Annotated in this window: 59 protein-coding genes (1 of these 59 cut by a window edge); 39 read left to right on the forward strand and 20 right to left on the reverse strand. The window is 63.0% G+C overall.

The genetic code is table 11. From position 1 onward, the window contains the following. Positions 1 to 159: 159 nt before the first annotated feature. The 3 genes from NKI97_RS21850 to NKI97_RS21860 form a co-directional block, all read right to left on the reverse strand. Complete coding sequence (locus NKI97_RS21850) at positions 160 to 735, reverse strand: D-sedoheptulose-7-phosphate isomerase (RefSeq protein WP_352450434.1); 576 nt, start codon at positions 733 to 735, stop codon at positions 160 to 162. 7 nt (positions 736 to 742) lie between these two features. Continuing rightward, a complete protein-coding gene (rfaE1, locus tag NKI97_RS21855; protein ID WP_352836548.1) occupies positions 743 to 2221 on the reverse strand; it encodes a D-glycero-beta-D-manno-heptose-7-phosphate kinase in 1479 nt (492 codons plus the stop codon). Between the two features lie 139 nt (positions 2222 to 2360). Next, the gene (locus NKI97_RS21860; protein ID WP_254819253.1) at positions 2361 to 2993 is read right to left on the reverse strand and encodes a LysE family translocator; all 633 of its coding nucleotides are present in this window, start codon (positions 2991 to 2993) and stop codon (positions 2361 to 2363) included. 425 nt (positions 2994 to 3418) lie between these two features. Here NKI97_RS21860 and rfaD point away from each other — a divergent pair, with 425 nt between their 5' ends. Genes rfaD through waaC form a run of 3 tightly spaced genes read left to right on the forward strand, consistent with a single transcriptional unit; the run spans position 3419 to position 6335 of the window. Continuing rightward, the gene (rfaD, locus tag NKI97_RS21865) at positions 3419 to 4369 is read left to right on the forward strand and encodes an ADP-glyceromanno-heptose 6-epimerase (protein WP_352450437.1); all 951 of its coding nucleotides are present in this window, start codon (positions 3419 to 3421) and stop codon (positions 4367 to 4369) included. Next, positions 4342 to 5349 carry a lipopolysaccharide heptosyltransferase II gene (gene waaF / locus NKI97_RS21870; RefSeq protein ID WP_352836551.1) on the forward strand — a complete coding sequence of 336 codons (1008 nt, stop codon included), beginning with the start codon at positions 4342 to 4344 and terminating at the stop codon, positions 5347 to 5349. Before rfaD ends, waaF begins: the two co-directional genes overlap by 28 nt. Beyond that, a complete protein-coding gene (waaC, locus tag NKI97_RS21875; RefSeq protein WP_352450440.1) occupies positions 5346 to 6335 on the forward strand; it encodes a lipopolysaccharide heptosyltransferase I in 990 nt (329 codons plus the stop codon). The genes waaF and waaC overlap by 4 nt, the downstream gene beginning before the upstream one ends. Positions 6336 to 6561: 226 nt before the next feature. Here waaC and greA read toward each other — a convergent pair whose 3' ends face one another. After that, positions 6562 to 7035, reverse strand: a complete 474-nt coding sequence (gene greA / locus NKI97_RS21880; RefSeq protein ID WP_023719113.1) for a transcription elongation factor GreA — start codon at positions 7033 to 7035, stop codon at positions 6562 to 6564. Between the two features lie 328 nt (positions 7036 to 7363). Next, on the reverse strand, positions 7364 to 7927 hold the full coding sequence (locus NKI97_RS21885; RefSeq protein WP_352836554.1) for a tetratricopeptide repeat protein: 564 nt from the start codon (positions 7925 to 7927) through the stop codon (positions 7364 to 7366). A gap of 236 nt (positions 7928 to 8163) precedes the next feature. On the opposite strand from NKI97_RS21885, the gene NKI97_RS21890 reads away from it, so the two are divergent. The 4 genes from NKI97_RS21890 to NKI97_RS21905 all read left to right on the forward strand — a co-directional run bounded on the left by NKI97_RS21890 (position 8164) and on the right by NKI97_RS21905 (position 11301). Further along, positions 8164 to 8589 (forward strand): DUF3775 domain-containing protein, encoded by a 426-nt coding sequence (locus NKI97_RS21890; RefSeq protein ID WP_023678354.1) that lies wholly within the window; start codon positions 8164 to 8166, stop codon positions 8587 to 8589. 99 nt (positions 8590 to 8688) lie between these two features. Continuing rightward, the gene (locus tag NKI97_RS21895) at positions 8689 to 9561 is read left to right on the forward strand and encodes an extensin-like domain-containing protein (protein WP_502900816.1); all 873 of its coding nucleotides are present in this window, start codon (positions 8689 to 8691) and stop codon (positions 9559 to 9561) included. A gap of 111 nt (positions 9562 to 9672) precedes the next feature. After that, positions 9673 to 10527 (forward strand): extensin-like domain-containing protein, encoded by an 855-nt coding sequence (locus NKI97_RS21900; RefSeq protein ID WP_352697615.1) that lies wholly within the window; start codon positions 9673 to 9675, stop codon positions 10525 to 10527. 66 nt (positions 10528 to 10593) lie between these two features. Then, positions 10594 to 11301 (forward strand): LssY C-terminal domain-containing protein, encoded by a 708-nt coding sequence (locus NKI97_RS21905; RefSeq protein WP_352705314.1) that lies wholly within the window; start codon positions 10594 to 10596, stop codon positions 11299 to 11301. A 47-nt stretch (positions 11302 to 11348) separates the two neighbouring features. Here NKI97_RS21905 and NKI97_RS21910 read toward each other — a convergent pair whose 3' ends face one another. Then, entirely contained in the window at positions 11349 to 12368 is a 1020-nt protein-coding gene (locus NKI97_RS21910; protein ID WP_352744460.1) for a zinc-dependent alcohol dehydrogenase family protein, read from the reverse strand. A gap of 127 nt (positions 12369 to 12495) precedes the next feature. Between NKI97_RS21910 and NKI97_RS21915 the strand changes: the two genes are divergently transcribed. The 3 genes from NKI97_RS21915 to NKI97_RS21925 all read left to right on the forward strand — a co-directional run bounded on the left by NKI97_RS21915 (position 12496) and on the right by NKI97_RS21925 (position 15621). After that, positions 12496 to 13437 carry a LysR family transcriptional regulator gene (locus NKI97_RS21915; protein ID WP_352744457.1) on the forward strand — a complete coding sequence of 314 codons (942 nt, stop codon included), beginning with the start codon at positions 12496 to 12498 and terminating at the stop codon, positions 13435 to 13437. Between the two features lie 59 nt (positions 13438 to 13496). Next, complete coding sequence (locus NKI97_RS21920; RefSeq protein WP_352836558.1) at positions 13497 to 14807, forward strand: hemolysin family protein; 1311 nt, start codon at positions 13497 to 13499, stop codon at positions 14805 to 14807. A gap of 199 nt (positions 14808 to 15006) precedes the next feature. Next, positions 15007 to 15621: a methyltransferase domain-containing protein gene (locus NKI97_RS21925; protein WP_352836561.1), complete on the forward strand. Its 615-nt coding sequence runs from the start codon at positions 15007 to 15009 to the stop codon at positions 15619 to 15621. 133 nt (positions 15622 to 15754) lie between these two features. Here the strand turns inward: NKI97_RS21925 and arr are convergent, their stop codons facing one another. Next, a complete protein-coding gene (gene arr / locus NKI97_RS21930; protein ID WP_352450452.1) occupies positions 15755 to 16162 on the reverse strand; it encodes an NAD(+)--rifampin ADP-ribosyltransferase in 408 nt (135 codons plus the stop codon). Positions 16163 to 16352: 190 nt separating this feature from the next. Between arr and NKI97_RS21935 the strand changes: the two genes are divergently transcribed. After that, positions 16353 to 16646: a hypothetical protein gene (locus tag NKI97_RS21935; RefSeq protein ID WP_352743223.1), complete on the forward strand. Its 294-nt coding sequence runs from the start codon at positions 16353 to 16355 to the stop codon at positions 16644 to 16646. A gap of 52 nt (positions 16647 to 16698) precedes the next feature. Here NKI97_RS21935 and NKI97_RS21940 read toward each other — a convergent pair whose 3' ends face one another. After that, positions 16699 to 16989, reverse strand: coding sequence for a hypothetical protein (locus tag NKI97_RS21940; protein WP_352450454.1), 291 nt, complete (start codon positions 16987 to 16989; stop codon positions 16699 to 16701). Between NKI97_RS21940 and NKI97_RS21945 the strand changes: the two genes are divergently transcribed. From NKI97_RS21945 to NKI97_RS21960, 4 genes are all read left to right on the forward strand, one after another. Beyond that, positions 16988 to 17338: a hypothetical protein gene (locus NKI97_RS21945; protein WP_352450455.1), complete on the forward strand. Its 351-nt coding sequence runs from the start codon at positions 16988 to 16990 to the stop codon at positions 17336 to 17338. The two genes, NKI97_RS21940 and NKI97_RS21945, sit on opposite strands and share 2 nt — an antisense overlap. 78 nt (positions 17339 to 17416) lie before the next feature. Beyond that, positions 17417 to 19414: an ABC transporter ATP-binding protein/permease gene (locus NKI97_RS21950; protein WP_352743225.1), complete on the forward strand. Its 1998-nt coding sequence runs from the start codon at positions 17417 to 17419 to the stop codon at positions 19412 to 19414. A gap of 257 nt (positions 19415 to 19671) precedes the next feature. Beyond that, positions 19672 to 20145 (forward strand): VOC family protein, encoded by a 474-nt coding sequence (locus tag NKI97_RS21955; RefSeq protein WP_352450557.1) that lies wholly within the window; start codon positions 19672 to 19674, stop codon positions 20143 to 20145. 84 nt (positions 20146 to 20229) lie between these two features. Continuing rightward, on the forward strand, positions 20230 to 21009 hold the full coding sequence (locus NKI97_RS21960) for a class I SAM-dependent methyltransferase (protein ID WP_352836564.1): 780 nt from the start codon (positions 20230 to 20232) through the stop codon (positions 21007 to 21009). A gap of 42 nt (positions 21010 to 21051) precedes the next feature. On the opposite strand, the gene gcvA is transcribed toward NKI97_RS21960, so the two are convergent. Further along, on the reverse strand, positions 21052 to 21945 hold the full coding sequence (gcvA, locus tag NKI97_RS21965; RefSeq protein WP_352450458.1) for a transcriptional regulator GcvA: 894 nt from the start codon (positions 21943 to 21945) through the stop codon (positions 21052 to 21054). Between the two features lie 207 nt (positions 21946 to 22152). Here gcvA and NKI97_RS21970 point away from each other — a divergent pair, with 207 nt between their 5' ends. The 5 genes from NKI97_RS21970 (at position 22153) to NKI97_RS21990 (ending at position 25744) form a co-directional block, all read left to right on the forward strand. Further along, the gene (locus NKI97_RS21970; protein ID WP_352836567.1) at positions 22153 to 22338 is read left to right on the forward strand and encodes a DUF1127 domain-containing protein; all 186 of its coding nucleotides are present in this window, start codon (positions 22153 to 22155) and stop codon (positions 22336 to 22338) included. Between the two features lie 72 nt (positions 22339 to 22410). Next, positions 22411 to 22896: a VOC family protein gene (locus tag NKI97_RS21975; RefSeq protein WP_352450460.1), complete on the forward strand. Its 486-nt coding sequence runs from the start codon at positions 22411 to 22413 to the stop codon at positions 22894 to 22896. 34 nt (positions 22897 to 22930) lie between these two features. Further along, a complete protein-coding gene (locus NKI97_RS21980; RefSeq protein ID WP_352586823.1) occupies positions 22931 to 23656 on the forward strand; it encodes an SDR family oxidoreductase in 726 nt (241 codons plus the stop codon). A gap of 234 nt (positions 23657 to 23890) precedes the next feature. Continuing rightward, positions 23891 to 24325, forward strand: a complete 435-nt coding sequence (locus NKI97_RS21985; RefSeq protein WP_352450461.1) for an FKBP-type peptidyl-prolyl cis-trans isomerase — start codon at positions 23891 to 23893, stop codon at positions 24323 to 24325. A 753-nt stretch (positions 24326 to 25078) separates the two neighbouring features. After that, a complete protein-coding gene (locus NKI97_RS21990) occupies positions 25079 to 25744 on the forward strand; it encodes an HAD family acid phosphatase (protein ID WP_352836571.1) in 666 nt (221 codons plus the stop codon). 53 nt (positions 25745 to 25797) lie between these two features. On the opposite strand, the gene NKI97_RS21995 is transcribed toward NKI97_RS21990, so the two are convergent. Further along, on the reverse strand, positions 25798 to 26778 hold the full coding sequence (locus NKI97_RS21995; protein ID WP_352450463.1) for a quinone oxidoreductase family protein: 981 nt from the start codon (positions 26776 to 26778) through the stop codon (positions 25798 to 25800). Between the two features lie 98 nt (positions 26779 to 26876). Here NKI97_RS21995 and NKI97_RS22000 point away from each other — a divergent pair, with 98 nt between their 5' ends. Next, positions 26877 to 27269 carry a winged helix-turn-helix transcriptional regulator gene (locus tag NKI97_RS22000; protein WP_352450464.1) on the forward strand — a complete coding sequence of 131 codons (393 nt, stop codon included), beginning with the start codon at positions 26877 to 26879 and terminating at the stop codon, positions 27267 to 27269. A 74-nt stretch (positions 27270 to 27343) separates the two neighbouring features. Here NKI97_RS22000 and NKI97_RS22005 read toward each other — a convergent pair whose 3' ends face one another. Further along, on the reverse strand, positions 27344 to 27949 hold the full coding sequence (locus NKI97_RS22005; protein ID WP_023678377.1) for an NADPH-dependent FMN reductase: 606 nt from the start codon (positions 27947 to 27949) through the stop codon (positions 27344 to 27346). A gap of 91 nt (positions 27950 to 28040) precedes the next feature. Between NKI97_RS22005 and NKI97_RS22010 the strand changes: the two genes are divergently transcribed. Further along, positions 28041 to 28409, forward strand: coding sequence for a winged helix-turn-helix transcriptional regulator (locus tag NKI97_RS22010; RefSeq protein ID WP_352450465.1), 369 nt, complete (start codon positions 28041 to 28043; stop codon positions 28407 to 28409). Between the two features lie 49 nt (positions 28410 to 28458). Here the strand turns inward: NKI97_RS22010 and NKI97_RS22015 are convergent, their stop codons facing one another. The 5 genes from NKI97_RS22015 to NKI97_RS22035 all read right to left on the reverse strand — a co-directional run bounded on the left by NKI97_RS22015 (position 28459) and on the right by NKI97_RS22035 (position 31681). Beyond that, complete coding sequence (locus NKI97_RS22015) at positions 28459 to 28779, reverse strand: hypothetical protein (protein ID WP_352450467.1); 321 nt, start codon at positions 28777 to 28779, stop codon at positions 28459 to 28461. A 143-nt stretch (positions 28780 to 28922) separates the two neighbouring features. Next, positions 28923 to 29318, reverse strand: a complete 396-nt coding sequence (locus NKI97_RS22020; RefSeq protein WP_023678380.1) for an acyl-CoA thioesterase — start codon at positions 29316 to 29318, stop codon at positions 28923 to 28925. Between the two features lie 200 nt (positions 29319 to 29518). Then, complete coding sequence (locus tag NKI97_RS22025) at positions 29519 to 30151, reverse strand: MBL fold metallo-hydrolase (protein ID WP_352836651.1); 633 nt, start codon at positions 30149 to 30151, stop codon at positions 29519 to 29521. Beyond that, positions 30070 to 30489, reverse strand: a complete 420-nt coding sequence (locus NKI97_RS22030) for an MBL fold metallo-hydrolase (protein WP_352836574.1) — start codon at positions 30487 to 30489, stop codon at positions 30070 to 30072. The genes NKI97_RS22025 and NKI97_RS22030 overlap by 82 nt, the downstream gene beginning before the upstream one ends. A gap of 265 nt (positions 30490 to 30754) precedes the next feature. Further along, complete coding sequence (locus tag NKI97_RS22035; protein ID WP_352450469.1) at positions 30755 to 31681, reverse strand: LysR family transcriptional regulator; 927 nt, start codon at positions 31679 to 31681, stop codon at positions 30755 to 30757. A 106-nt stretch (positions 31682 to 31787) separates the two neighbouring features. On the opposite strand from NKI97_RS22035, the gene NKI97_RS22040 reads away from it, so the two are divergent. The 7 genes from NKI97_RS22040 to NKI97_RS22070 all read left to right on the forward strand — a co-directional run bounded on the left by NKI97_RS22040 (position 31788) and on the right by NKI97_RS22070 (position 38264). After that, on the forward strand, positions 31788 to 32579 hold the full coding sequence (locus NKI97_RS22040) for an alpha/beta fold hydrolase (protein WP_352450470.1): 792 nt from the start codon (positions 31788 to 31790) through the stop codon (positions 32577 to 32579). Positions 32580 to 32626: 47 nt separating this feature from the next. After that, positions 32627 to 33085, forward strand: a complete 459-nt coding sequence (locus NKI97_RS22045) for a GNAT family N-acetyltransferase (RefSeq protein ID WP_352450471.1) — start codon at positions 32627 to 32629, stop codon at positions 33083 to 33085. A 508-nt stretch (positions 33086 to 33593) separates the two neighbouring features. Next, positions 33594 to 33770: a hypothetical protein gene (locus NKI97_RS22050; RefSeq protein ID WP_352450472.1), complete on the forward strand. Its 177-nt coding sequence runs from the start codon at positions 33594 to 33596 to the stop codon at positions 33768 to 33770. 4 nt (positions 33771 to 33774) lie between these two features. After that, positions 33775 to 34377: an SMI1/KNR4 family protein gene (locus tag NKI97_RS22055; protein ID WP_352836577.1), complete on the forward strand. Its 603-nt coding sequence runs from the start codon at positions 33775 to 33777 to the stop codon at positions 34375 to 34377. A 142-nt stretch (positions 34378 to 34519) separates the two neighbouring features. Next, positions 34520 to 36136, forward strand: a complete 1617-nt coding sequence (locus tag NKI97_RS22060) for a GMC family oxidoreductase (protein ID WP_352836580.1) — start codon at positions 34520 to 34522, stop codon at positions 36134 to 36136. Beyond that, on the forward strand, positions 36133 to 37344 hold the full coding sequence (locus tag NKI97_RS22065; protein ID WP_352836582.1) for a mandelate racemase/muconate lactonizing enzyme family protein: 1212 nt from the start codon (positions 36133 to 36135) through the stop codon (positions 37342 to 37344). Before NKI97_RS22060 ends, NKI97_RS22065 begins: the two co-directional genes overlap by 4 nt. Continuing rightward, the gene (locus NKI97_RS22070; RefSeq protein WP_352836584.1) at positions 37341 to 38264 is read left to right on the forward strand and encodes an NAD(P)-dependent oxidoreductase; all 924 of its coding nucleotides are present in this window, start codon (positions 37341 to 37343) and stop codon (positions 38262 to 38264) included. Before NKI97_RS22065 ends, NKI97_RS22070 begins: the two co-directional genes overlap by 4 nt. 92 nt (positions 38265 to 38356) lie before the next feature. Here NKI97_RS22070 and NKI97_RS22075 read toward each other — a convergent pair whose 3' ends face one another. Next, positions 38357 to 39295, reverse strand: coding sequence for a diacylglycerol/lipid kinase family protein (locus tag NKI97_RS22075; RefSeq protein ID WP_352683501.1), 939 nt, complete (start codon positions 39293 to 39295; stop codon positions 38357 to 38359). A gap of 737 nt (positions 39296 to 40032) precedes the next feature. Here NKI97_RS22075 and NKI97_RS22080 point away from each other — a divergent pair. The 3 genes from NKI97_RS22080 (at position 40033) to NKI97_RS22090 (ending at position 42280) form a co-directional block, all read left to right on the forward strand. Further along, positions 40033 to 40467, forward strand: coding sequence for a DUF4383 domain-containing protein (locus NKI97_RS22080; RefSeq protein WP_023719157.1), 435 nt, complete (start codon positions 40033 to 40035; stop codon positions 40465 to 40467). Positions 40468 to 40473: 6 nt separating this feature from the next. After that, positions 40474 to 41604 (forward strand): hypothetical protein, encoded by a 1131-nt coding sequence (locus NKI97_RS22085; RefSeq protein ID WP_352836587.1) that lies wholly within the window; start codon positions 40474 to 40476, stop codon positions 41602 to 41604. Between the two features lie 160 nt (positions 41605 to 41764). After that, positions 41765 to 42280 carry a hypothetical protein gene (locus tag NKI97_RS22090; protein WP_352836590.1) on the forward strand — a complete coding sequence of 172 codons (516 nt, stop codon included), beginning with the start codon at positions 41765 to 41767 and terminating at the stop codon, positions 42278 to 42280. Between the two features lie 705 nt (positions 42281 to 42985). On the opposite strand, the gene NKI97_RS22095 is transcribed toward NKI97_RS22090, so the two are convergent. Next, entirely contained in the window at positions 42986 to 43912 is a 927-nt protein-coding gene (locus NKI97_RS22095; protein ID WP_352836593.1) for an FAD-binding oxidoreductase, read from the reverse strand. A gap of 118 nt (positions 43913 to 44030) precedes the next feature. On the opposite strand from NKI97_RS22095, the gene NKI97_RS22100 reads away from it, so the two are divergent. Next, entirely contained in the window at positions 44031 to 44525 is a 495-nt protein-coding gene (locus NKI97_RS22100) for a YegJ family protein (RefSeq protein WP_352836595.1), read from the forward strand. A gap of 15 nt (positions 44526 to 44540) precedes the next feature. Here NKI97_RS22100 and NKI97_RS22105 read toward each other — a convergent pair whose 3' ends face one another. Then, on the reverse strand, positions 44541 to 45512 hold the full coding sequence (locus NKI97_RS22105) for a DUF3137 domain-containing protein (protein ID WP_352836598.1): 972 nt from the start codon (positions 45510 to 45512) through the stop codon (positions 44541 to 44543). Between the two features lie 72 nt (positions 45513 to 45584). Beyond that, the gene (locus tag NKI97_RS22110; RefSeq protein ID WP_352836601.1) at positions 45585 to 46625 is read right to left on the reverse strand and encodes a CapA family protein; all 1041 of its coding nucleotides are present in this window, start codon (positions 46623 to 46625) and stop codon (positions 45585 to 45587) included. Positions 46626 to 46769: 144 nt separating this feature from the next. On the opposite strand from NKI97_RS22110, the gene NKI97_RS22115 reads away from it, so the two are divergent. The 6 genes from NKI97_RS22115 to NKI97_RS22140 all read left to right on the forward strand — a co-directional run. Continuing rightward, positions 46770 to 48023, forward strand: coding sequence for a hypothetical protein (locus tag NKI97_RS22115; protein WP_352450484.1), 1254 nt, complete (start codon positions 46770 to 46772; stop codon positions 48021 to 48023). 112 nt (positions 48024 to 48135) lie between these two features. Further along, positions 48136 to 51426, forward strand: coding sequence for an excinuclease ABC subunit UvrB (uvrB, locus tag NKI97_RS22120; RefSeq protein WP_352836604.1), 3291 nt, complete (start codon positions 48136 to 48138; stop codon positions 51424 to 51426). 438 nt (positions 51427 to 51864) lie between these two features. Next, entirely contained in the window at positions 51865 to 53394 is a 1530-nt protein-coding gene (locus NKI97_RS22125) for an ABC-F family ATP-binding cassette domain-containing protein (protein WP_352836607.1), read from the forward strand. Positions 53395 to 53498: 104 nt separating this feature from the next. Then, positions 53499 to 53672: a hypothetical protein gene (locus tag NKI97_RS22130; RefSeq protein WP_023719167.1), complete on the forward strand. Its 174-nt coding sequence runs from the start codon at positions 53499 to 53501 to the stop codon at positions 53670 to 53672. A 128-nt stretch (positions 53673 to 53800) separates the two neighbouring features. Further along, on the forward strand, positions 53801 to 54229 hold the full coding sequence (locus NKI97_RS22135; RefSeq protein ID WP_352743261.1) for a VOC family protein: 429 nt from the start codon (positions 53801 to 53803) through the stop codon (positions 54227 to 54229). A 77-nt stretch (positions 54230 to 54306) separates the two neighbouring features. Further along, on the forward strand, positions 54307 to 54394 hold the 5' end (the start) of the coding sequence (locus tag NKI97_RS22140) for a DUF1428 domain-containing protein (RefSeq protein WP_023678403.1). The gene runs 266 nt beyond the window's last position; only the first 88 of its 354 coding nucleotides appear in the window; the start codon lies at positions 54307 to 54309; the stop codon falls past the right edge of the window.

The following is a 54394-nucleotide window of genomic DNA, read 5'->3' on the forward strand; positions in this document are numbered from 1 at the left end:
GGGCCCCCCCACCCCGCGTGCTGGTGGGGGTGGCTGCGGCCCCCCCGCTGCGCTGTTTGTGGGACCCGCGCCCCCCCACCCCACCCTCCGGGCCGTCCCGCGCCCACCTCTCCCCCGCTTCGCGGTGGGCGAGGAACCCAGGTCCTGAGAGTTCGAGGATCACCCCACCTCGCAGAGGCGCGTTTCGACCATTTCGCACAAATGGTGATAGAGGCACAAATGCCCCTGCTGGATGATCGGCGTCGAGGTCGACGGTACGTTGAGCAGGATGTCGGAGAGCGGCTTCAGCTTGCCGCCGGTGTCGCCGGTCAGGCTGACCACCGTCATGCCCATCATGCGCGCCTGTTGGGCGGCGGCGAGGATGCTTGGCGAATTGCCGCTGGTCGAGATGGCGAGCAGCACGGCGCCCGCCGAACCATGCGCCTCGACCTGGCGCGCAAACACCGTGTCGAAGCCGTAATCATTGCCCCAGGCGGTCAGCACCGCCGCGTTGGCCGGCAGCGCGATGACGTTGTAGGCCTTGCGCTCCCTGAGGAAGCGGCCGACCAGCTCGCCGGCGATATGGATGGCGTCGCTGGCCGAACCGCCATTGCCTGCTATCAGCAGCGCCTTGCCCTGCGAAAGCGCGGCGACGACGGCGCTGACCGCCCGCTCCATCTCGCTGGTCAGGTCGCGCTCGACCATCGCCGAAATCGCGGCCGCTGAGCGGGCCAGGTAATCGTTCAGTTCGGACATGAAACCCTCAGTTCCCGGCGCGCAATCTGCCGATGGTGCCGGTCGTGCTCTTGCCGGCGACGAGGTCGACCAGCACGACGCGCCCGCCGGCCTTCTGCACGACATCGGCGCCAACCACCTGATCGACCGTATAGTCGGCGCCCTTGACCAGTATGTCGGGGCTCAGCGCCTCGATCAGCGAAAGCGGCGTATCCTCCTCGAAGATGACGACGGCGTCGACCGAGGCAAGTGCTGCCAGCACGCAGGCCCGGTCATGCTGGTCGTTGACCGGGCGCCCCGGCCCTTTCAGCCGGCGCACCGAGGCATCGCTGTTGAGGCCGAGCACCAGCCGGTCGCACTGGCTGCGCGCCGCATGCAACAGGCTGACATGGCCGGCATGCAGGATATCGAAACAGCCATTGGTGAAGCCGACGCTCAAGCCCTCGTCTTTCCAGGCCGAAACCATCCGCGCGGCGGCGGCGGCATCGAGGATCGCATCCAAGTGGGCGACCGGACCATGCGAGGCAAACAGCGCACCGGTGAGTTCCTCGATCGTCAGCCGCGCCGTGCCGCGCTTGCCGACGACAACACCGCCGGCGGCGTTGGCGATCGATCCGGCCATGACACGATCGGCGCCTGCTGCAAGAGCCAGCGCGAAGGTCGCGATTACCGTGTCGCCGGCGCCCGAAACGTCGAACACTTCGCGCGCCTGCGTGGCGATATGGCGGGCGTCGTCCGCACCGACGACGCTCATGCCCTTTTCGCTGCGCGTCGCGACGACGAAATCGAAACCGTGCGCCGAAATCAGCTGGCGTGCCGCCGCCTCGATTTCGTCGTCGGCAAACACTGCGCGGCCGACCGCCTCGCCGAGTTCCTTGCGGTTGGGCGTGATTGCCGTCGCGCCGGCATAACGCGCATAGTCGCGGCCCTTCGGGTCGACCAGCACCGGCTTGCCCGCTTCCCGACAGATCGAGATCAGCTCGCCGGCGACGCCGTCGAGCAGCACGCCCTTGCCATAGTCGGACAGAATGACGATGTCGGCCCGCGCCAGCGCTTCGCGAAAATGCCCGACCAATGTCGCGCGCTCGGCATCGCCCAGCGGCTTGATTTCCTCTTCGTCGAAACGCAGCACCTGCTGGTTGAGCGCGCTGAAGCGGCTTTTGGACGACGTCATGCGATCGGCATCCTGCGCCAGCCCGCCGGTGTCGACGCCAAATTCGCCGAGCATGCGCATGAGGTTCTTGCCGGCCTCGTCAGCGCCGATCACCGAGACCGGTATGACGGCAGCGCCGAGCGAAACGATGTTGGCGACGACATTGCCGGCGCCGCCCATCGCCAGCGTTTCGCCGCGCCCGTGCAGCACGGGGATCGGCGCTTCCGGCGAAATGCGCTCGATCACGCCATTGACGAAACGGTCGAGGATGAAATCGCCGACCACCAGCACGGTGACGCCGCCGAAGCGCGAGACGGCGCGGTGAAGAGGTTCGGGAGAGGGCAGCTTGATCATGTCAACGCGCGGGAGGGCCGATTTTCAGTGACGGGAAATTCGATTGGCAGGGCCGGCCGTTCATGGCGATGCCGATATACCGCAATTTCAGCCGACGCAACGGCAGGCCTTCGACCGATCGCCGCGGCGAGACAGTGCGTCAGCTTTTCTGCAACGCGACATGCACGCCCAGTCCGACAAGCACCGCACCGCCGGCGCGCCGCATCAGGCGCTGCGCCCGGCTCGACTGCCGCAGCCTGGCGATCACCGCGCCGGCCAGCACCACGCAAACAATATCGGCCGACGAGAACATCAAATTGACGATCGTTCCAAGCACGACGAACTGCAGCCAGACCGGAAACGCTGCCGAGGCATCGATGAATTGCGGCAGGAACGCCATGAAGAAAATCGCCGTCTTGGGGTTGAGCACCTCGACGGCAACGCTCTCGAAAAAGGCGCGGCGGGCGGATTTCGGCTGAATTCCCGGCAAGACAACGTCGCCTTGCGCCTTGGCGCGAAACAGCGAAACACCGAGCCAGATCAGATACAGCGCACCGACCAGCTTGACCGCCATGTAAAGCACCGGCACGGCATGGAAAAGCACCGACAGGCCGACAGCGGCGGCGAAGACGTGTACGTAGCCGCCGAGATGAATGCCGAGCGCCGCCATCAGGCCGGACCAGCGGCCGCGCGCCATGGTTTGCGCGGCGGCATAGAGCATGGCGGGACCGGGGATATAGGCGAAGATCGCCGTGGTGGCGAAAAAGGCGACAAGCAGTTCGGTTGATGGCATTCTTTGTCCCTGACGATCTCACCGGGTAGCGAATCGACTGAAGCGGCAACTTTGCGGCCTCACTGTGGCGCAGGGCAATCGCCCCCTTGCCCTTCTTGCAGGCGTCGGCGCCGCCCCTCATCCGCCTGCCGGCACCTTCTCCCCGTGTAGTGACGGGGAGAAGGGGGGGCTTGCCCGCGATCTCAGCGCTCGTCTGTAATGTTGGCGATCGGCGAAACCGTCGACGAGAGCGCCCCTCTCCCCGTCACTATACGGGGAGAGGATGCCGGCAGGCAGGTGAGGGGCGGCGCCGACTAGATAATCGATGTCTCCGCCAGAAGTTGGAACTGCATCCACCCGAAGCAATTGCTCTCTGCTGCTTTATCGACAGCCCTATCGACCTCCCCTATAAGGGCCGGAATCGACAAGCGAGACCAGAGGCTTTCATGATCATCGTCACGGGCGGCGCCGGCATGATCGGTTCCAACATCGTCGCCGCGCTCAACGCCGAGGGTTTCAGCGACATCCTCGTCGTCGACGACCTCACCGACGGCCACAAGATCGCCAACCTCGCCGATCTCGAGATCGCCGATTATCTCGACAAGGACGATTTTCTGGCGCGGATGGAGGCCGGTGACCTCGGCCGCATCGAGGCGGTCTTCCACCAGGGCGCCTGCTCGACCACCACCGAATGGAACGGCAAGTTCATGATGGAGGTCAACTACGCCTATTCGAAGCGCCTGCTGCACGCCTGCCTGGCCCTGCGCGTGCCGTTCCTCTATGCCTCCTCCGCTTCGGTCTATGGCAGCGGCGCCGAGTTCCGCGAGGAGCCGCAATGCGAACGGCCGCTGAACGTCTATGCCTATTCGAAAAAACTGTTCGACGACTATGTCCGCCGCACCGTTTTCGATACCGATCACTCGCCGGTCGCGGGCCTGCGTTATTTCAACGTCTATGGACCGCGCGAGGCGCATAAGGGCGCCATGGCCTCTGTCGCCTTCCATCTGTTCAACCAGGTCGAGCAAGGCCAGAACCCGAAACTGTTCGGCGCCTATGGTGGTTTCGGGCCCGGCGAGCAGAGCCGCGACTTCATCCATGTCGGCGATGTCGCCGACGTCAATCTGTGGCTGTGGAAACGCGGCTCGAGCGGCATCTTCAACTGCGGCACCGGCAAGGCCCAGCCGTTCCGCGCCATTGCCGAAACGGTGATCGATACGCTCGGCCAAGGCCAGATCGAATTCATCGAGTTTCCCGACCACCTCAAGGGCAGCTACCAGAGCTTTACGCAAGCTGATATGTCCCGCTTGCGCGCAGCCGGTTACAATGGCCAGTTCCGCACAGTGGAAACCGGCGTCAGAGACTATGTCGAATGGCTGAAAGCCCAACGATCCTCGTGATCGGCCCACGCTGGGTGGGCGACATGGTGATGGCGCAGTGCCTGTTCCAGGCGCTGAGGGAGCTTCATCCGGATGCCGCCATCGACGTGCTGGCGCCGGCCTGGGCAGCACCCCTGGTCAAGCGCATGCCCGAAATCCGCCAGCAGATCGACCTGCCGCTGAATTCCGGCGCGTTCGAATTCCGCGTCCGAACGCGCTTCGGCCGCCTGTTGCGCGGCCGCTACGAGATGGCCTTTGTCCTGCCGGGAAGCTGGAAATCGGCGCTGATCCCGTTCTTTGCCGGCATTCCGCGCCGCGTCGGCCATCTCAAGGAAATGCGCTATGGGCTGCTGACCGACATCGTGCCCTTGCCCGATCGCCTGAAACGGCGCACCGCGCAGGCCTATTTCAGCCTTGCCCGGGGTGGCGCCTTCCAGGCGCCGAAGCTCGCCGTCGATCAAGCCAGCCAGGCGGCACTGCTCAGCCGTTTCGGGCTGACGGGGGGGAAATTCGTGGCACTCATGCCCGGCGCCGAATTCGGCCCGGCCAAGCGCTGGCCGAGCGAACACTATGCCGGCCTTGCCCGTGAGATGATGGCGAAAGGGTTTGGCGTCGCGCTGTTCGGGTCGAAGAACGACGCTGAGGTGACGGCGGAAATCGCCGCGCTCGCTCCGGGCGCCGTCGATCTTGCCGGCCAGACGCGGCTCGAGGATGCCATCGACCTGATCGCGGCGGCGAGGCTCGCCGTCTCCAACGACAGCGGGCTGATGCATGTCGCCGCCGCCGTCGGCACGCCGGTAGTCGCCGTCTACGGCTCGACCTCGCCGCAGAACACGCCGCCGCTCGCCGAGCGCCGCGAACTGGTCTGGCTCGGCCTGTCCTGTTCGCCCTGCCACAAAAAAATCTGCCCGCTCGGTCATCTCAACTGCCTGAAGACGCTGGAGGTCGAACGCGTCGTGGCGGCGGCGGAGCGGCTGCTGGAAATGCCGGCCGCCGCATGAAAGTGCTGATCGTCAAGACATCGTCCATGGGCGACGTCATCCACACCTTCCCGGCGATCGAGGACGCGCGCCGCGCTCGGCCGGATATCTCCTTCGACTGGTGTGTCGAAGAGGCATTTGCCGGCATCGTGGCGCTGCATCCAGCCATCCAGACCATCCACAGCGTGGCGATCCGGCGCTGGCGCAGGAAGCTGCTTCAGCCCGGCACATGGCGGGAAGTGATCGGCTTGCGCCGCGCCTTGCGCGATTGCCGCTACGACCTCGTCCTCGATGCACAAGGCTTGCTGAAATCGGCGCTGGTGGCGCGGCTGGCGGCAGCCCCGATCGCCGGGTTCGATCGGTCGAGCGCCCGCGAGCCTTCGGCGAGCCTGTTTTATGGCCATCGCTACGCCGTGCCGCGCGGCCTGCACGCCATCGAGCGCACGAGACGCCTGTTCGGGCTGGCGCTCGGCTACGAGCCGGATTTTTCCCGGCTTGAATCGGGCATCGTGCCGCCGGCCGGAAGATCGATTCTTGTCGGTGAAAAGACCGCCTTCCTGCTGCATGGCACCAGCCGCGAGGACAAGAAATGGCCGGTCGATGACTGGATCGAAACCGCCCGCCTGCTGGTGGACAAGGGGATGACGCCGGTCACCACCTGGTCGAACGACCGGGAACAGGCGGTTGCCGAGGCGATCGCCGGTGCCGTTTCGCAGACCGTGGTGGTTCCCAGGTCGTCGCTAGCCGAGATCGCCGCCGTCATCGGCGGCTCGACGCTGGTCATCGGCGCCGACACCGGCCTGACCCATCTCGCCAGCGCCTTCGGCCTGCCGACGGTGGCGATATTCCTCGCTACCGAGCCTGGCCTGACCGGCCCGCGCGGGCCGTATTCGTCGACGCTACTGGCCGCGCCTGGGTGCAGCGTCACGCCGCCGGAAGTGATTGCGGAAGCCGAGAGATTGCTGGCGCTTCGGGAGACCGGTCAGGCCAAGGTCGGTAGGGGATAGTCCTGAAAGTTGGCGCTGCCCCTCATCTGGCTGCCGCCATCTTCTCCCCGTATAGGGGCGGGGAGAAGGACGCCTTCACCGAAGATTTCGCCAATCAGTAACGTTGCAGAAACGGCGCCGAGGTTCCGGATGGCCCCTTCTCCCCGTCACTATACGGGGAGAAGTGCCCGGCAGGGCGATGAGGGGCGGCGCTACCTGACGGGATTAGGGGCTCGCCTCAGATTCCTCAGATAAATTGCACCTGGACGATCTCGTAGCCCCTGGCGCCGCCCGGTGCGTTGACCTCGATGGCGTCGCCGACTTCCTTGCCGATCAGCGCGCGCGCGATCGGCGAGGAGATCGAGATGCGGCCGGATTTCACGTCCGCTTCCTGGTCGCCGACGATCTGGTAGGTCTTTTTCTCCTCGGTATCCTCGTCGACCAGCACCACGGTGGCGCCGAACTTGACCTTGTCGCCGCTGAGCTTGGTGACGTCGATCACCTCGGCCCGCGCGATCAGGTCCTCGAGTTCGTTGACCCGGCCCTCATTGAGGCTCTGTGCCTCTTTTGCCGCGTGATATTCGGCATTTTCGGAGAGGTCGCCATGCGAGCGCGCTTCGGAAATCGCCTCGATGATACGCGGCCGCTCCTGTTGCTGGCGCCAGCGCAGTTCTTCCTTCAATGACGCGAACCCCTCGCCTGTCATCGGGACCTTGTTCATAATGCCTGACCTTTCCTGCCGCCGCCCCCGCAATCGGGAGCGACCTTGTCGATGGTACAAAAAGAAAACGGTCCGGCAGCCTCGGGCTAACGGAACCGTCTCACCACAATTTCGCAAGATATAGCAATCTTCGCGGGTTTTTCACGTCCAAAAAGTCGGTTTTTGAAAAATCATCCACCGATTGCGCGGCTGACCCCACGTCAAGCGGGGGTTTCCAAGATCGTATCGTGTACCGTGATGCCAAATCTCGGTTGTGGCCAACATGTGCAGCACAGCAAAAAACCGGCTGCGATCGCTCACAGCCGGTTATGAGGAGCGTTCCGCAGGATCAGCTCCTCATAAAATGATCGATCTGCTCCGACAGCATGCCGTATTCGCGAGACCCCTTGCCCGTGCGCTTCTCGATCTCGCGGAGCTGTTCCTGGGCGCCGGCAAGATTGCCGATCTGCAGGTGCGCCTCGCCGAGATATTCGCGCACCAGCGTGTAGTTCGGGTCGATGCGCAGCGCTTCCTCGTAATAGCCGAGGCCGACGGTGACGCGGCCGGAATGGCGGTGCGAATAGCCGAGATAATTGAGGATGCGCGGATCCTGCTTGTTGGCGGCGAGGCTGAGCACGGCGATCGCCTCGTCGTAGCGTCCATCCATCGCCAGCGCGCGACCGGCATCGTAGATGCTGTCGTCGTCCAGCATGCCTTGCTTCGGGGAGACGCATTTCTTCTGTTTCTTGTCCCACGCCTCCCCCTTCTTGCACTGGGACTGGCCGCCGCCATTGCCGCCGCCATTGCCGCCGCCACCGCCACCTCCCCCGCCTTCACCAGCCGAAAACGCCGGAGCCGCAATCAGCGGCAGGGCGGCGATGGCCATGGCGTAAATCAGCAATCGTCTGCGCATCGAATTCTCCTTTGAACCTGACAATGCAACACTAACGCCGGGCCAACGCCGTTTCGTCCCGGAAAATGTCATCCTATCTCAAAACCGCGATCTCTCCCAGCAAGGCCATCTTATCCCGGGAAGAGTGGGCATCGGAAATCATGCTTCACGATCAACGCCGCCGCGCAAGATAATGTGACGAGCGCTGCAAATCCGCTATCATCGGGCCGACCGAGCACGAAGCAGGGAGACGGCCGGTGCAGCAACGCGTTGAACGAGACTGGGAGCTTTCGATCGGTCCCGACACCGTGCGCCTGTTCATCCTGAAGGCGAAGGCGCTCAGCGCCGCCGTCAACGAAGACTATGCCGACGGCGCCGAGCACGAGGTAGAGCTCGACGGCAACGCGCATGACAACCACCATCATGACGGCCTTGCCGAGGAAAGCTCCGAAGATCTCACCGAAGAAGAACTGCGCGAGCTGATCGATGATCTCAATGTCGACGAAGCGGCTGAACTGATTGCGTTGGCCTGGGTCGGCCGCGGCGACTATGACGCGACGGAATGGACGGACGCGCTGTCCGCCGCCCGCGAGCGCGCCAACAAGCGCACGGCAAAATATCTGCTCGGCATGCCGCTGCTGGCGGACTGGCTCGAGGAAGGCCTGGAAGCGATCGGCGCGTGACGGCGCGGTTACCGATTGTGATCGGCCGCCCCCTCGCTCAAGGCAACTTCCCTGCATTCTGGCCGTTGCGATGTAATGGCGGCGTTTGGCTTTTTCAGATTGGGCAGATTGCTGCTGGCCGTTGCGGCTACGCCGCTGGCGGGACCCGTTTTAGCCAAGGCACCCGACCTACCGCAAACTGCACCGGTTCCGCAGCTCAACCAGCAAGTCACTCCGCCCCCACCAACCGAGATCCCGGTCCCCGAACCGCGCCCGGAGGATGCTCCGGAGCCGCCGGCGATTGCACCGCAGCCGCCCGAAAAGCCGGCACGGGCTGAGCCGCCGGCAAGCCCACCAGGCGCGCCACCAATCCCGGCCGAGGCAGACGAGAAGGCGGAGCAAAAAATCCTTCCTGATCCTCGATCGGCCGCCATTGCCGGGAAAGAAATGCCGGCCGAGGAATTGGCCTGCCGCAGGCGGCTGAAATCAATGGGCGTCGATTTCGAGGAGCGCAAGCCCGAGCATGATACGGCGGTCGGTTGCTCGATCCCCTACCCGATCGTGCTGAGGACGCTCGGCAAATCCATCGCCATCGGCCCGGAGCCCGAGCTGAATTGCCAGATGGCGGAAGCGGCCGCACGCTTTGCTGCTTCGGTCATCCAGCCTGCCGCAAAGGCCGAGTTCGGCGCGGATATTAAATCGATCGGCCAGGCCTCCGCCTTTGTCTGCCGGTCGCGCAATGGCGGCGGCAAATTGTCGGAGCACGCCTTCGGCAACGCGCTCGATATCGCCAGCTTCAAGCTTTCGGACGGGAAGGAGATCGATGTCGGCCCCGCGCCGCCGGAAAAGGACGCGAAATTCCTGGATACAGTGCGCAAGGCGGCCTGCGGGCCGTTCAAGACCGTGCTTGGCCCCGGCAGCGATGCCGATCATTCGCTGCATCTCCACTTCGATCTCGAACCGCGCCGCAATGGCGGCACGTTTTGCCAATGACCTTGCCTATGGGGGCGCCGCAATTTGGCCGCAGGCGTGAACGGCGCCGCTGATTTTTCCTTTACTCTTCAGGTTTAGAGTCTGTGCCATCTAGGGACAGGAACCCTTCCGATGGCCGGGCTATTTCGCGCTGCGCTTGCCGCTGTGCGGCACACAGAATGCGCGCGCATAGCCGGCAGGCTTGCCGCCCTGCTTGCCATTGCGGGGGTCTCCGCCTGCAATACCGGCAGCGTGCTGTCGCTGCAGCCGGCCGTCGATGTCGGCAGCCAGACCGCTGCCGTCCCGCCCAATTCCGACCCGCAATATTCCGGCGCGCAAGATTCCGGGCCGCAATATTCGGGTATGCAGCGCCTCGTCCCGTCCAATCCCTTTATGACGGCCGCCTATCCGCGCCTGGACAACCCGATGTCGCCGGCCGAACAGATGCCGGCCACAGAGATCGATTGCCGAAAGGAGCTGAAACGCCTCGGCGTCGTCTACACCGACGTTGCACCGATCCATGAAGGCCAGTGCGGCATCGACTATCCGGTCAAGGTCTCGGCCATCGGCAGTGTCGAGATGAAGCCGGCCGCGACGCTGACCTGCGACATGGCCGCCACCTTTGCCGGCTGGACCAGGAACGAACTCGTGCCGTCGGCCCGCTGGCGCTATTTCTCAGGCGTCAAGACCATCCACCAGGGCTCGAGCTATTCCTGCCGCAGGATTGCCGGCGAAGGTGTTTTGTCGGAACACGGCAAGGGCAATGCGCTCGACGTGATGAGCATCGAGCTTAACAATGGCGACGACATCGACGTCCGCAAGCCCGGCCTGTTCGCCTTCCGCACGCGCGGCTTCCTCAACAATGTCCGCGCCGATGGCTGCCAGTATTTCACCACCGTGCTCGGCCCCGGCTACAACTACGACCACCGCAACCATTTCCATTTCGACATCAAGAACCGCAAGAACGGCTATCGCGCCTGCCGCTGATTGCAGCCCCTGCCCAAGACTTGCTGCGCCGGTTAAGATGGTGCGCAGACGCTTGGGTGGTGCCTCTTGAGCCAACGAAGCCTTCGACGACGTGCAACGACCTGGCTGGTGGCATGCTGTGCCGCTTATCTTTCGCTCGCCTATTTCGCCGCGCCTGAGTTCTGGACGTTACGGGACCGCAATTTTCGCAATCAGCAATTCGAGATGGTGACGCACACGCCGCAAGGCATTCCGGGCGATCCGATCAATGTCGGCCTGGTCGGCATGAAGAAGGAGCTTGTCCATGCTTTTGCCGTCGCCGGCTGGGATACGGCAGACGCGATCACGCTGAAGACGGCGATCGAGATCGGCGAAAGCGTGCTGTTTAACCGCCCCTATCCCGACGCGCCGGTCAGCCGGCTGCTGTTCGAAGGCCGCGCCCAGGACCTAGCCTTCGAAAAGCCGGTCGGCGACAGCGCCGATCGGCGCCACCACGTCCGCTTCTGGCAGACCGATGCGACCGGAGACGACGGCCGGCCGCTTTGGCTTGGCTCTGCAAGCTTTGACCGCGGCGTCGGCCTCAGCCATGACACCGGCGCGATCACCCATCATATCGGCCCCGACATCGACGCCGAGCGCGACGGGCTGATGCGCGACCTCTCCGCCGCCGGCATGCTGATCTCGACCAGCGAGATACCAGGCGTCGGCGCCACGAAGACCGGGCGCAACGGCGAAGGCGATCCCTATTTCACCGACGGCAAGGCCATCATCGGGGTCCTGCTGCAACTGCCGTAGGCGCGCAATCGGCCTTCCCGTCTGACAGCCATTTCGTCCCGACGGGTTCAGGGCACGGTGATCACGATCTTGCCGAACGGTCCTGTCTCCAGACGCTCAAATGCCTGCGGCACCTCGTCGAAGCCAAACACCTTGTCGATCACCGGCTTGATGGCAAGCGTCTCGATCGCCTGGTTCATTCGCTCGAAAGCGCGGCGGTGGCCGATCGATATGCCTTGTACGACGATCCGGTTGCGCAGGAACGGAATGATCGGGAAACTGAGCTCCATGCTGCCGAGAAGGCCGATGAGCGACAGCCGGCCGTCGGCGCCCAGCGCATTGAGCGAACGCCGCGCATTGTCGCCGCCGACCATTTCCAGCACATGGCTGACGCCGGCCCCGTTTGTCAGCTCGCGCGCGGCCTCGTCCCACGCCGTCGGGCTGCGATAGTTTATCCCTTGCCAGGCGCCGAGCGCCTTCGCCCGTTCGAGCTTCTCGTCGCTGCTCGAGGTGACGATGGCGCGCAGGCCGAAGGCGGCGGCGAACTGCAGCGCAAACAGCGACACACCGCCGGTGCCCTGGATGAGAACGGTTTCGCCCGGGATCGGCTTGGCCGCCTCGACCAGCGCGAACCACGCCGTCAGCGCCGCAATCGGCAGCGTCGATGCCTCGACGTCGCTGAGCGACGGCGGCGCCGCCACGGCGGCATCCTCATGAAAAAGCACATGCTCGGACAGCATGCCGGGCAGTGACGAACCAAGCGTATGCTTGTGCAGCACCGGCGGGGCGTCGCCGTCCGGCCAGTCGGCGATCACCTGGCCGAGCACGCGCTGCCCGATGCCGAAGCGGCTGACTTCGCTGCCGGTGGCGACTACTTCGCCTACCGCGTCCGATGTCGGCACGAACGGAAAGCTGAGGTCCGGTATCAACACGCCATCGACGATCATCCTGTCCTTGTAATTCAGCGATACCGCTGTGACGCGTACCAGAAGATCATGCGGCCCGGGTTGGGGCAGCTTTCCACCAGCCGGCTTCAACCTGGACAGGCCGAAACCGTTCATCTGCCAGGATCTGTTTTCGGTGCTCATTTGGTTCGCGCTCCGTGGTTGATGATTGCGCGAGACATTTACGCCGTTTCACTATGGAGAAAAGTGCTTCCATGTGGCATGTTCTGCAACAGATTAAGGAGCAAAACTCTACAATAGGAGCGCTTCATTGGAATCGGCCAATTTGCAAGGCATCGTCGCATTCGTTCACGCGGTGGAGGCCGGCAGCTTCACCGGCGCTGGCGCACGGCTGCATGTCACCAAATCGGCGGTCGGCAAGTCGATCGCGCAGCTGGAACAGCGATTGGGCGTCCGCCTGCTCAACCGCACCACCCGCAGCCTCAGCCCGACCAGCGAGGGCCTGAGCTATTACGAAGCCTGCGTCAGGGCACTGGCCGAGATCGAAGCCGCGCAGTCACTGCTGGCTTCGCGCAAGCAGGTGCCTTCCGGGCGGCTGCGCGTCGACCTGCCTTTGGCCTTCGGCCGGCGGTGCGTCGCCCCGGTTCTGTTCGACATTTCCAAAAAATTCCCGGACCTGACGATGGAAATCTCGTTCAACGACCGGCGCGTCGACCTGATCGAGGAAGGCATCGACCTGGCGGTGCGCATGGGCGACCTCGACGACAGCTTGTCGATCGCCGCGCGCCGCATCTATGCCCAACGTTCGGCCATCTGCGCCGCCCCCGCCTATCTCGACGCCCATGGCAGGCCGCAATCGATGGAGGACCTGGCCAGGCACAGCCTCATCGGCTACGGCCGCGACGGCACGGTCCATCCCTGGACCGTCAGGCATGTCGACGGCCGTCTCGAAAAATTCGTGCCCAAGGCGCGGCTGGTGCTCGGCCACGGCGAACCGATGCTCGATGCGGTACTGGCCGGCTGCGGCATCGTCTACCTGCCGACATGGCTGACGGCCGACAGCATCAGGCGCGGCGAGCTCGAAATGGTTCTGTCGGACTGTCTTGTCGAAAACACCTTGGTGCATGCCATCTGGCCGGTAACACGCAATCTCGCGCCAAAGGTGCGCGTCGTCGTCGACGCCCTGATCGAGCATTTTTCCGCGCCGCCCTGGGATGCGGCATGGGTGCCGCCTGATTGCCCGGCTCGCTAAATTTAAAAAGCGCGACCGTCCTATTTTCGAAAACCGCGCGGCAATGCTATGGACCCGGCATGCTTTATGCTGAAATTGCCATCGTGGTCGTCCTCATCTGCGTGAACGGCCTTCTGTCGATGTCCGAACTCGCCATCGTCTCGTCGCGGCCGGCGCGCCTCAAGACGATGATCGACCGCAACGTCAAGGGCGCCGGCCGGGCCCTGGCGCTCGGCGCCAATCCGGGAAAATTCCTGTCCTCGGTGCAGATCGGCATCACTTTGGTCGGCGTCTTGTCCGGTGCCTTTTCCGGCGCCACGCTCGGCGAGCGGCTGGCCACCTCCCTGGCGTCGGCCGGCATCCGCGAAAGCCTCGCCGATCCGCTCGGCGTCGGCATCGTCGTCGCCCTCATCACCTATGGCTCGCTGATCATCGGCGAACTGGTGCCCAAGCAGATCGCATTGCGCGACCCCGAACGGGTAGCCGTCAGGGTCGCCCCGGCAATGACCATCCTCGCCAGCGTCTCGGCGCCGCTGGTCTTCCTGCTCGATTTTTCCGGCCGCGCCCTCCTGTGGCTGCTTGGCCAGCGCGGTCAGAGCGAGGATAAGGTCACCGACGAGGAGATCAAGATGCTGGTCGCCGAAGCCGAGCACCACGGCACCATCGAATCCGACGAACGGCGGATGATCGCCGGCGTCATGCGGCTCGGCGACCGTGCCGTGCGCGCGGTGATGACGCCGCGCACCGAGGTCGACTGGATCAATCTGCAAGCCGACGAGGCGGCCATCAGGAAGCTGCTGATGGACACCCAGCATTCGCGCCTGCCGGCCGGCGACGGCGGCGTCGACGCCATGATCGGCGTCGTCCAGACCCGCGACGTGCTGGCCGCAATGCTTGCCGGCCGCGCTCTCGACCCGCGCCGGCACGTGCGGGCCGCGCCAATCGTGCATGACCAGGCCGACGCTCTGGACGTGCTTGCGACGCTGAAGGAATCCGACGTGCCGATGGCGCTGGTGCATGACGAATACGGCCATTTCGAAGGCATCGTCACCCCGGCCGACATACTGGAAGCGATCACCGGCGTATTCCGTTCCGACCTCGACGCCGGCGACGAGGAAAACGCGGTCAAGCGCGAGGACGGCTCATGGCTGCTCGCCGGCTATATGCAGGCCGACGAGATGGCAGAGGTCCTCGGCATCGACCTGCCTGAGAGCCGCGATTACGAAACCGTCGCCGGCTATGTGCTGTCGCATTTGCACCATCTGCCGGCGACCGGCGAATGTGTCGACGCGCAAGGCTGGCGCTTCGAGGTCGTCGACCTCGACGGCCGCCGCATCGACAAGCTCATCGCCACCCGCCTGCCCGGCCGCCACCGCGAGGTGGTGCGGTAACGATCGACGCGACTTATGGGCTATATGCTGGCGGCGACACCGCTCGCACGTCAAAGTTGATTGGGAATACCGCCTATGGTCGACCACCTTTTCGCCGACCCATATCTCGCTGCCGTCTACGATGCCTGGCACCCGAGATCTGCGCGCGACGACTATGATTTCTACCTGCCCCGCATTCTAACAGCAGACGCGGTGCTTGATGTCGGATGTGGAAACGGGCACCCTCCTTCACGAGGCACGCTTGGCCGGACATTCAGGGCGGCTCTGCGGCATCGACCCAGCACCCGGCGTGTTGGATCGCGCAGGAACGCGCGCGGATATCGAATGGGTTCTCGGCGATCTCCAATCGGCCGGCTGGACAGCCGAGTTTGATCTCATTGTGATGACGGGGCACGCATTCCAGGCCCTTGTCAGCGACGAAGACCTGAGGGATTTCATGGCGGCTGTCCGACACGCCCTTGTGCCAGGCGGATGCTTCGCGTTCGAAACGCGGAACCCTTCGGTGCGGGCGTGGGAGCACTGGACACCCGAAAATGCGGTGGTCGTTGAGCTGCCTGACGGGTCGCTGGTGCAGATCACAGCAGAGGTGATCACGCCGTTCGATGGACAGACGGTGACATTCACCCACAGGTTCGGCGGAAAGCATCCGAGCCTTCCGCAAGTTAGTCGCAGCACCTTGCGATTCCTCGAGACGGACGCCTTATCGAGCCTGCTGGGGAACGCGGGGCTACGGATCGAACAGCAATTCGGCGGCTTTGACGGCAGCCCACTTGGCCCTTCGAGCCTAGAGATCATCACGTTCGCGACGAGATGAAAAGGAGCATCCGCTCTCCAGCCCTGCAAGCAACGACAACTCGCGGACCCATTGCGGACGTGGAGCCGTATTTCGCGGGGACTGCCGCCGACCGCAAGTCAGAGCCAAGCTTGGCAATCGCAGGACTCAGCGATCAATCGATTGCCTCGATGCCTTGTGCCTTCAGCCGTTCGAGATGGTCCTTCATCTCTTTCAGCCGCTCGGGCGAGTGGCCCTGCCACTCGGTGACCTCGCCGGTGATCCTGAGCGGCTCGCGGCAGCGATAGGACTGCGTCGGATTGCCGGGAAATTTCTTGTCCGTAAGATTGGGGTCGTCCATGATCGGGCCGGTTGGTTCCACGATGTAGATCCTTTCGCGTCCGTCACCGGCGGCCAGTTCTGCACCCCAGATAGCCGCATCCAGAGTGCCGGTTAGATAGACCCAGGCTGCTTGCTTTCGCACGCCGTAATTGGAGCTGTAGCCGGCTTCGATCAGGTCTCCCGGCTTAAGATCGGCCCGGGTGCCGTGGTAGAATTGGCGCGGCTTCGCGGGGGCTGTCATCGGCTCATCCTCGCTGTCTCAGGCGTCATGGTGTTGTGGTGCGCACTATTTCATGCACGTCATCGAATCAACCGTCTGGCCGTGCGGTTATCGGACGTCCTCTCATTCCGGTCGTCCCGCCCAAAGTACGCTACCAGTCGGCTGCCGGTGCGGGTATTATCGGCGCCCTGTACGTCACTATGGTGGAAAAATGGATCTGCAAGCCTTCAGGGATTCGATTGCAAAACCACAGCCGCCAGCCGGCTTGAGCCCTGCCCTGGAGGCGCTGTGGTGGGATGCAAAGGGCGATTGGGCTAAGGCGCACGAGTGCGCGCAGCAGCGCGACGATACGGCGGGCATGCACGTGCATGCCTATCTCCACCGCAAGGAAGGCGACCAGTCGAATGCGGAATATTGGTATCGCCGCAGCAACGCGGCGCCGTCGACCTTAACGCTTGACGAGGAATGGCAAGAGCTGGCACGTACACTTTTGCAGCAAAGCTGACGCTTGCTCAGTCATCGTAAAATAGCCGGTCCTGCATCCACTCTCCGGGGTTTCAGCTGGCGCCCTGTGGCTTGTCCCTGCCGTTCCATTCCGCATTGCGCGCCTGCGCCTCTTCGGCGATCAGCTTGAACTCCCGCATCTTCGCAGCTTCGATGGCGAATGCGCGGCTTGGCAGGACGCCAGGGTCCTCCTGACTGTTCTGAAACTGAAAACGGGCCTCCAGTTCGGCCCATATTCGCTCGGGTGCCGTATCCTTGCTGGCAAGCAGCGCAACGACCAGCGCCAGAGTCTCGCGCTGGGCGTTCAGCCGCCCTTCGATCTCTTCATTCGGCAATTCGGACATGCGGGTCGCTTCCGGTTTCTGGCTCAACGGCAAAATCGCACCCTTGTTCCGGAATTCGGGGCTGGCGCGGTCCGGCTGGGCAGCAGATGCTCGCAATCGCAATCGAGATGACCTCTCCTCCTCGATCCTGTTGACTCGGCCGATGGCACTTCTCGCGCCGCTTGCGTCCAGCCTCTTCGAATGCAGCATGCGGACAAATCTTGAGAGCCTGAAGCGAATTGTCGAGATCGCAGCAGGTGATGCTTTGTTGCAGACTGACCCGCAGCCGACGCTCGGCGGTCTGCCCCGCAACGATCAAAGCCTGTCATCGAGAACGACCATAGGCTGCTGCGAGCACCGGAACAGCTGAGAAGCCTTGGCGTTGTTGGCATCTGGGATCTCGAGCGGACGCTATGAAACCTTCTGATTTTTAAGCCGTTATCGCCGGATGCCCGAGGCTAAATTTAAGCTGAAATCGGTTGACGGCGCCCAATCGCGCGATGCCGAGAAGTCGCGCCACGAGAAACAATCGCCTGTCGAAGTCGCGTCCGAGGTCGTCGGCGAGCCCGCGCCGCCGCCGGATGTCACCGAACCCGATCCTGAGCTGACACCTGAAGAGGCCGAGCGGGCGCGCAAGAGATACCTGCTCAAGCGCTTCTGGATCAGCGCGCGCGGTTACTGGGGCGGCAGTGGCGACAAGGTCGCCTGGCCGTTGACGATCGGGCTGTTGGTCCTGATCGTCGCCAATGTCGGCTTCCAGTATGGGATCAATGTCTGGAATCGCGCAATTTTCGACGCCATTGAGCAACGCAATGCCCACACCGTATATTGGCTGAGCGCCGTATTCCTGCCACTCGTGCTCGGAAGCGCCAGCCTTGTGGTGGCGCAAGTCTTCTTTCGCATGAGGATACAGCGCCGCTGGCGTTCCTGGCTCACCACCGCGGTCATCGCGCGCTGGCTCGCAAGCGGCCGCTACTATCAGCTGAACCTCGTCGGCGGCGATCATAGCAACCCCGAAGCCCGCATCGCCGAGGATTTGCGGATTGCCACCGAATCGCCCGTCGATTTCATCGCCGGTGTCATCGTCGCATTTCTGTCGGCCTCGACCTTCATCGTGGTGCTCTGGACGATCGGCGGCGCCCTGACCCTGACGATTGCAGGTTCGACCGTCACCGTTCCCGGCTTCCTGGTCATCACCGCAGTGCTCTATTCCGCGATCACGTCCACTTCGATGGCGGTCATTGGCCGCCATTTCGTCCACCTCTCCGAGGGAAAAAATCAGGCGGAAGCCGAGTTCCGCTACACGCTGACGCGCGTGCGGGAAAACGGCGAGAGCATCGCATTGCTCGGCGGCGAGGAGGAGGAGCGCAGCGGCGTGGACAAGACATTTGCCCATGTGCTCAGGCAATGGGCGCTCCTTGCAGGTCAGCACATGCGCACGGCGCTGGTGTCTCAGGGGTCGAGCCTGTTTGCGCCTGTCGTGCCGGTCTTGCTTTGCGCTCCAAAGTTCCTCGAAGGCAGCATGACACTTGGACAGGTCATGCAGGCTGCCTCGGCCTTTGCCATCGTGCAGGGCGCGTTCGGATGGCTGGTCGACAACTATCCCCGTCTCGCCGATTGGAACGCCTGTGCACGGCGCATCGCCTCGCTGATGATGTCGCTCGACGGGCTCGAGCGGGCGGAACAGAGCAACACGCTGGGACGCATAAAGCGCGGCGAGACCGGCGGCGATGCGATGCTCAGCCTGAACAATCTCTCCGTGTCGCTCGACGACGGCACCGCCGTGGTCAAGGAAACCGAGGTCGTGATCGAACCAGGCGAGCGGGTGCTCGTCGCCGGCGAATCCGGCTCGGGCAAGAGTACGCTGGTGCGGGCCGTCGCGGGTCTGTGGCCATGGGGTAGCGGCAGCGTCAACATCCGCGCCGACAGACGGTTGTTTATGTTGCCGCAACGGCCCTACATCCCGACCGGGACGCTTCGCCGCGCTGTCGCCTATCCAGGCGCCGCCGACAACTGGACGCTGGATAAGATCAAGGCTGCCCTCGACAAGGTGGGACTCGACTACCTCAACGACCGGATCGAGGAGGACGCGCCATGGGACCAGATCTTGTCGGGTGGCGAAAAGCAGCGCCTCGCCTTCGCGCGTCTTCTGCTGCACCGCCCCGATATCATCGTGCTGGACGAGGCAACGTCGGCACTCGATGAGAAGAGCCAGGACAAGATGATGGAGATGATTATTCGCGAATTGCCGAAGGTCACCATCATAAGCGTAGCGCACCGCGCCGAGCTGGAGGCCTTCCACAGCCGCAAGATCACATTGGAGCGGCACAAGGGCGGGGCAAAACTTGTCAGCGATATCGAACTCGTCCCGCGCAAGGACAGACGGAACTTGCTCATGCGCCTTCTGAGGCAACGGCGCGCCAACGGAAAGCCAGCGCGACCTTGAGCAAAGCGGCGCTGCCCTACGCAAAGAGTGAGGCCGCCAGTCGGACCAGGCGGACGATCGCCGGTTCGAGTCACTGCCCGCATCTGGTCCTGAAAGCACCAGCCGTGGTACCTTATTCCGGGCAGCTGCTGCTGTCGGAACGTCGATGGCACGAGCGCATTTCCATGTCCGGTGCAACGCCGAGGCCAGCTGTGAAAAACCCGGGTTGATTTCAAAAGCCCAGATTGATTTCGAAAGCAAAGGGACCAGCAATGACAATCGCCAAGAACACGATCTGCCTTTGGTACGACAAGGACGCCGAGGCTGCGGCCCGCTTCTATTCCGAGATTTTTCCCGACAGTTCGGTGAAATCCGTCCACCGCGCTCCCAGCGACTACCCGTCCGGCAAGGCAGGCGACGTGCTGACGGTCGAGTTCACGGTCGCCGGCATCCCCTGTCTCGGCCTCAATGGCGGGCCCGCGTTTAAACACAACGAAGCCTTCTCCTTCCAGATCGCCACCGACGATCAGCAGGAGACCGACCGCTATTGGAACGCCATCGTCGGCAATGGCGGCCAGGAAAGTGCCTGCGGCTGGTGCAAGGACAAATGGGGCATCTCCTGGCAAATCACGCCGCGCGTGCTGACCGAAGCGATGGCCGCCGGCGGCGATGAAGCAAAGCGCGCATTCGAGGCGATGATGGAGATGAAGAAAATCGACGTTGCAGCGATCGAGGCGGCGCGGCGCGGCTGACAGTTCGGGGGTGGCCCGACGCGAAAAGATCAGGGCAGAGCGGCCGGAAATGCTGCCGGCCTATCATCTCCAGGCAGGCGTGCGATGGTGCTGAACTGCGCTGCGTTTTACGACGCCGAACTGCGACGGCACAACGAGGTCTTCAGGGCTGCGGTCAAGGTGGGAACGCGCGATCGCGTGCTCGATATCGGATGCGGTTCGGGACAATCCTCTCGTGATGCTGCCCGTGTCGCGGTGGAAGGCAGCGTGCTCGGCGTGGACGTATCGGCGCAGATGCTCGAGATCGCCCGGAAGTGTAGCGCGAAAGAGGGATTGCGAAACGTCGCCTTTGAGCGCGGCGATGCGCAATTGCTGGTATTTCCGCCTGCCCGCTTCGATCTGTGCATTAGTCGATTTGGAGTGATGTTCTTTGCCGATCCGGCGGCGGCGTTCGCCAATATCGCCCGGGCGATGCGACCAGGGGCACGTCTTGTGTGGATGGTATGGCAATGCCAGGACCGTAACGAATGGGCAACTGCCATTCAGCGGGCAATTGCGCCGGGGACCGCCATATCGAGGGGCGCCGCCACCCCGTTTTCGCTTGGCGACCCCGCCATCACCGCGGAAATCTTGCGTGCATCCGGTTTTGTTTCGGTCGACTTTGCCGAAGTGCATGAGCCGGTCTTCTACGGCCAGGATGTCGATGCGGCCTATGACGCTTTGCTTGGCCTGCAACTGGTCAAGGATCCGCTCGCCCGCGCGGATGTGGATGTCGACGCGGCGCTGCGGCGGTTGCGCGATCTGCTCGACGCGCATTTGACCGCGGACGGTGTGCTTTTCAACTCGCGTGCCTGGATCGTCACCGCGTTTCGGGCGAGCGGATAGTAACCACTCGATGTAGACGATCCTGTTCTCTCGGCCTTCCCGTCAGTCCATTTGCGGCGTGACTTCTGAGAGCAGCCAATCCCGAAAAGCCTTGACTTTGCGCTGACGGATCGCCTCTGGCGGGTAGACGAAATAGAAGCTGGAGGGGGATTTCAGGGCGTGGCCGAAGGGGCGGACGAGTCGCCCGGCGGCAAGGTCGGCCGCAACGAGCATGGTCCGGCCGAGCACCACCCCCTCGCCTTGTGCGGCCGACTCCATGGCAAAGGTGGCAGAGTCAAAGGTAATCCCACTCTGCGGGTCCACGCCCTCGACCCCGGCGCTTGCTAGCCAGGTCGCCCAGTCGATCGGAAAGCTGTCGCGGATCAGCGTGTGGTGTTTGAGGTCCTGAGGCGTGCGGAGCGGATGTGCACCCTCAAGAAGCTTTGGGCTGCACACTGGAAACACCTCCTCGCCGGTGAGGAACTCCGACGTGAGCCCCGGATAGTTTCCGTTGCCATAACGGACGGCGACATCGATGCCGTCGCCGAGGAAGTTGGTCAGCTTCCCGCTTGTCGAAACCCGCACATCGACGTCGCCATGCGCACGGTGAAAGCGATAGAGGCGCGGCACCAGCCATCTCCCCGCGAAGCCATCGGAGGTGCTGACGTTCAATGTCGAGCTCGAATAGCGGGCTGTTGCTGCAGCGGTGGCGGTGGCCAACTGCGCGAGCGCCTCGCGCACCGCCCGCGCATAGGGCTCGCCAACGGCTGTCAGACTCACCGAACGCGTACCGCGCTCGAACAGCTGCACACCGAGCTGATCCTCAAGATTCTTGATCGCCCGGCTGATCGCACCGTGGGTGACATGAAGTTCCTCTGCCGCCTTGGAGAAACTCAACAGGCGCGCCGCGGCCTCGAAACTTGGCAAGGTGGTGAGGGGAGGCAGCTTCCGGGGCATGGATCGATACCTATACGTGTGAGTGATGCTCACACATTGTCGCCGATAAGTCGTTTGTCGTCCAGGCCAGAAGCCGGCATATTTGCTCGCGTAATCAGTCATTCACCGCCGCTGCAAAAGGCGAGTTTGATGTGACTGATACTCTCGCTGACGAAAGTCGCGGGGCAACTGCTGAAACCAAAACTGCCGCCACTCTGGGAGAGCACCATGAACGCCAAACGAGTTGAACCCATCGTCGACGTCCTGACCGGCATGGCCGGCCGCATCCTCGCCTCGAGCCGCCGGCGCCGGACCGGGCGGCAGATTGCACGCTTCTCGACCCGCCGGCTCGAAGACCTCGGGTTTGCCCGCGACTGGGACGGTTCGGTCTATCGGCCGTCGGACCACCGCTAGCCTGAACGAAAGCAACAGCGGACAGGCTCTTCGCCAAAGATCGCTGTCGCAAGGAATTAATGGAGAACGGACATGGCCACCATCCACCCATTCCTCTGGTTCAACACCGACGCGGAGCAAGCCCGCGATTTCTATCTCTCGGTCTTCAAGAACAGCAAAGCGCTCCAGACCATCGAATACACCGACTGGGTGTCCGGAACCAACAAGACGGTCCCGCATGCCACCTTCGATTTCGAGCTCGAAGGACTGCACCTTACTGCGCTCAATGCCGGGCCGCAGCCGCCCTTCAACGAGCGGCTCTCGCTTTACATCGAGACCAGGGACCAGGCCGAGACCGACTACTACTATGAGGCGCTCACCGCCGGCGGCGGCAAGGCACAACCCTGCGGCTGGCTCACCGACAGATACGGCGTCTACTGGCAGGTCATCCCGGAAATCCTGCCGCGGCTCAGTGCCGATCCGGATCGCGAAAAGGCCAACCGCGTCCGGCAGGCGATGTACGGGATGCGCAAGATCATCATCGCCGACCTCGAAGCCGCCTATGCCGGCAAGGCCTGACCCTCACCGCAATCGCAACGAACGGAGAACCCTCATGACATCGCTCGTGGACAGGAAAGTCATCGTCGTCGGCGGTAGTTCCGGCATCGGTCTCGGCGTCGCGGAAGCTGCTCTCAACGGCGGAGCGAAGGTCGTGATCGTCGGACGCTCGCCCGAGAAACTGCTGGCTGCCGAACGGACGCTCAATGCGGGCCGCGTGACCAGCGTGGTCGCCGACATGACCGACGAAGCGGACGTCGCTCGCCTGTTCGACGAGGTCGGTCCCTTCGATCACCTCGTATCGACCGCCGGAACACTGCCGCCCGGCGATCCGATCGGCAGTACCGACATGGAGGCTGTGCGAGGCTTCGTCGATAACAAGCTGATTGGCGCTGTCATGCTCTCCAAGCATGCTGTGCGCACCCTGAAAGCCGGCGGCTCGATGACCTTCACCTCGGGAATAAATAAGGATCGGCCGCCGGTGCCGGGAGGCTCGGTCGTCTCCGCGATTGCCGGTTCATTCAGCTACTTCGCCCGCGCCCTGGCGCTCGAACTGGCCCCGACGCGCGTCAATGTCGTGTCGCCCGGATGGGTCGATACACCGATGTGGGACATTGTTGGAGAAGCCAAATCCAGCTTCTTTGCCGACATGGCTGCCCGGTTGCCATCGAGAAAAATTCCGACCGCTGCGGACGTCGCCGCCGCCTACCTCTACCTCATGGAAAGCGACTTCACGACCGGCGAGACGATCCGCATCGATGGCGGCCATAACCTGATCTAGCCGCCATTTGCACGCCGCCTGGATGGGCTGAGCCGGCATGACTGCTAGACCGGTGCACTGCTGCCGAAGGCGACGAACGCCGGCGGGTCATGCCGGCGTCGCGCAATCGGGGTTTACATCGGCAGCCAGGTCCCTAGTTTTAGCGTTTCGCGCCGCGCACCTAAGTGTGTGGATGATCGAGGACGGGACCGTGAGCTCTGGCCGGCCCCTCGAAACTTTCAAAGGATGGCTATCATGACACAGGCCAAGAATGGCGACACCGTGCGCATCAATTACAATGGCCGCCTGGCTGACGGCACTCAGTTCGATTCTTCCGGCAACGAACCGCTGCAATTCACGTTGGGTGAAGGACAAGTGATCGCCGGTCTCGAAACCCATGTCGAGGGTATGGAGGTGGGCGCGAAAAGCACCGTCACCATTCCCGCCGACGCCGCCTATGGCCCCCACCGCCCCGAAGCGGTCATGACCGTCGACCGCGCCCGCGTACCAGACAACATCAATGTCGATATCGGCGCTCGACTGCAGGTCAGAACCCCGGAAGGGCGCCCGATGCCGGTAACAGTCGTCGGCGTGGACGACACCAGCGTCAAGCTCGACGGCAATCATCCGTTGGCCGGGCGCGATCTCGTGTTCGACGTTGAACTGGTCGAGATCGTTCAGGCGGCGTAGGGCACGGCAAAGCGCGTGACGGCCATGATTTTCGGGTGACGCATTTCGACCGGCGGTTCCGGCGGTGCGTCACCTGTTTGGAGGCAAAGACCGCGACGGCGGAAATCGTGTAGCGTGCAGCAACCCATAGAGACATTCGGCATCTGGAATGTCCAATTCAGCGTCGCGGTCTCGAGGACCTGTGGAAGGGTAGTGTCTCAGTTTGAAATTAAGACGACGGTCCATCGTAGTCAGGCGGTGGCGGCGTGCCTGGCCACCGAAGCACGACTTCCTCGCAGGAGTCTTGCATGCGCATGACGCGGACGGCGTTGCCGATCACATCGGCGGGGCGCTTCTGGCCTTTAGGTCCGGTGGGCAATTGCTGCCTCCTGAATTGGCCAGCGCTTATACGCGACGACCCAGAGAATGATTATCATTCCCAACGGGACCACAGAGAGAAGCACCCACGCCCGAGACATTCTTAGTCGCCCAAACAGCACCCACGCGGGGATTGCTGTGAGGACTGTCAACAAGGCGAATGGTAGCAACTGAATCGGATCTGACATTGGGTGCCTTCCATGCTTTCCGCTGAGCACATAGGCGGTTTCGCCTAGGCGAGCAAACCGGGATAGGCGCTTTCGCATATTTCAAATTTCAAACTGAGACACTACCTTTGGAAGACCTCGCTTGACAGCCGACTTCTCGTGACAGCAAAGTCTCGTGATGCGGGCGATTGGTTGGAATAGAATTGCGCGTGCCGGGGCAATCGTGCTGATGATTGGCACAAATGTTCCTGCGCCGGCACGTTCCGACTCGCTCCTTCTCACAAGCCCGTCCCAGCCAGCCAATGTCGGCGATGCGATGCTGGCGGCTGCCAATTATCATGATTCCGGCGACTATGACCGCGACCTTGCCGCTGTGGCGAAGCAGGCAGGCGACTGGGTCATCAAGCGCGCAATGGAGGTGCCTCGCCCCGCACTGGTGCTCGATATCGACGAGACGGCTTTGGCCAACTGGGAAGTGATCACACGTGACAATTTCGGCCGCCCGATCGGCGGCGCCTGCGACATCGCAATCGATGGTCCCTGTGGCTGGGCCGCCTGGGATCAGCTTGCGAAGGATCCGGCCATCGACGCCGTGCTGGAGGTTTTCCGGCAGGCGCGAACGGCGAAAGTCGCGGTGTTCTTCATCACCGGACGTCCGGAGGACCAGCGTCAGGCAACCGAACAGAACCTGCAGTCGGCCGGCTATGCCGGCTACGAGCACCTTTACATGGTCCAGCCTGGGGCCAAATACGGCTCCGCCGCAGATTTCAAGGCACCCATAAGGGCCGAAATCGAAAAGGCCGGCTACACGATAATTGCCAATGTCGGTGACCAGCCATCCGACCTGTTCGGGGGGCATGCGGAGAAGCTGTTCCTGCTGCCAAATCCGTTCTAGCGGGTTCGCTGACGGCCTGTACGGCACAACCCCGGATCCTTGCGGAGCACCTACTAAGGTATCAAGACGACCTTGCCGGTCGCGCTGCGCTCCTCCAGCAGGCGATGCGCCTGGCTGGCCTGGTCGAGCGGGAAGCGGCCACCTTTGGTCACCACAAGCTGACCACCAGCGGCCAGACCGAAAAGCTCCAAAAGGCCGTCACGGAGCCCGTCCGTAGACAGCAACGGCAGCAGGGCAAAACCCTTCAGCGACTGGTTGCGGCCGATCATCGCCTCCATCTCCGGGGCGCCGAGCGCGTATCTGCCAAGTGCTGCAAACACCAACTCTCCGCGAGGTGCCAGAGCCTCCAGCGCAACCGCCGTCAGCGGGCCGCCGACAATGTCGTAGATGATGTCGACGCCGGCGCCGTCTGTGGCTGCCCGGACGTGCACCGGCCAATCCGTGTTGCTGTAGTCGACGGCAGCATCGGCTCCCAGCGACAAAGCAAGGTCGAGCTTGGCCTTGCTGCCGGCTGCCGCGATGACACGGCTCGCGCCGGCGCGCTTGGCAAGCTGGACGAGCAACGAACCGACGCCGCCCGCGGCAGCGGCGACCAGCACCGATCTGCCGGCCGGCGGGCTTTGCCGCGATAGATACAATGCCGTCAGTCCTTGCACCATCAATGCCGTCGCGTTTTCGAACGAGAGCGAATCCGGCAAGGGCACGGCCAGGCTTGCGTCGATCGTCACATACTCGGCATAGCCGCCAAACGGGCGGCTCGAGGCGAACAACGGCGCGGCGACGCGCGTGCCGAGCAAGGAAGCGTCCACCCCCTGCCCAAGCGCCTCCACGATCCCGGCGGCCTCGACGCCAGGGATCATCGGCAGTTGCGGCGTCACCGCATAGCGATCCGCGCGCATCAGCACTTCGAAGAAATTCACCCCGGCCGCATGAACGCGGACCAGGACCTCGCCGGCTTGCGGCTCAGGCTTCGGCACCGTGACTATGTCGAGAACGTCGGGCCCGCCGAAGCGGCTCAGTTGAATGGCTCTCATCGCATGCACCGATAGCTGTTGGCATCGGCCGCTGTTTGCCACTATCTGCCTGGCTTCGACTACACACCAATTTGTCCGCTGCTGACCGGGAGGTGACCATGGCCAAGCCGATCAAGAGACTGCCGATGCTGCCGGCGGAGCGCGCGCTGAAAGTGATTTCGGGGCGCTGGAAGGCGGTCATCCTGTACCATCTCTTCGACGCGCCCCGGCGGCTGTCGGCGCTGCAGGCGCTGATGCCCGATATCACCCAGAAAGTGCTGATCCAGCAGCTTCGCGAAATGGAAGAGCACGGCCTCGTCCGCCGCGAGATCTTTGCCGAGATACCTTCGCGCGTCGAATATTCGGCGACGCGGCTCGGCCTCAGCCTCGAGCCGATCCTGCTGGCACTTTGCCAGTGGGGCCAGCATCACGCCGACGAGCTGAATGAGATGGACCGCCTTGCCGATTGCATCATCAGACCACGGCAAGCGCAGGACGCCCATGCCGTGTAAACAAAAGGGGCGGCGCGTGCGCCGCCCCAACGCTTGGGAGAATTAATCCTTGGGAGGACTGCTCGAACCTGTGCTCAGGCCGCCTTGACTTCCTCGGCGACGGCATCGGCCTGACGCGCCGTCTTCAGCACCCTGGCCCACCATGCAATGTCGTTGACCAGCGCGGTTGCCGCCTGGTTGAGGTGCTCGAACTCATCGAGCTTCTTGTCGCCTTGCTTGACGGCAAGGAAATCGGCCCAGGCGATGTGTACGGCGGACTTCACCGGCGCCATCTGCAACTCGACCGCATGCAGCCTCAGCTGCTCGACCGCGCGCGCGCCACCGACGCTGCCATAGCCGACGAAGCCGGCCGGCTTCTTGTTCCACTCGTTGGCGGCGTAGTCGATGGCGTTCTTCAGCACGGCCGTCGGGCCATGATTGTATTCCGCGGCGGTGAAGATGAAGCCGTCGAATCCGGCGACCTTCTTTTGCCAGCGCTGCGCCACTTCGTTCTGCGACGGCACCCAGGCGGAGGATGCGACCTCATCGAAGAACGGCAGCGGGAAATCGCGCAGGTCGACGACTTCAACGTCGATGTCGGCGTGCGACTTGGCTATCTTGGCAATCCATTGGGTCGGGACGTCGGCAAAGCGGGCCGCGCGGGTTGAACCAATGATGATGGCGATTTTGGGTTTTGACATAGAGGGGGCTCTCCTTACGGGAATACTGGTATCGTTTAGATACCTGAGCTATATGAGTAACTGGCCGCTCAATGTGCAAGGAGGCACTTTTTTGTTACCAAGGCACCCGCACCGCACCGAGGACTGCCGCGCCATCTCGGAAATCCTGCAGCGCGTCGGCGACAAATGGACGGTGCTCGTGGTCGGCAAGCTTGGCAACGGGCCGCTGCGTTTCAACGAGTTGCGCAGCGCCGTCGGCGGCATTTCGCAAAAGATGCTGACCACGACCTTGCGCGGGCTCGAGCGCGACGGCTTCGTCACCCGCACCGTGTTCCCGACCATCCCGCCGCGGGTCGACTACGAATTGACCGATCTTGGCTACGAACTGCTGGTGCCGGTCGATGCGCTCGGCGAATGGGCGCGCAAGAACACCCAGCGCGTCAAGGCTGCGCGCGAGAAGTTCGACGCCATGCACAGCTGAACCCTTGCGCTGCAAGGGTTTGAACCTGTCGGGGAGCCTCGGATGAGCGCTACTGCTGTAACTGCATCTTGCTCTTCGGCAGCTTCTCGATCCGGTTCCATTTCGGGTTGGGACTGACCACCCTGCCGCCAATTGTGCAGGTCGTGGTCGTCTCCTTGCGGCAATTGCTCACCGTCGTGCCGCTGGTGTCGCATTTCGTCGCCGAGCAGATCTCGCACTTGGCCGCCTGCCCGTTGATGGTGCGGTTTTCCGACGTGCAGGTGGCGCCTGGATCGCCTTTTTTGACCTCGGCAAAAGCGCTTGCGGACGACAGGCAGAGCAAGGCTGCAAACGCACCCGCCAGGGCAGCGTTCAGCATGTGTTGACGCATTGTCTTTCCTCCCAAGATCCCGTCGGTCGCGCTGCAGGCGCGCATGCGGGAACCCGTTAGCCAAAGACCACGCGGGATCGCTGTCCGCATCCCCCGCGCGGGAGAGACGGCTGTTTAAATCCGTCTTCTGGAATCAGGCCGGGTCAGCCTTCGGCCGGAACCGCCTTCGGCTTGCCTTCGCCGTCCAGCGCCACCATGACGAAGTCGGCATGGGTGACCTTCTCCATCAGGTCGGAGAGATAGCGCTGCGCCCAGGCCTCGACCTTGAGCGTCATCGAGGTGCGGCCGACGCGTTCGACATGCGTATAGATGCACAGCGTGTCGCCGATCTTCATCGGCTTGGCGAAGGACATTTCCTTCACCGCCGCCGTCACCACGCGGCCCTTGGCGCGCTCGGCGGCGCGGATGCCGCAGGCGAGATCCATCTGCGCCATCACCCAGCCGCCAAAAATGTCGCCTGCCGCATTGGCGTCGGAAGGCATGGCCAGCGTGCGCAGCGTCAGATCGCCGATCGGCCGCCCGTCCGCGTAATGCACCATTTGGCCAATCCTCTCGAAGCCGATTGTCCCGATCCCGTATCGTCATGGCACGGACAGGTCAACGCGCCACTGAACAGGTCGCGGCCTGAGGTTCGGCTATCGGTCGACAGTATTGAAAAGATGCTGTGCGGAGCTAGACGAGCGCACCAGCAGGATTGCATTCCATGGCCGAGGTAAGAAAGCTTACCAATAGGCGTGCTTCACAAAGCGGGCCAGGGCGTCGGGACGTAGGCATAGGCGTTGCCCTCGCGAATAACATGACCGATGCCTGGAAAGGGCAGGTGCATGCCTGCGACGAGCAGGCCATCCGCCGACACCATGTCGAGCACCTTCTTGCGTGTGGCGATTGCGGCCTGCTGGTCCACGTCGAAGGCGATTGCCCATTCCGGATGCGCAAATTGCAGCGCGGAGGCGTGGATTACGTCAGTGAAGAGCAGCAGGTTGGCGTCACCAGAGCCAATTCGAAGCGCGAGATGCCCCGGCGTGTGTCCGGGCGCAGGCAATGCCCTGATCCCGGGCGCGATCTCGACTTCGCCTTCGATCTTCCGGACCTTGCCATGGTAAGGCACCAGCGATTTGCGCGCTATTTCGAAGTATGGCTTCATCTGGTCGGGCGCCTTGGATAGGATCCCGTCATCGTGCCAGAAAGCGAATTCCGGCGCGGCAACCACGACCTCCGCTGCCGGAAAGGCGGCCTTGCCGCCGATACCGACAAGGCCGTTGGCATGGTCGGGATGGAGGTGGGTGATGATTACCGTGTCGATTTCTTCCGGCCTGACGCCAGCGGCGGGAGCGCCTCGGGTATATGTCCCAGTATAGGCCCCATCGCCGATGCCGTGCCGGTATCGATCAGCACCCGTCTGTCGCCTTTGGTGACAAGGTAAGCATTGACCGAGGTCGGGAGTGGTTTTGGCAGGAATGCCTTTGCCAGCAGCGCTTCGGCGGCAGCCGTATCTGCGGAAGGGAAGAGTTCGAGGCCGAGATTGAGGTAGCCGTCGCTCAGTGCTGTGATCTCGAGGTCGCCGAGCATGAACCTGTGGGCGCTCGCAAGCGAAGCCGGAGACCGGGCGGCGATAGCCGCAGCGTTGCTCCCAAAGAGGCTGATCGGGGAAAGTAGCAGGGCACCAGCACTAAAGGTGCCGATGCCGAACGTTCGACGGTCGATATTCATGGTCTTGTCCTTCGAATTGCAGATGAAGCTAGTCCCAGACTACGTCGTCGCTGCCGGGGCGGATGCCGACCGCTCGGACCACTCTTGGGCGGGGGTCGGCGCGGTTCATGGCCAACTCCTTGCGACATCAATAATCCGCCTCATAAACAGCGGGAATAGCGATGGGATGCAGTTCACTGCTGCAGCTTATGCAGCAATCGAATTAAGCGGGTAAGGCTGCTGGTTCGGCCGTCCGCTAAACGGCCTCGCCGAGCCCTGGCTTCGCCTACTGGACAGGTTGCCGGGGTTCGAGCGCTCGGCGCAACGTCGGCGCCTCTTGCTCGATATAATCCCACAGACGGTTCGAGATCGGCCCGTGCGGCCGGTCGCGGCGGCGCGCCACCACCAACTCCTCGGTGCGGCCTGGCAGATGACGGCCGGCGACGGATTGCAGGCGTCCGTCGCGCAGTTCCTCCTCAATCAGGAAGCGGGGCATGTGGCCCCATCCGAGGCCTTGCAGGATGATTTCCTTCTTCATGCCCTGATCGGCCACCATGCATTGAGGCGCACCCTCGATCATGAAGTAGTCTTGTTGCGGTGAATGGCGGGCCGTGTCGCGCATGACACATTGGGTGAACGCGTGCATCTGATCCGGCGTGATGGGGTGCTTGATGCGCTCCGGCAGAAAGCCCGACGCCACTACTGGGACGAAGGGCACCTTGCACAGATCGATCCATTCCACCCGCGGATCGCTCTTGTCGATCCAGTGCAGGATCAAATCGGCTTCGTCATCGAAGAGGCGCTCCCACGGGCCGCCCACCGCCTCGAAGTGCAGATGCAGGCGTGTGCCCGGACACTGGGCGAAGAACCGTCCGAGCATGCCCAATGCCTGCGGGCGCGGGCAAAGGTCGCCGATCACCACATGGATCTCGCTTTCTTCGCCCATTGACAGCTGAGCAGCATGAAGCCGCAAGCCCTCGAGCTCGCGCAGCAGCGATTGTGCCCTGCGATGGAACGACAGCCCTGCCTCGGTGGGGCGCACGCGATAGCCGCTGCGATCCAGGAGAACGAGATCGAGGTGCCGCTCCAGCTTTGCAACGGCTGCGAACACCGCCGGGTGCGAGCGATGCAGCATGGCCGCCGCAGGCTGAAAGCCGCCGCAGCGGACCACGGCATCGAAGCATTGCAGGTCGTGCAGGGTGAATTCGGCCATGTCAGCTTCTGTTACAGAGATAGTCCTATCTTTGTAATATCATCAAAAGCGCGCCGCAGCTAGGCTTTGCCACATTCAACGCTCCAAGAAGGAAGGTGTATTCACCATGAATGAGCTGGATTTCGTGACCGTCGGCGATGGTACCCGCATCGCCTACCGCATCGACGGCGACGCCGGGAAACCCGTGCTGATGCTGTCGAATTCCATCGCCACCACACTGCGGATGTGGGACATGCAGGTCAACGAGCTGTCGAAGCATTTCCGTGTTCTGCGCTATGATTTTCGCGGTCATGGAGGGTCGAGCGTTCCGGCCGGCGCTTATTCGCTCGACCGGCTTGGCCGCGACGTGATCGAGCTGCTCGATGCCCTAGCCATTGAACGCGTACACTTCCTTGGTCTGTCGTTGGGCGGCTTCGTCGGGCAGTGGCTCGGCATCCACGCGCCCGAGCGGATCGAACGATTGATCCTGAGCAACACCTCATCCTACCTCGGACCGGCAAAGCAGTTTGACGAGCGGATTGCCGCCGTGCTGCAGGCGCCAGATATGTCCGAAACCGCCGAGATGTTCCTGGGCAACTGGTTCCCTGAAAAAATGCTGGCGGCCAACGGGCCCGTCATCGAAGAATTTCGCGCCATGCTGCTGGCTATCGACCGGCAAGGCTTGGCTGGTTTGTTCGCGGCGGTTCGCGATGCGGACCTTCGCCGAACCATAGCGCTGATTTCCAGGCCAACGCTGGTGATCGCCGGCCGGCACGACACTGTGACAGCCGCCAGCCATAGCGAGCTGATCGCGGCGACGGTGCCCGGCGCGAAACTGGTTGTTCTGCCCGCGGTTCACTTGTCGAACGTCGAGTACCCCGCCGAGTTCATGGAGGCCGTGCTTGGCTTTCTGCGCTGAGCTGGAGCACGACAGGTGAGAGCGCCGTCTGCAGTCGCTGTTGGTGTATGTACGGGCGGATCGGCCGTTCTTATCGAAAGCGGCCCGGCGAGGAAAACAAGGCAGCGTTCCGGCAAGCCGTCCAGCATGGTCCGCCTCCAGGCATCCTCGCCTTCGACGGCGATACGGCTGTCGGGTGGTGCCGGGTGACGCCGCGAGATGCCCTGCCCTGGCTCGATCGGCTGTGGCAGCTCAAGCGTGTGGATGATGCGCCGGTCTGGTCCTTGTCCTGCCTGTACGTGCGAAAACGATACCGCAGGCGGGGCGTAACATTCCAGCTGATAGCAGAGGCACTGGAACTCGCGAGGCGCGCAAATGCTCCTGCGCTCGAAGCCTATCCTTTCGACGCGGACGTATCGCCGAGCGCTTCCGGCAGCGGATATGCCTCCACCTTCGCGCGCGCCGGGTTCAGGGTCGTCGCTCGCAGGACGCCGGCCCGCCCGATCGTGCGCTATGATTTCAGGTAGATTGCCGATCATCGCCTGTAATGGTTGGACGGCTTGTCGACAAAGCACAGCGAAGGCATGGCCAGCGTCCTGAGTGTCAGATCGCCGATCGGCCGCAGATTCTCGACAACGGATGAACCGAATCGTCTAACCAGGACTGATAGATGAGTAGCTCTCAAATGGATAAGTATGTCTGGGCCTCGGTCTTATATTACACCGTGGCTGCAGTTGGATTTGTGGTTATTTTTGTCTCGATCAATGTGCTTGGAATTTTGTGGGGCCTGCTTGCAATATTCGGGTATTTGGCGCTGGTTACATCTCTCAACATATGGCGACGCAATCGACATCCGCGAAGCGTCTATCAAGTCGAATTGACCAAACGAAGACTGGACGGCTAATCACCGCTGGATGAAAACTCCGAGCATCGCGCCAGTCGCTTTTTTCACATCGGATGCCGGAAGACCCGGCGACGCCGCGCCGCGCCCAAGCCTAGGTTAGAGGCCGAATTCCGGAGCCGACCGCAGCCGCCATGCAGACCTATGATTTCATCATCGTCGGCTCCGGTTCGGCCGGCTTGGTCATGGCCGAAAGATTGTCGGCTTCCGGCCGGTCGCTAGAGCCACTTGGTAAAGTTTTCGATGCGATGGATGCGTTCGACAGGTTAGACCCTACGGACCCGTCGAACTGGGTAAATGGAGCCTATTAAGGAAATGCCTAAGCAGGAAGAATGGTCAAGCGAAGAAGACGCTCGTGCATACAGAGAAATCCGAGCATTGGTCGATAAATGGAAACGCCTCGGATACAAGACCTATCCGGATGGAACCGAGTGGATTGGCCATACCCCGCATCGAGCGCCTCAAGCGTATTTGCATCAGCTGTACGCACCACTTGGCGCCATCGGAATTGGGCAGATGGAGTCTGAAATTTCGCGTCGACTCCCAGATAATTTCCGTTGCTTTCTCATGCTCCACAACGGGATAGGTCTGTTTGCGAATTATATAAGCGTCTATGGGCTGCGACGTAGCTGGTCACGCACAAATTTAGTGGAGGCGGGTCAACAACCCTTCTCCATACTGGAACCGAATGTACAGAGACGGCCAGGCAACGCACCAGACGATGTTCTCTTTATTGGTTCACTCGGGGACAATGACGATTTAATTGGCATGAATCCGGACGGGGGGATCTTTCGCTGGGAGAGTGATGATCCTCTGTCCGGTTCGACCAAGTCCTACTCAAGCGTGTTCACCTTCCTGCTGGAAGAAGCCAATGAGGCGGCGGCCCTGTTCGACCCGGATGGGCGCGAACGCGACTGAACTCGGGCAGCAGGCGACAGGTTGACATTCAGACTGAATATCCCCGGTCGCTTTTTTCACAACGGATGCCGGAAGACCCGGCGACGCTGCGTCGCGCCCAAGCCTAGGTTAGAGCCGAATTCCGGAGCCAGCCGTATCCACCATGCAGACCTATGATTTCATCATCGTCGGCTCCGGTTCGGCCGGCTCGGTCCTGGCCGAAAGATTGTCGGCTTCCGGCCGCTTCTCGGTGCTGGTGCTCGAGGCCGGCGGCAGCGACCGTCGCTTCTACGTGCAGATGCCGCTCGGCTACGGCAAGACCTTCTTCGACCCGGCGGTCAACTGGAACTACAAGGCCGAGCCGGATCCCGGCCTGGCCGGCAATGCCGACCACTGGCCGCGCGGCAAGCTGCTCGGCGGCTCGAGTTCGATCAACGCCATGGTCTGGATCAGGGGCGCGCGTGAGGATTTCGACGCTTGGGCAGCGGCCGGCAATCCCGGCTGGGGCTTCGATGACCTGCTGCCCGCCTTCAAGGCGCTGGAGGATAATCAGGCCGGCGCCGACCAATGGCGCGGCGTCGGCGGGCCGCTGCATGTCACCGACTGCTCGACCTCCGTCCATCCGCTCACCAAGCGCTATCTCGCCGCCGCCAACCAGGCCGGCCTGCCGCTCAACCCGGATTTCAATGGCGCCTCGCAGGAAGGCGTCGGCGTCTACCAGATCACCACCAGGAACGGCCGCCGCATGTCGGCGGCGCGCGCCTTCCTGCGCCCGGCGATGAAGCGCAAAAATGTCCGCGTCGAGATCAACGCGCTGGCGACAAAGATCCTGTTCGAGGGCAAGCGCGCCGTCGGTGTCGAGTATCTCCAGAATGGCGAGACAAAGACCGCCCGCGCCGGCCGCGAGATCATCCTGTCCGGCGGCTCGGTCAATTCGCCCCAACTGCTCCAGCTCTCCGGTGTCGGTCCATCGGCGCTTCTTGCTGGTCTGGGCATTCCTGTCGTTCACGCCAACGAGAATGTCGGGGCAAACCTGCAGGACCATGTCGGCATCAACTACACCTTCAAGGGCAGGCTGCCCACGCTCAACCAGATCCTGCGCCCATGGTGGGGCAAGCTGCTGGTCGGCATGCAGTACGTGTTTTTGCGCTTAGGCCCGCTGTCGCTGTCGATGAACAATGCCGGCGGCTTCTTCCGCACCGATCCGGCCACGGCACGGCCCAACATGCAGCTCTATTTCCAGGCGTTTTCGACCGTCATTCCGAAGAGCGGCGAACGCCCGATCCTGACGCCCGATCCATGGCCGGGCTTTTCCATCGGGCTGTCCAATTGCCGTCCGTCGAGCCGCGGCGAAATCATGATCCGTTCCGCCAATCCGCGCGATTATCCCAAAATCGTCGCCAATGCCTTTTCGACCGAGGCGGACGTCGCTGAAATGCTGGCGGCGGTGAAATTCGTCAGGAAGATCGCCTCGATGCCGGCGATGGCCGAGATCATCGAGGAAGAGGTTTTGCCCGGTCCCTCGATCACCTCCGACGCGGATCTCATTCAGGATTTCAGGAAGCGCTCGGGCACCGTCTATCACCCGGTCTCGACCTGCCGCATGGGGCCGGACGCGGCGCACGCCGTCGTCGATCCGCGCCTCAAGGTACACGGCATCCAGGCGTTGCGCGTCATCGATGCCTCGATCTTTCCCGACAACATAACCGGCAACACCAACGCCGCCGCGATCATGACCGGATGGAAGGGCGCCGAACTGGTTCTGGAGGATCAAAAATGAAAATCACCGACGTCAAGACCTGGGTGGTCGGCAATCCGCCGCCCGGCATCGGCGGCAAGTATTTCATCTTCGTCAAGCTCACCACCGATGGCGGCGTCGTCGGCTATGGGGAGGCCTACAACGCCACCTTCTCGGCACATGTCACCGCAAAAATGGTCGAGGACATGGCAGAGCGCTATCTCGTCGGCCGCGATCCGCACGACGTCGAAAACTTCTTCCGCCGCGCCTATTCATCCGGCTTCACCCAGCGCCCCGACGTGTCGGGCATGGGCTGTTTCTCGGCGCTCGAAATCGCCTGCTGGGACATTATCGGCAAGGAGGCCGGCAAGCCGGTCTACAAGCTGCTTGGCGGGCAGGTGCATGAAACGCTGCGTTCCTATACCTACCTCTACCCGCACAGCGGCAGCGTCCACTCCGAGGACGCCCGCGGCAAGAACGTCTACAACGATCCCGATCTGGCTGCCGCCTGCGCGCTCGAATATGTCGAGCAGGGTTTTGACGCGGTCAAGCTCGACCCAGCCGGCCCCTACACCGCCTTCGACGGCCACCAGCCGCGCCTCGTCGACATCGACCTCTCCGCCCGCATGGTCAAGGCGATCCGCGAGGCGGTCGGCACAAGAGCCGACATCCTGTTCGGTACGCACGGCCAGTTCACCGCATCGGGCGCGCTGCGCCTCGCCCGCGCCATCGAGCCCTATGATCCGCTGTGGTTCGAGGAGCCGGTGCCGCCCGACATGCCCGAGGTCATGGCTCAGGTCGCAAGGGGCACTTCGATCCCGATCGCGACAGGGGAAAGACTGACCACAAAATTCGAATTTGCCCGCGTCATCGAAAACCGTGCGGCGACCATTCTTCAGCCCGACCTTGGCCGCTCCGGCGGCATTCTCGAAACCAAGAAGATCGCCGCCATGGCCGAAGCCTACCACATCCAGGTCGCGCCGCACTGCTATTGCGGACCGATCGTCGGCGCCGCCAACATCCAGCTCGCGGTAACGCTGCCCAACTTCCTCATTCTGGAATCGCTGAAGCAGTGGGGTGGCTTCCACGAAAAGCTGCTCAAGAAGAAAATCGAATGGCAGGACGGCAACGTCATCCCGTCGAAGGAGCCAGGCCTCGGCGTCGAGCTCGACGAAGCCGTCTGCGAGGCGCATCCCTGGACCGGCAAGGACCTGCATTTGCAGATGCTGCAGACGCCGTTGATGCCGTGAGCGCGCGTCAGAGCTATGCCTTCGTCGGTCTTGGCCATCTCGGCGGCCAGCTCGCCGCCAACCTGATCCACAACGGCTTTGCCGTCACCGTATTCGACCGCGACCAGGCGGCCGTCGAGCGGCTGGTGATGCTTGGTGCCGATGCCGCCAACAGCCCGGCTGATGCCGCTGGCCGCGCCGGCAATGCCATCACCTGCCTGCCCTCGCCAAAAGTCAGCGAGGCGGTGCTGGCCGGCCCCGGCGGATTGCTCGAAGGCCTGCCCGCAGGCGGCAGTTGGATCGAGATGTCGACCACTAGCCAAGACGAGATCGTGCGCCTTGCATCCCTCGCCTCGGCAAGAGGCGTCGAGACGCTCGAATGCCCGGTCACCGGCGGCGTGCATCTGGCAGCCGTCGGACAGATCACCGCGCTGGTCGGCGGCGACGCAGCGCTTTATGCGCGCCACCGCCCTGCCGTCGAGGCGATGTGCGCGCGCTCGTTCCTGATGGGTCCGGTCGGCTCGGCGGCGGTGATCAAGGTCATCACCAACATGCTGGCCTTCATCCATCTGGTCGCCGCCGGCGAAGCGCTGATGCTGGCCAAAAAGGGCGGGCTCGACCTTGCCCAGTCCTATCACGCCATCGTCGCCTCCTCCGGCAACAGCTTCGTCCATGAGACCGAAAGCCAGCTGGTGCTGAACGGCTCCTACGACATCGGCTCCACCATGGATCTGGCGTTGAAGGATCTCGGCTTCGCCCTCGGCATGGGTGAAAAATTCGGCGTGCCGCTCGAGATTGCCGCGCGCGTCGACGCAATCTTCAGGCAAGGCAAGCAGGCCTATGGCGGCAGCGCCTGGTCGACGATGATCGTGAAACTGCTCGAGGATGCCGTCGGCACCGACCTGCGCGCACCCGGTTTCCCGGCTAAACTCGCAAGTTGATATTGGCCGGATTATCAATCGATTTCAGTCGATTGGAGAGATCGCCGGAACCAGAGCCGCAGTCAACTGAATCAAAGTCTCAACGCCTTGATTCAATATCTCAGCGTCAATGCGCCGGGCAGGATCTCGAAAGTTGCTGGTATGCGACCCGGCGATTCGCCGTCTATGTCGATCAGCGCGGCGTTCTTTTGCAGATCGCCGAGCGGCTCGACAACCACTTTCTTGCCGCGCAGGATGGTGATCGCAGGATGGTTGCGGTGCCGCCCGCCATAGAGCAGGCGGATGTCCCAGATCAGCTTCAGCTTGCCGGCGGCGCGCAGGATGACGATGTCGAACTCGCCGTCGTTAAGCTCGGCGTCGGGCGCGATCATCATGCCGCCGCCGAAGAATTTGCCGTTGGCCACCGCCACCAATGCCATGCGCGCCTCAACCGGGGCACCGTCGTCGATGGTGATCGCAACCTCCTGGAACCGATAGCGGAGGAATTCCCAGACCGTGCGCCAGTAGAACAGTGCCTTGGCCGAAACCTTGCCCTTGCGCCTGTCGGCGTTGACCGCGCGGTCGGTGGCGCCGGAAAGCCCGAGGCTGGCGATGTTGATGAAATGGCGGCTGGCCAGTGCGCCATGGTCGTCGACATAGCTGATGCAGCCGGCATCGACCTTGCGCGGCTTGGCCTCGGCAATCCGCTTCAGCGTCAGATCGACATTGTTCGACAGGCCGAGCCCGCGGGCGAAGTCGATGCCGGTGCCGCAAGGCAGCAGCCCAAGTTCGGCTGTCCGGCCGCTTTCCCGGAAAGCCTTCAGCAGCCCGTCGGCGACTTCGCTGGCGGTGCCGTCGCCGCCGGCCGCGATCACCAGCTCGAAGCCGATGGCGGCAAGGTCGAGCGCCAGCCGTTCGGCATCCCCCTCGGCCTGCGTTTCACGCAGCTCGAAATCACCGAAATGTCTTTTCAGCGAAGCCGCAACCTCGGGCCAATGCCGCTTGAGCCTGCCGCCGCCGGCGATCGGATTGAGAACCACCGCGACCTTCAAGCCTGCCTCCCCAAGGCCATCGAACACGCCTTCCAATCATTTGCCGGCATTGAAGCCCGCGCAGGGCCGCGGGGCAAGGGTCGATTACCCGACAATGCGGCTTCGGCATCGAGGCGGCAAATCCCGACCGGCGGCGGCAGAGATCGGAAAGTCGCTATTTTTGGCAGGGTCAGTCCCCGATAATCCCGCTATCCACAGGCATGCGGCAGTTCCGCCAAACGCTTATCCGACGTACGTTAAACCCATCTCAGGCGGCTACCGATCGCCACGCCGAAAGGCAAAGCGGAACGGCGGATTTCCTGAGGCCCGTACGGCCCTGAACGAGAACAGGCTTGCTTGTTGGAGGGATGGACGCCGAGACCTACGGGGCCGCGGAAAGCGTGCGAACGCCGACGGCGGACCGATGCTGCCATGAAGGACGGCAAAAACCTTCGATGGCGCGCTGGGCAAAGCTCGCAAGAGTGGAGACCGGCGTGGTCCGGAACGGACGCTGCCCTCGGGTGGCGACTGGCAGGACCGTCAAAATCAAGGCCGGCATGGCGCGACATCTTTCGGGAGTTGCTGCCGCGACCGTGTCCTGATCTGACAGGGAGGCGCTGGGAGAAATCCCGGCGCCGACTGTCTTTGTGGCCCCGCCTGACGATTTTGCCGGCGACGCTTCACGCTGCGCCAAAATCAGCTACTATCCATTTGCCGTCGGGGGCCGTTTAAAGGGGCTGACGGCAGGGGGACATTTCATGACGCTTATCCAGAAGCTTGCTGTTGCCTATGCTTTCCTGTTCTTCGGCGTTGTTGCCATCGGCTATGTGCCGGCTTTCAACGACGCCGGCGGCAATCTGTTCGGCCTGTTCTCGCTGCAATGGTACGACGATTTGCTGCACGCCTTCTCCGGCGTCTGGGCGCTGGCCGCCGCCTTCATCTCGCACCGCCAGGCGGTGTTCTATTTCAAGCTGTTCGGCTCGGTCTATCTGTTCGACGGCGTGCTCGGCCTGGTCACCGGTTCCGGCTGCCTCGATGGCGGCATTTTCATCAACGGCTTCCGCTCCCTGAACGACATCGAATTCCCGGCCCGCTTCTTCGCCAACCTGCCGCACATCGTCATCGGCGGCTTCGCCGTCTACGTCGGGTTCTGGCTGTCGAAACGTGTGTACGACCATTTCGCCACGGCCTGACCGGCCATGTTCCTGTTCCGCTGGCTGAAGCGCATCATCAAGGCGATCCTCTGGCTCGTCGTCATTGTCGTGTTGATCCCGATCGCCGGGCTGGCCTACGGCTTTCTCACGACGCCGTCGCTGGACACAACGCCATTGCCGGGCGTCGCCGAGGGTGCCCCGCCAAAGGCGCTGGCCGACAAGATCCGTGCCGAGATCCCCGGCTACCAGCGGCCGGAGGAATCGACCTTTCTTACCTATCCGGAATGGGCCATCGTCTACGCCGCCCGCGAATATGCCGGCTTCGTCGACAAGAACCAGCCGAGCGGTTTTCCCTATCTCTCCTATATCGGCCGCTTCTGGCAGGACTATGCGATGGTCATCCGCGCCAGTTCTACCTACAAGTTCAACCTCGACAACCACCAGATGCTGGTGGTCATCGGCACCAGCCACACGATCGAGCACGCCATCCAGTGGGCCTATGAAAATACGATCGGCCGCGTCACCGAAGCGACAGCCGGCAAGCGCACCGCCGTCGACATCTACCAGGCCAAGGTGGCGGCCGATTATGCCGGTTTTCTCGACCAGGTGCCGTGGTACCAGTTTCCCTATGCCGAAAAGCGTGCCGGCCTGTTTGCCGTCCAGCCGGCAGCGGACGACAGCGCCGTCCGCACCAGCGAACGCAAGCTCGCTTTCGGCCTCGCCGACACGATCAAGCAGGGCTATGCCGATCTGATCAAGTCGGCGCTCGCCGCCACCACCGATCCCGCCTTGCTCGATATTCATGTCTGGGCCAAGGGTCCGGTCGGCGAGGTGACGCGCAACGAACCCGACACCTTGCTGGAGCGCGATCTCGGCGCCGACGGCGCGATCTTCGTCACCAGACGCTATCAGGTGTTCACCGACATGATCCCGCGCCTGATCGGCAAGGGCGTCTCCTTCGTCGAGATCGGCGGCAATGACGAGATCATGGTCACCATGCTTTCCAATGACGAGATCAATGTTCCCGAAGGTGCACGCACCTTGTTCAGCTACCCGCTTCCGGCGCAACCTTCGACGCGCCGCACCGGCCTGACCGTCGCCGTGCGCAAGCTGCACATCGTGCTGCCGGCGCTGATGACGGCGGGCGCCAGGCTCGAGCATGTCTACGATTACTGAGGCCTTTCGGTCACAGTCGGCCTCGGCAGGACGTTGCGTGATGCTCCGTCACGCTCATTCCACAATCGCGGCCAAATCCCGCCTTGTTCCGCAACGATTGATGATGCCGTAGACACGTTGTCTTGCGCACATGTGCCAGGCAACTCGGAGGGACACGACCGTGATCAAGACCGCCCTTGTCGCCATGACCATCGTCGGCTGCGATTGCGACGCCAGGCTTTGCGAATATATCGGCGAGACGCCCGCCAAATGGTCGACCATCGCCGAATGCGAAGCGGCGATGAAAAGCCAGATGCTGCACGAGCGCAATTTCGACTATCCGCTGGTCTCCGGCATCTGCCGGATACAGAACTCGTCTTCGTCATCGCAGCTCGCTGCGACCGCTTCCGAGCCTGAATTGACGACGGCCAGTACGGCCGCGACAGACCCGCTGCCACCGGAACTGAGCCATCGGCCCAGTGCTGCGGTCGGAACGCAGGCCACGGCGACGGAAACGGAAGCCGTCCGGCCGGTCGCCTATGAAGCGGCGGTCGATGGCGGCCGCGCCGTGGTCTACCGCACGAAGGCCGGCTACGCCGTGGTCAAGACCGATCTCGGCCGCGCCGCATCGGCAACGATCGGCATCGCCAGGCGTTCGGCGAACTGGCTGGCGGCGAAGCTGCCTGACGGTTTGTAGCCGCCGCTTCAGGCCGTGCCGATCAGTGCCTTGACGGCGCGATAAAAAATCGACGAAAACAGCTCGCCCGGATCGTATTGCAGCTTCTTCGCCAGGAAGGACGGCAGTTCCGGATAGGAGGCAAGCAGCTCCTTGCCTGTGTAGTGGAGCTGGTAGGGCAGGAAAAAACGCCCGCCATGCTTGATCGTCACGTCGATCAGCGCCCTTGTCAGCGCCCGCATCCTGGCATTGCCGTCAGCGTTTGTCGGCTGATTGATGTAGAGCACCAGCGAATAGGCCGGCTCCGGCGCATAATTCAGCGCCACATCCTCCTTGTGGACGATGCGTACCGACGCGTTGAGCACCGGCAGGGTCTGGTTGCGCAGGATCTCGCGCGCTTCCGCGATGAACGGGTTATAGGCCGCCCGCGGGATGAAATACTCGTGCAGGATGTCGGTCTCATCGAGCAGATCGTTGAACAGATAGGGCACTGAATCGTGCATCGGATGGTTGCGCGTGACGAGGCAGGCCTCGCCCTCGCCCATTGCCGTCGTCCGCGCCACCGTGCAGCTCTCGAATTGCGGCTCCAGCGTCTTTTCGGTGAACCATTTCAGCTCCTGGAACAGGCTGCCCCATTTCGCCAGGTTAATGATCACCCGCTTGAGCCCGACCGAACCCGGTTCACCGATTGCCGGCTGGTCGGCCGGCGGCTGGTCGGCGACCTTATCATAGCGGTAGACGATCATATCCTCGAGGAAATTGCCCGGCGCAGTCGACAGATGCCCATAAAACAGACCGATCGCCCTGTTTGGCGCCAGAACCTCGGCGAAGAACGTCGGGAAATCGTCCGATTTGATGATCTCGCGCGAGGTCCGGTAGACGGCGTTGTCGACGATGTCGAGTGTCGCCTCCAGCACCACGCCGAACAGGCCGTAGCCGCCGACGACGTGGCGGAACAGCTCGGTATTTTCGGCCGGTGAGCAGGTCGTCACCGAACCGTCCGCCAGCATCACCCGCATCGATCGGATCGAAACCGGCGACCGAGCCGGCCTGGTGGTCCATGCCATGCGCGTTGACCGACAGCGATCCGCCGACCGAAAAGATGTCGGTCGACTGCATCGCCTTCACCGCGAAGCGCGGGTGCAAAAGGTTCTGGATGTCGTGCCAGCGCGCGCCCGGCTGCAAGGTCATCGTCTTTGCAGCCGGGTCGATACTGACCTTGTTGAATTTACGCATGTCGAGGACCAGCGCGTTGTCGTCGAAGGCGTGGCCGCCCATCGAATGGCGCACCGCCGCGACCGAGACCTTCAGGCTATTGGCGCGGGCAAAGGCCAGCGCGCTCGCGATGTGGTCTTCCTTGCTGACTTCGATAACGCCGTAGACCGGTGTCATCGACAGGCCGCTGGCATCGTTGATGTTGCCGCCCTTGGTCAGCCATGGCAGCGCCGGATCGTAGGCTGGCGGGCCCTCCAGCGGCTTCTGCGCCAGGTCGATCCCGTCAATGTCGGCGATGCGCCCGGAATTCTTCTGCCCCGACGGACCGCGCGCCAGCCGCGCCACGGTCGTGCCGCCCCAGAGCATCGCGCCGCCGACCACGGTCGCACCCAGCAGCAGCCGCCGCGACAGGCGAAACCCCTTGCGTTCTTCGACCATAGCCCCACCCCACTGTCCCAGGAATAGCGCCTGATGGAGACAAAAACCAGTTGCCAATCAGACGTTCGGCGAACGATGATCCGGTTTGTCTGGCGAAAATGTCGAAAGCCGTCGCATCATGAAGCTTGCAGCCCGTTTCGCGCTTGCCCTCTTGCTTGCGTTTGCTCCGGCATCAGCCGACGCGCAGACTCCTGGTCAAGGCGACGACAAGGTCGTCAGCGTAGCTGGCGACGATCCGGAGATGGCGGCCGCTATCGAGCAGGCGCGTGCCAGCCTCGACGACTTCCTGGTATTGGCCGACGCACCGCCATCCGGAACGGCCGACTTCCAATTGAAAGTCGTGGTCAAGGACGGGGACGCCACTGAACATTTCTGGGTCTTTCCCTTCCACCGGACGGCGGCCGGATTTGCAGGAACCTTGGACAACGAGCCGCAGACCGTGCACAACGTCGTGGCAGGCCAGGAGATCGAATTCAGCCGGGACGATATTTCCGACTGGGGCTACATGAAGAACGGCCGCCGGGTGGGAAGTTTCACTGTCTGCGTTCTCTTCAAAAAAATGTCGAAGGAAGACGCCGACTATTATCGCCAGAACTATGGCTTCGATTGCTGACGGCTGAATTCTAGTTCAACCGGCTTCTACATCCTTCACGCCGATCTTGCGGACCAGTGCCGCGGTCGCCAGGATCGTGGCCATGTCGGCGATCATCGGCGCAACATGCTTGGCATAGTCGAGCGGCACAGAGATGTCCGGCAGTTCGAAGAAGTTCTTCGTCTGCGGAAGCAGCAGAAAGCCATCGCTGCCGTTGAGCGCGACGCGTGCCGGTTCCTTCGGCCATGTTTCGCCAAGCCATTCGAGCGCCTGCGCCAGCCGGCCGGTCACCAGCGGCCGCGCCGCTTCGATGTTGTCGGTGTGGAACTCGTAGGCGGCGTCGAGTTCGGGTACGCCGCATGACAGTTGTTCCGTCTTGCTGCCGAACATGCCTCGGAAGAAACCTACCACCATATTGGCACGGCGCGCCGCCACCAAGATTCCCGGGAACGGCGCAATGGTGTCGAACGCGATAATGACGCCCTTGAACGCCTGAGATGTGGTCTTGCCGTTCCTCTCCAGCAGCGTCACCTCATAGAGCTCGAACGCAAAGCCTTCATACCGACCGGAGACGACGTCCTCGAAATACGAACGGTTGAACACGCCAATCGTCTCGCGCGGCAGCCGATCGAAGGAGTTCGGCGTTACGCCATGCTGATAGCGCACGTCCTGGATGAAGCCGAAGACGATCGGCAGCAAACTGTTGCGGAACGTCTGCTGCAATTTGCGCGCCGGCCTGATCGCCTGGAGATAGAGCAGGATCGCCGCCAGGAACCCGCCGATATAGAGGAACACATGCGGGGTCGAGAACCACTGCTCGTTGGAGTCGGCAACCCCGTTGAAGAGCCAGGCCACCAGCGCCACGAAGACAACCACCGATCCGATGAAAAGTGGCACCCGCCAGTGCGTCCGGCGATAGGCCGAAGCCCTTTGCGCCTCGTAGGCCTCGATGTCCTTCCTGAGGCCGGCGATCACCGCTTCGCTCGGCATGAAATCCGCAGTTTCCATCACCCACCCGCCCCACAAGCCAGCCCGCGTTGGGCATGATAGCCGGTTTGGTGGACCGCGTCAGCGCAGCTGTCAGCGCCCGGCACCGAAGATCGCATCGAGGCGGGCCAGAACCCTTTGCCTGGATTTTCCCGCCAGCGTTTCAACCGGCATCAGCCGCTCGTGATCGCCGGCGCGCAGCCGCATGAAGGCATGCAGCCGGTAGGCGGCGATGGCCCCGTGCGTGCCGGGATCGTCGCTGATGTCGACGACGAGAATGGCGCCGATGCGGCCGGGCCATGGCTGGCGCGCGAAGGCGGTGCCGATGAAATCGCCGAGCCCATAGGCGACGAGCGTCTTGCCGATCCGCTCGATCGGCTGCACGACATGGGCATGATGTCCGGCGATCAGGCCGACGCCATGTTCGGCCAGAAGTCGCGCCATTGCCCGCGTCTTCGCACGTGGAAAATGCCGGAATTCCCAATCCCAATGCGGCACCGCGCAGAGGAGGTCGACACCCGAAGCGGCAGCGTGCGGCCATTGCGTCGGATCGGCTTGCATCGAGACTCGGCCCGCGAACTGAGCCTCGTCGGTATTGCGCCACAAGGTAAAGGCGGCAAGGCCTATGGTCAGCGAACCAACCGCAAACCGCTCGACCGGAGCCGCAGTGCCGATCGTGCGGATGCCTAATTGCTCCAGCGCGGCGACGGTCTCGTCGAAGCCGGCAATACCCTGGTCGAGCACATGGTTGTTGGCCAGCGACAGCACCAGTTTTTCACGCGAAATGCCGGCGGCGGCCAGCGCCTCGGCAAGGAACCGCTCGCTCATCGCGTGGTGCGTGCCAAGCCTGGTGCCCAAAACAGCGCTCGGCCGCTCCACCACCGGGCTTTCGCAATTGCCGACCACCAGATCGGCCGAGGCAAGCAGTGCCGCAATCGCCGGATCGCAGTCCGGCGCGCGGCGATTGGCCACCGCCGAGATATCGCCGACGAAAGCCAGCCGCACCGTCCGCGCCGGCGGCGGCTCGATCAGGGTCGCTGCCGCAGGCGCAAAGCCGCGCGCGTCGCCGTCGAGCGAAGGCCGGAGGAAGCGTGGCAGCCAGGACAGTTTGTAGGAAAGCGGATAGTTCGACACGCGACGCCCAATCGTTTTGCCTTGTGTAGACCGTCCGCCGGATTGATTGAAGCGTCGACTGTTGTGGGTGAACCACAGGGCCACAGGCGCAGCGAACCAAATGCGTGTATGATCCACTGCGGAGCGACAAAAGGGGCGATCACGATGAAGCGTTTTTCCAGGCTGGTGGCGTGCGCCATCATTCTTCTCCTGCGGCTGGCGTTACCCAGCGCCGCGGCTCCCGAACCGGCGGCCCTGTTCGAGGCAAAAACCGTGACTGAGCGCGACAGCGCTCTTGCCGCTCTGGAAGCCGCCGCGCCGGGCGATCCGGCAGCCGCCTATGCCGCCGGCGCCGGCGAATTCTTCACCGCGCTGGAGATACTGGCCGGCGGCCTGCACCGCCACGGTTTCGACAGCCCGCAATCCTTCATGCTGCCGCTGATGCGGCTGCCGGTGCCGGACAATGCCAATCCCGAGCCGCTGACCTACGAACAATTCCGCGCCATTCTCGTCGCCTTCCGCGACCGGCTGGAGAAATCCGCAGCCACGCTGGGTTCGGTACCCGCCGACGCTGACATCGGCATGGTCATCGACCTCACCCGCCTCGGCATCGACCTCAACGAGGACGGCACGATCGCGCCGGACGAAAGCGCCGCGGCGATCATGGCGTCTCTGTCACGCGGCGGCGGTGCGCCAGACGCGGCCGCACCAGCCCTCACCTTCCGCTTCGACCGGGCCGACGGCTACTGGCTGCAGGGCTATGCCGAGTTCCTGATGGCGCAGGCCGACTTCTGGCTGGCGCATGATTTCAGAAACACGTTCGACGGCTCCTTCCACATGCTGTTCCCGCGCGCAAAACTGCCACTGCAGGACACGCTCGTTCCGCTGGACGGTGGCATGGGCGGCAGCATTCTGTCGTCCGAATGGCGTCTCGCCGATTTCATCTCCCTGGTGCATCTCATTAACTGGCAAGTGGTCGAGCCTGAGCGCCGGCAAGCGGCACGCCGCCATCTCATGGAAATGATCCGGCTGTCGCGCGAGGACTGGAAAGCCATCCGCGCCGAAACCGACAATGACCGCGAATGGCTGCCCGGGCCGCAGCAGAAAGGCGCCAGCCCGCTGACCGGTCTCGAAGTCGGCGAGCAGCAGGTGCAGGCCTGGCTCGCTGCCTTGGCCATGGCCGAGGATCTGCTGGAAGGCCGCACCTTGCTGCCGCATTTCCGCATCGCCGACAAAGGCATCAACATGAAGCGCTTCTTTGATGAGCCAAAAACCTTCGACCTGGTGCTGTCGATCACCGGCCCGGCCATCGCGCCCTATCTAGAACGCGGGAAGATTCTCACCAGCGAGGAGTTCGACCAGATCCAGCGCCAATTCGGCGGCGCCGGGTTTCTGACGTTCGCGCTTTGGTTCAACTGAGGGCGTGCTTAGACGCTACTCCTGACAGCCTGCTGTCAGGAGCCAAATTGCGCCTCGCGCCACCGGCCACTCCGCTCTTTCCATTTTGGCCGATACCTCCCATATTCGGTCCATGGCCAGACTCCCCGACAAGGAAACGCCTCCGCCGGCGAATGACGAGCGCGCTTCACCGCCCAAGCGGCTCAGTCCGCTGACCGATTTCCTCGATGCCTCGGAGCCCCTGTACAAGGGCGGCTTTGCCGAGGCGCCGCAGACCGAGTTCACCGGCGCCCCGCTGACCGGCTCGATCGCCGACTGGGCCGAGCAGATAGAGCAGGAAGCCGAGAAGGAAGGGCGCCAAATCTCCCCCCTCAAGGGGGAGATGTCGCCGAAGGCGACAGAGGGGGTCGCCGGAGGCAGCGCGGGACGCAAAGGAACGTCGAGTACTGCCGCACCGACCCCACCCGGCGGCTCCGCCGCCACCCTCCCCTCGAGGGGGAGGGAAGGCGCCAAGTCTGCCAAGAAAATCCCCGAGCGCTCCTCTTCCCCCGGCCGTACGGCACGCGGTACCTCGATGGGCGGCGCGGCTTCGGCGCGGGAGCGCACCGCGGCCGGTCTCAACCCTGTCGCCGGCCTCGATGTCTCCCTGGAAGAGGCCGAGACCATGGCTTCGGGCGGCGTCACCGCCACCGTCGCGGCGCTGTCGGCGCTGATCGAATCCGGCAATCCGCTGCACAAGGACGGCGTGCTGTGGACGCCGCACCGTCCCGCCCGGCCGGAAAAATCCGAAGGCGGCATCGCCATCAAGATGGTCTCGGATTTCGAGCCCGCCGGCGACCAGCCGACGGCGATCAAGGATCTCGTCGAGGGCGTCAACAGCAACGACCGCACCCAGGTTCTGCTCGGCGTCACGGGCTCGGGCAAGACCTTCACCATGGCCAAGGTGATCGAGGAGACGCAGCGCCCCGCTCTGATCCTGGCGCCCAACAAGACGTTGGCCGCGCAGCTCTATTCCGAATTCAAGAAATTCTTCCCGGAAAACGCCGTCGAGTATTTCGTCAGCTACTACGACTATTACCAGCCTGAGGCCTATGTGCCCCGGACCGACACCTACATCGAGAAGGAATCCTCGATCAACGAGCAGATCGACCGCATGCGCCATTCGGCGACGCGCTCGCTGCTCGAGCGCGACGACGTCATCATCGTCGCCTCGGTGTCCTGCATCTACGGTATCGGCTCGGTCGAGACCTATACGGCGATGACCTTCCAGATGCAGATCGGCGACCGGCTCGACCAGCGCGCGCTGCTCGCCGACCTCGTCGCCCAGCAATACAAGCGCCAGGACATCAACTTCGTCCGCGGCTCGTTCCGGGTGCGCGGCGACACGATCGAGATCTTCCCGGCCCACCTCGAGGACCGCGCCTGGCGCATCTCGCTGTTCGGCGACGAGATCGAGGCGATCACCGAATTCGACCCTCTGACGGGCCAAAAGACCGGCGAGCTGAAGAGCGTCAAGATCTATGCCAATTCGCACTATGTGACGCCACGCCCGACCTTGAACCAGGCCATCAAGTCGATCAAGGAAGAGCTCAAGCACAGGCTGGTCGAACTCGAACGGGCCGGTCGGTTGCTCGAGGCGCAGCGGCTTGAGCAGCGCACCCGCTTCGACCTGGAGATGCTGGAAGCGACGGGCTCCTGCGCCGGCATCGAGAATTACTCGCGCTATCTGACCGGCCGCCAGCCGGGCGATCCGCCGCCGACCTTGTTCGAATACATCCCCGACAACGCTTTGGTCTTTGTCGACGAAAGCCACGTCACCATACCGCAGATCGGCGGCATGTATCGCGGCGACTTTCGCCGTAAGGCGACGCTGGCCGAGTATGGGTTCCGCCTGCCGTCCTGCATGGACAACCGGCCGCTGCGCTTCGAGGAGTGGGACGCCATGCGCCCGCTTTCCGTTGCGGTTTCCGCAACGCCCGGCGGTTGGGAGATGGAGCAGTCCGGCGGTGTCTTCGCCGAACAGGTCATCCGCCCGACCGGCCTGATCGATCCGCCGGTCGAGGTGCGCCCGGCCAAGACGCAGGTCGACGATGTCGTGGGCGAAATCCGCGAGACCACCAGGGCCGGCTACCGCACGCTGGTCACCGTGCTGACCAAACGCATGGCCGAGGACCTGACCGAGTATCTGCACGAGCAGGGCATTCGTGTGCGCTACATGCACTCAGACATCGACACGCTGGAGCGTATCGAGATCCTGCGCGACCTGCGCCTCGGCGCCTTCGACGTGCTGGTCGGCATCAACCTGCTGCGCGAAGGCCTCGACATTCCCGAATGCGGTTTCGTCGCCATCCTCGATGCCGACAAGGAAGGTTTTCTCCGCTCCGAGACCTCGCTGATCCAGACCATCGGCCGCGCCGCCAGGAACGTCGACGGCAAGGTCATCCTCTATGCCGACCAGATCACCGGCTCGATGGAGCGGGCAATGGCCGAGACCAACCGCCGTCGCGAAAAGCAGATGGAGTGGAACGCGGCCAACGGCATCACCCCGGAATCGGTCAAGTCGCGCATTTCGGACATCCTGGACTCGGTCTACGAAAAAGATCATGTCCGCGCCGATATCTCGCAGTTCACCGACAGCGCCGGCGCGATGATGGGCAACAATCTGAAGGCGCATCTCGACGCCCTGGACAAGCAGATGCGCGACGCCGCCGCCAACCTCGATTTCGAGAAGGCCGCCCGCATTCGCGACGAGATCAAACGGCTGCGCGAGATGGAGCTGTCCATCTCCGACGACCCGCTGGCCAAGTATGCCGACATGGAAAGCCCGGTCTCGGGCCGCGAGAAGGGCAAGCACAATAAAGGCGTGGCCAAACATCGCACATCAGAGGAACAGGAGCGTTTCCGCAAGCTCGACGAGGCACGTGCCGCCGAAGAGGCGGCCCGGCCCAATCTCTTCCGCAAGCCGGCGCTCGACGAAATGGGTGCCGATGGCGCCGTGCCGGTGAAGAAGCCGCTGTTTTCGAAGCCCTCGCTCGACGCCATGGGGCCGGGCACGGATATGCCGACCCCGGCCGGCGCAGTGTCGCGTTCGCTGTTCAAGAAGCAGTCGGCCGAAGAGGCGCACGGCTCCGATTTCGGCATCCCGGGCGAACCGACCAAGCCGCTGTTCAAGAAGAACTCGCTCGACGAGATGACCGTGCGGCGCACCGAGAAGCCGGTCGAGGGAAAAGTTCCGGCGAAGCAGCAGCCGATCTCCCCCCGTGTGGGGGAGATGCCCGGCAGGGCAGAGGGGGGCGCGAAGGATCGCGACGATTTTGCAAAACCCATTGTCCGCCAGCGCGCCGGCATCGGCTCCTACGAAGACCCCGCCGACGCCCGCCGTGAAAAGCGCCGGCCCGGCAAGACGGGTCGGCCGGGACGGTAGCGAGCTTCCCTTCTCCCCTTGTGGGAGAAGGTGGATCGGCGCGCAGCGCCAAGACGGTTGAGGGGTGCTGGACGGATCGCCGTCGGTGCCAAGCTGGAGCACCCCTCATCCGACCGCTTCGCGGCCACCTTCTCCCACAAGTGGAGAAGGGGAAGCCTAGCCACTTGCCATCGGCCCTACCCTTGGTGTAGCCAGTTTCTACAACTCGAACGTCTTGAAAGGAGGGCTGCGTGTTATTTTCTCACCACCGTCAGCGCGGCCCTGTCTCTGCCCTGCGAGCTTGCTTGCAGGGCTGACCAGAGACGGTCCGGGTTTTCCCGCTTCGATTTTCTTGGTCTGCCCTTCGTGGTGCCGCAACGCCGAGCCTGATGGCCAGCCTGCGCACCGTCAAAGTGCATTGAACCGGAATTGTATTCCGGGCAGACCAGAGAAACCCAAATGGCCCTGATCAGCCTCAAATCCCTCGGCGTCACCATGAGTGCGCCGCTTTTCTCCAATCTCGACCTCACCATCGGCACCGGCGACCGGCTCGGCATCGTCGCCGCCAATGGTCGGGGCAAATCCACTTTGCTGAAGTGCCTGACCGGCGAGATGGAGCCGACATCAGGCGACATCACCCGCACGCGCGGCCTGCGCGTCGGCTATGTCGAGCAAGTCGTCCCCGCAGCCTTGGCCGGGCGTAGCTTTCATGAGGTGGTGGCCGACGCCTTGCCGGCCGAGCAGGCCGAAAGCGAGCAATGGCGCGTTGACGTGGTTCTCGACTCGCTCGACGTGCCGCAGCCGATGCGCGAGCGGCCGATGCGGGCCTTGAGCGGCGGCTGGCAAAGGCTGGCGCTGATCGCCCGCGTCTGGGTCACCGACCCCGACGTCCTGCTTCTCGACGAGCCGACCAATCACCTCGATCTCGGCAAGATCAGCCAGCTCGAGACCTGGCTGAACGCGCTGCCACGTGAGGTGCCGCTGGTGATTGCCAGCCACGACCGCGCTTTTCTCGATGCTACGACCAACCGGACGCTGTTCCTCCGCCCCGAACAGTCGCCGGTATTCTCGCTGCCCTATTCACGAGCCAGGGACGCATTGAGCGAAGTCGATGCCTCGACCGAGCGCAAATTCCAGCGCGACATGAAAGTGGCGCAGCAGCTGCGCCGGCAGGCCGCCAAGCTCAACAATATCGGCATCAATTCCGGCAGCGACCTTTTGACGGTCAAGACCAAGCAGCTCAACCAGCGGGCCGAGCGTCTGGAAGAAGCAGCAGCGCCGGCACACCGCGAAAGATCGGCGGGCGCGATCAAGCTCGCCAATCGCGGCAGCCATGCCAAGGTGCTGATCACGCTCGACGATTTGGTGGTCGGAACACCTGACGGCACGGTTCTGTTCAGCACCGGCAAGCGCCACATCTGCCAAGGCGACCGCATCGTCCTGCTCGGCCGTAACGGCGTCGGCAAGTCACGGCTGATCGGCCTGATCCGGAACGCCATCGTCGAGCCGGAAACGGCGGCGCAAAGCCTGAAGGTGACGCCGTCGACCGTGCTCGGCTATAGCGACCAGGCATTGTCGGGCATCGGCGGCGACGACACGCCGCTGGCGATGCTCTCGCGCAGATTCGATGTCGGCGAGCAGCGCGCCCGCTCGCTGCTGGCGGGCGCCGGCGTCGGCATCGACATGCAGGAGCGCAGGATCGGCGTGCTGTCGGGCGGACAGAAGGCGCGGCTGATGATGCTGGCGCTGAGGCTCGCCAACCCCAATTTCTATTTACTCGACGAACCGACCAATCATCTCGATATCGATGGTCAGGAAGCACTGGAAGCGGAATTGCTGGAACATCAGGCGAGCTGCCTGCTTGCCTCGCACGACCGCTCCTTCATCCGCGCGGTTGGCAACCGCTTCTGGCTGATCGAGAAACGGCGATTGACCGAGATCGACAGCCCGGAGGAGTTCTTCCGGGAGGTTGCCGAAGCCGGCGGCTGAAGGCTTGCGGAAAAAAATTCCGGCGCTCTGTCGGATGATGATCGCATGCCACGTCCTTGGGTTGCCGACACGGTGATGCCGGCGCCAATCGAGGAGAAAGCATCATGTCTATTCTGTCATCCATAGGTCACGCCGTGACGCGTTACTCGGCGGCTCGCGCCCGTTATCGCAGCGAACGCGCCATCCTTTCATTGCCGATCGAGCTGCGCAAAGATATTGGCTGGCCGGAAATCGTCGTCGACGCGCAAAACAGCCCGCGGATTCGCATCGAAGGTTGAAGGGTAGCAGATAGCCGTCGCGGCAGGCGCCATTTCGAATCCAAAAAACCATCGGCCGTGTAGGATCGTCGCCGTTCCGTTCGTCCTGTGGTTCGCAAAGGCAAACCAGACGCAAAGAGGAGCATGACATGAATGACCAGCCGCAGACCCAGCCCGCCGCCAAAGTGCTTGGCGGATTGACGCCCTACCTTCAGCTGGACGGCGCTTTCAAAGCCGCAGAATTTTACCAAAAGGCCTTCGGTGCCGAGCAGGTCTTTGCCTATCCGCCGGACGAACAGGGCCGCACCATGCATATCCATCTCCACATCAACGGTTCGACCCTGATGCTTTCCGACTTCTATCCCGAGCATGGAATGGCCGCTGTGAAGCCGCAGGGCTACACTATGCAGCTCCATCTCGGCAGCGAAGACATCGACGCCTGGTGGCAGCGAGCCGTCGAGGCGGGGTGCGAGGAAGTCGTGCCGTTGCAGGTGATGTTCTGGGGCGACCGCTGGGGCAATATGCGTGATCCGTTCGGCGTCGAATGGGCAATGAACGCACCGGTGAAAGCAGCTTAGCATTCCACACAGGCTGTGTCTGAAATCACCTCTCCCGCTCCAGAGGGAGAGGAAAACGATCGCATGGAGGAAATCAGATGTCCTATGTCGACGGTTTCGTACTTGCCGTACCGAAGGCAAAGCTCGATGCTTACAAGAAGCTGGCGGAAACCGGCGGCGCCGTCT

Source organism: Mesorhizobium sp. M0296 (assembly GCF_040321675.1).
GTDB lineage: Bacteria > Pseudomonadota > Alphaproteobacteria > Rhizobiales > Rhizobiaceae > Mesorhizobium.

Excerpts from the sequence above, each read along its gene's own strand:
- greA (WP_023719113.1), bottom strand. The coding sequence starts at position 7,035 with ATGAACAAGGTCCCGATGACAGGCGAGGGGTTCGCGTCATTGAAGGAA.
- NKI97_RS22055 (WP_352836577.1), top strand. The coding sequence starts at position 33,775 with ATGCCTAAGCAGGAAGAATGGTCAAGCGAAGAAGACGCTCGTGCATAC.
- NKI97_RS22135 (WP_352743261.1), top strand. The coding sequence starts at position 53,801 with ATGAATGACCAGCCGCAGACCCAGCCCGCCGCCAAAGTGCTTGGCGGA.
- NKI97_RS22060 (WP_352836580.1), top strand. The coding sequence starts at position 34,520 with ATGCAGACCTATGATTTCATCATCGTCGGCTCCGGTTCGGCCGGCTCG.
- NKI97_RS22045 (WP_352450471.1), top strand. The coding sequence starts at position 32,627 with ATGTACGGGCGGATCGGCCGTTCTTATCGAAAGCGGCCCGGCGAGGAA.
- NKI97_RS21860 (WP_254819253.1), bottom strand. The coding sequence starts at position 2,993 with ATGCCATCAACCGAACTGCTTGTCGCCTTTTTCGCCACCACGGCGATC.
- NKI97_RS22065 (WP_352836582.1), top strand. The coding sequence starts at position 36,133 with ATGAAAATCACCGACGTCAAGACCTGGGTGGTCGGCAATCCGCCGCCC.
- rfaE1 (WP_352836548.1), bottom strand. The coding sequence starts at position 2,221 with ATGATCAAGCTGCCCTCTCCCGAACCTCTTCACCGCGCCGTCTCGCGC.
- gcvA (WP_352450458.1), bottom strand. The coding sequence starts at position 21,945 with ATGCCCCGGAAGCTGCCTCCCCTCACCACCTTGCCAAGTTTCGAGGCC.
- NKI97_RS22050 (WP_352450472.1), top strand. The coding sequence starts at position 33,594 with ATGCAGACCTATGATTTCATCATCGTCGGCTCCGGTTCGGCCGGCTTG.
- NKI97_RS21985 (WP_352450461.1), top strand. The coding sequence starts at position 23,891 with ATGACACAGGCCAAGAATGGCGACACCGTGCGCATCAATTACAATGGC.
- NKI97_RS21960 (WP_352836564.1), top strand. The coding sequence starts at position 20,230 with ATGGTGCTGAACTGCGCTGCGTTTTACGACGCCGAACTGCGACGGCAC.
- waaC (WP_352450440.1), top strand. The coding sequence starts at position 5,346 with ATGAAAGTGCTGATCGTCAAGACATCGTCCATGGGCGACGTCATCCAC.
- NKI97_RS21970 (WP_352836567.1), top strand. The coding sequence starts at position 22,153 with ATGAACGCCAAACGAGTTGAACCCATCGTCGACGTCCTGACCGGCATG.
- NKI97_RS21995 (WP_352450463.1), bottom strand. The coding sequence starts at position 26,778 with ATGAGAGCCATTCAACTGAGCCGCTTCGGCGGGCCCGACGTTCTCGAC.
- NKI97_RS21850 (WP_352450434.1), bottom strand. The coding sequence starts at position 735 with ATGTCCGAACTGAACGATTACCTGGCCCGCTCAGCGGCCGCGATTTCG.
- NKI97_RS22030 (WP_352836574.1), bottom strand. The coding sequence starts at position 30,489 with ATGAATATCGACCGTCGAACGTTCGGCATCGGCACCTTTAGTGCTGGT.
- arr (WP_352450452.1), bottom strand. The coding sequence starts at position 16,162 with ATGACAGCCCCCGCGAAGCCGCGCCAATTCTACCACGGCACCCGGGCC.
- rfaD (WP_352450437.1), top strand. The coding sequence starts at position 3,419 with ATGATCATCGTCACGGGCGGCGCCGGCATGATCGGTTCCAACATCGTC.
- NKI97_RS22105 (WP_352836598.1), bottom strand. The coding sequence starts at position 45,512 with ATGGAAACTGCGGATTTCATGCCGAGCGAAGCGGTGATCGCCGGCCTC.
- NKI97_RS22005 (WP_023678377.1), bottom strand. The coding sequence starts at position 27,949 with ATGTCAAAACCCAAAATCGCCATCATCATTGGTTCAACCCGCGCGGCC.
- NKI97_RS22100 (WP_352836595.1), top strand. The coding sequence starts at position 44,031 with ATGAAGCTTGCAGCCCGTTTCGCGCTTGCCCTCTTGCTTGCGTTTGCT.
- NKI97_RS22085 (WP_352836587.1), top strand. The coding sequence starts at position 40,474 with ATGTTCCTGTTCCGCTGGCTGAAGCGCATCATCAAGGCGATCCTCTGG.
- NKI97_RS21940 (WP_352450454.1), bottom strand. The coding sequence starts at position 16,989 with ATGTCCGAATTGCCGAATGAAGAGATCGAAGGGCGGCTGAACGCCCAG.
- NKI97_RS21945 (WP_352450455.1), top strand. The coding sequence starts at position 16,988 with ATGCGGGTCGCTTCCGGTTTCTGGCTCAACGGCAAAATCGCACCCTTG.
- NKI97_RS21910 (WP_352744460.1), bottom strand. The coding sequence starts at position 12,368 with ATGAGCACCGAAAACAGATCCTGGCAGATGAACGGTTTCGGCCTGTCC.
- NKI97_RS21900 (WP_352697615.1), top strand. The coding sequence starts at position 9,673 with ATGGCCGGGCTATTTCGCGCTGCGCTTGCCGCTGTGCGGCACACAGAA.
- NKI97_RS22095 (WP_352836593.1), bottom strand. The coding sequence starts at position 43,912 with ATGGTCGAAGAACGCAAGGGGTTTCGCCTGTCGCGGCGGCTGCTGCTG.
- NKI97_RS21885 (WP_352836554.1), bottom strand. The coding sequence starts at position 7,927 with ATGCGCAGACGATTGCTGATTTACGCCATGGCCATCGCCGCCCTGCCG.
- NKI97_RS22130 (WP_023719167.1), top strand. The coding sequence starts at position 53,499 with ATGTCTATTCTGTCATCCATAGGTCACGCCGTGACGCGTTACTCGGCG.
- NKI97_RS22115 (WP_352450484.1), top strand. The coding sequence starts at position 46,770 with ATGAAGCGTTTTTCCAGGCTGGTGGCGTGCGCCATCATTCTTCTCCTG.
- NKI97_RS22015 (WP_352450467.1), bottom strand. The coding sequence starts at position 28,779 with ATGCGTCAACACATGCTGAACGCTGCCCTGGCGGGTGCGTTTGCAGCC.
- waaF (WP_352836551.1), top strand. The coding sequence starts at position 4,342 with ATGGCTGAAAGCCCAACGATCCTCGTGATCGGCCCACGCTGGGTGGGC.
- NKI97_RS21990 (WP_352836571.1), top strand. The coding sequence starts at position 25,079 with ATGATTGGCACAAATGTTCCTGCGCCGGCACGTTCCGACTCGCTCCTT.
- uvrB (WP_352836604.1), top strand. The coding sequence starts at position 48,136 with ATGGCCAGACTCCCCGACAAGGAAACGCCTCCGCCGGCGAATGACGAG.
- NKI97_RS21925 (WP_352836561.1), top strand. The coding sequence starts at position 15,007 with ATGTCGGATGTGGAAACGGGCACCCTCCTTCACGAGGCACGCTTGGCC.
- NKI97_RS21935 (WP_352743223.1), top strand. The coding sequence starts at position 16,353 with ATGGATCTGCAAGCCTTCAGGGATTCGATTGCAAAACCACAGCCGCCA.
- NKI97_RS22125 (WP_352836607.1), top strand. The coding sequence starts at position 51,865 with ATGGCCCTGATCAGCCTCAAATCCCTCGGCGTCACCATGAGTGCGCCG.
- NKI97_RS21975 (WP_352450460.1), top strand. The coding sequence starts at position 22,411 with ATGGCCACCATCCACCCATTCCTCTGGTTCAACACCGACGCGGAGCAA.
- NKI97_RS22035 (WP_352450469.1), bottom strand. The coding sequence starts at position 31,681 with ATGGCCGAATTCACCCTGCACGACCTGCAATGCTTCGATGCCGTGGTC.
- NKI97_RS22040 (WP_352450470.1), top strand. The coding sequence starts at position 31,788 with ATGAATGAGCTGGATTTCGTGACCGTCGGCGATGGTACCCGCATCGCC.
- NKI97_RS21950 (WP_352743225.1), top strand. The coding sequence starts at position 17,417 with ATGCCCGAGGCTAAATTTAAGCTGAAATCGGTTGACGGCGCCCAATCG.
- NKI97_RS22080 (WP_023719157.1), top strand. The coding sequence starts at position 40,033 with ATGACGCTTATCCAGAAGCTTGCTGTTGCCTATGCTTTCCTGTTCTTC.
- NKI97_RS22020 (WP_023678380.1), bottom strand. The coding sequence starts at position 29,318 with ATGGTGCATTACGCGGACGGGCGGCCGATCGGCGATCTGACGCTGCGC.
- NKI97_RS21980 (WP_352586823.1), top strand. The coding sequence starts at position 22,931 with ATGACATCGCTCGTGGACAGGAAAGTCATCGTCGTCGGCGGTAGTTCC.
- NKI97_RS21920 (WP_352836558.1), top strand. The coding sequence starts at position 13,497 with ATGCTTTATGCTGAAATTGCCATCGTGGTCGTCCTCATCTGCGTGAAC.
- NKI97_RS22000 (WP_352450464.1), top strand. The coding sequence starts at position 26,877 with ATGGCCAAGCCGATCAAGAGACTGCCGATGCTGCCGGCGGAGCGCGCG.